The following is a 55,500-nucleotide window of genomic DNA, read 5'->3' on the forward strand; positions in this document are numbered from 1 at the left end:
TACGGCGCCTGGAAGTAGGAACCTCCGATCCTCGGATAGAAGAAGGGCGCCGAGCGGGTTTCGCGCGGCGCCCTTTGAGTTTTTTGGGAGAGGAACACAGACGCTTACGAAAACTCAGGCGGCGAAGCGGGCGATGTCCTGACGGTTCTCGAGGAGATCGAGCACATCGCCCATGCGGAAATCGGGGTCTCCGGGATGCAGCGCGTCATAGACCGAGCGCGCGAAGGCCAGATCGGCCGCCGTCTTGACCCGCCAGTCCAGCCGCGAGCAGTCGCGGGCGGCGCGCAGATGGGCCTGGCGCCAACGCTCTGGCTGGTTGCGAATGGCAGCGGTGGGCGAGATGCGCGCGGTCGGGTCGCGCTCCTCGGCGGCGGCCTGGCGCAGAACGCCCGCCTTGATGACCTCGACCTCGAGGCCGGCCGGATAGGTGCGGTGGACGCGGTTGGACGTGTAGTCGGCGCCGCTGGCCAGGGCCATGCGGACGGCGTCGTCGACCACGCCAGGATCCATGAACGGTGCGTCGCCCTTCAGGCGGACGACATGGCTTACGGCGCTGATCGCGTCGGCGCAGCGGGCGATGCGCGCCAGAATGTCAGCGCCGGCCCCGCGATGAACAGTGTTGCCGCGCGAGACGAGAAAGCCGGCCAGGGCGTCATCGGCGGGGTCCTGGCTGGTGGCCACAATGATCTTGGAGAGACAGCGCGCGCCGCGCAGGCGCTCGAGCTGGCGCACGATCATCGGCTCCCCCTGAAGGGTGGCCATCGACTTGCCCGGCAGGCGGGACGAGCCCATGCGGGCTTGCAGGACGGCGAGGATCATGACGCGTCTCCGAAGGTTGGAACCAACCTAGGCCAGAAGAATAAAACCTCGATGAATCAGAAACTTATGTAAGCTTAACAGGCACGCTTAACGCGCGCTGAACAGCGCCGCGCCTCGGCGCGCGCCGTCCCATGCAGCCTATTGTCGAGGGTGATTCGGGGAGGGCGTTAGGCGACCCAACGTCGCGGATCGAGCGCGACCGGATCGTCGATCGCCATGTCATCCCAGTCGAGATCCGGGGGCGGGCTCGAAGCCGCCGCCACCACCGCCGACAGCTCGGCGGCCGAGTTGACGCCGACCAGCACGGCCGACCCCTCGGGACGCGACAGGGCAAAGCCCAGCGCCGCTTGCAGCGGGTCAGAGCGACCCTCGGCGATCATCCGGCGCACGCGCGACAGGCGGCCCGAGGCGCCCTTCAGCTGGGCGGGCACGCGATCGGGCGGCAGGAACAGAAGGCCGTTCAGGAAGATTGAGCGCAGGTGCACCTCGATCCCCATGCCGGCGATACGCTGCAGCGAGCCATCGGCCAGCAGGCGCTGATCGAGCAGCGAGGCCGGGGCCTGCAGGATGTCGGGCTTGAAGCGCCGGGCCACGCCCACCGGATCGTCGGAGGCATGGGCCGAGACGCCGATCTTGGCGAACAGGCCCTGGTCCTTCAGGCGCTGCAAACGCTCCCAGAGCGCCGCGCCATGCGGGCCGAACAGCTCGGCGGGCGAATGAACGACGATGGCGTCGGCGCGCTCGACGCCGATTCGGCGCAGGGCGGCGCGGGCCTCGGCCTCGACAAAGTCGGGGCCACGGTCGGCGCGGGCGGTCGAGATCGTGACGCGGAAGGGAACGGGGCGCGGAATGAGGTCGCCCAACACGGTCTCGGCGCGGCCGAACAGACCAGAGGCGTCCAGCACCGACAGCTTGGCGCGGGCGGCGATGTTCAGGATATCGCGCGCTTCGGCTTCGGGCGTGCGACCGCGCGGCGCGGACGAACTCCCACCGTCGAGGCCGAATTGAGCGGCCGCCAGACCCAGTTTTGAGACCGAAATGGACATCGCCATCCGTGCGCGAAACTCACCAACAGACCGGGAGGCTACGCGCCAAGGTTTGAACATCCGGTTTCTGGAACCTTGCCGAGGGGTTAAAGTCACGCCGATGACCTTTGACTCAGAAGACGCCGCCTGGCCGATGCACGGCCTAGCTGACGACGCCCGCCCGGCCTTGGCCCAGGCGCTTTCCAGAGGCCCTGCGGCCCTGGCGACGATCGTTGCGCTGGGCGGCGGCGGCCCGCGCCCGGTCGGCGCCCAGATGGTCTTCGGCGAAAAAATTGTTTCCGGGTTTCTGTCCGGCGGCTGCATTGAGGCGGATGTCGAGGTCCACGCCCGCGCCTGCCTCGGAGACGGGGTTTCGCGCCGGCTGGTCTATGGCGAGGGCAGTCCCTGGCCGGACATCCGTCTGCTGTGCGGCGCACGTATCGAAATTCTGGTCGAGCGGATCGCCCCCGACGATCAAGCCGCCCGGGCTCTGCTCGATCTGGCCGCCGCCCGCCTGCCGGCCTTCTGGGTCAGCGACGGGACGCGTCGGGTGTGCGCCGAGACGCCGGAGGTTCCCTGGGCCGGCGCCTTTGAGCGGGCCTATGACCCAACCCCGCGCGTGGTGGTGATCGGTGGTGACCCGACGGCGCTGGCGATCGCCAGTCTGGCCGCCCAGTCCGGCCATGAGACCTTCCTGCTGCGCCCCAAGGGTCCGGCTGAAGCGCCACCGCTCGCGGGGGTGGCGTACCGCCGCGAGCCGCTGGACGAGGCCCTGGGCTCCATCGGTCTGGACGCCTGGACATCCGTGGCGGTGTGCGGCCATGACCTGGAGCAGGATCACACCGCCCTGATGACCGCCCTGCCCTCGCCGGCGCCCTATGTCGGCCTGCTGGGCGCGCGGCGACGCCTGCCCGAGCGGATCGCGCGGCTGAAGGCGGCGGGGCTGGGCGAACGGGAGCTGGGCAAGCTGCGCGCTCCGATCGGCCTTGATCTGGGCGGCAAGGCCCCGTTCGAGGTGGCGGTGGCGGTGATCGGCGAGATCATGGCCGCCCGCCACGGCCAGCCGGCGCTGGCGCGGCGGGTGGTGGAGGCCTGAGGGGCCGCCAACCCCCAAAGGCAAAATCTCACCGTCATCCCGGAAGCCTCGCAGAGGCTATCCGGGACCCAGGGGCGGCGCGCATTGCGTTTCGTCACCCCTAGGTCCCGGCTCTCCCCTTCGCTGCGGCCGGGATGACGCGCTATTTTTGGATTTGTAAGAACTAGGCGGGCGCCCGCTCCGCCGCGAACGCCGCCAGATCCTCGATCAGGGCGTTGGCCGCCATACTCACCAGCTCGCCGCCCTTCTCCGGCGTGGCCTGGGCAGGATCCGAGCCCATGCGCCCGTCGGCGTAGCGGGCGCGGAAGTCCAGCGCCTCGCGGATCGGCCCCGTGGGCGCGATAGGGGGCGAATAGGCCGCCGTCTTGATCGTTTCCGGATAGGCCCATTGGGTCACCGCGATCTCGGACGGGGTGGCGTGGCTGCCATGGCCGGTTGGAAACTGGCGATTGGCCAGGGCGTTGACGCCGGCGAGGTCCCACCAGTTCTTCAGCTTCAAAGCGAACGGCGCGCGCTGCTGGCGGAAGCTGTAGTCGGCATAGATCTCCGAAAACGCCGCCTCGATCGAGGCCACGTTGCCGCCGTGACCGTTCAGGAAATAGATGCGGGTAAAGCCGTGGGCGCCCAGCGACCGCACCCAGTCGCCGATCGCGGCTATGAAGGTGGAGGGCCGCAGGAAGATCGTCCCCGGAAACGCCAGGTGATGCTGGGCCATGCCGATATTGAAGGTCGGGGCCACCAGCACCTTGTCGCTCGCACGCTTGCTGGCCTCGTGGGCGATGATCTCGGGGCACAGCCAGTCGGTGCCCAGGAGGCCCGTCGGCCCATGCTGCTCGTTCGACCCGATCGGCACCACCACGCTTGTGCTGGACTTGAGGCGCTCTTCGATCTCGGACCAGGTGGACAGGGCCAGCAGCATGCGACGCTCCTTCTCGAAACACCGTAAGGCTTTAAGCCCAAACCCGCCCGCTTGGCAGTCCAAAGTGCGTGCGCCGTCCGCCGCGCGCTCCGTTCGATCGCCCCCCGAATTGAGCCGTCCGTAGAACGCCGGACTTGCGCGGCCCCTTCCCGCTACGTCATGCTGACGTCCAAGTCGGGAAAGCCTGACGCGGAGGAAACGCGATGGCCGAACCAGGCCATGCCGAGAGGGTTCTGTCGGTGCTGCGCGACGGCGCGGCCACGCCGCTGGCCGCCTCATGGCGTCGCAGCCTGACCCTGCATCAGCTGGACCCCGAAAACCGCAAGCCGCCTGAAACCCTGTCCGGCGCCGAGCTGAAGGCGGCGCAGGAGCAGATGGGCCCCCTGCTGGCCGCCGCCCAGGACAATCTCGACGCCCTGTTCCAAGGCCGTCGGCGACGGCGGTTGTTGCGTGTTGCTGACCAACGCCGACGGCGTGCCGGTCGACCGGCGGGGCGTCTCGGCGGACGATCCGGTGTTCCGGCGCTGGGGCCTCTGGAACGGCGCGGTGTGGAGCGAGGCGCGCGAGGGCACGAACGGCATCGGCACCTGCCTCGCCGAGCAACGCGTGCTGACCATCCATCGCGACCAGCACTTCCACACGCGCAACATTGGCCTGTCCTGCACCGTGGCGCCGCTGTTCGATCCGAACGGCCGCATCGCCGGCGCGCTGGATGTATCCTCGTGTCGCCCCGGTCTGGACGGCCTGACGGGGCTGGTCGAACGCGCGGTCACTGACGCCGCGCGGCGTATTGAGGCGCGCGCCTTCCGCGAGGCCTTCCCCGGCGCGCGCATTGTGCTGTTGCCCGACACCGCCGCCGACCGCGCGTCGGTCCCGATGCTGGCGGTCGACGCCGACGACGTGGTGATCGGCGCCACCCGCGCCGCCCGCCTCGCCCTGAAGCTGACCGACGAGACCCTGAAACGCGGCCTGCCCTCGCCGGATCGTTCGGCCGATCTCGACGAGGCCGAACGCGCCGCCGTCCGCCGCGCCCTCACCCAGGCCGGCGGCAATGTCTCGGCCGCCGCCGGCTTGCTTGGCCTGTCTCGCGCCACCCTGAACCGCAAGCTCAAGCGGCTGGATCTGGCGCGCGGACGCGAATTCCACTGAACCTGTCTCAGTTCTGAGACACACGGCGCCGGCTCGATCGTCGAGGTGGCGCCACGCCGCGCTGTTCACGCCAAGCTCGCCTCCAAGACGCCTCGACGGCGCTGGAGGAAACCATGACCAAGCCCGAATTCATCGAGTCCCTGTCGCGCCCGCCGTTCAAGGCCCGCTACGACAACTTCATCGGCGGCCAGTGGGTCGCCCCGGCCGACGGCCGCTACTTCGACAACAGCTCGCCGATCCACGGCCGCAAGATCTGCGAGATCGCGCGTTCGCAGGCGATCGACATCGAGCGCGCGCTCGACGCCGCCCACGCCGCCAAGGCCGGCTGGGCCAGGACCAGCGCCGCCGACCGCTCGCGCATCCTGCTGCGCATCGCCGACCGCATGGAGGAGAACCTCGCGACCCTGGCCACCGCCGAGACCTGGGACAACGGTAAACCGATCCGCGAGACCCTGGCCGCCGACATTCCCCTGGCCATCGACCACTTCCGCTACTTCGCCGGCTGCCTGCGCAGCCAGGAAGGCTCGATCTCCGAGATCGACCACGACACCATCGCCTATCACTTCCACGAGCCGTTGGGCGTGGTGGGTCAGATCATCCCATGGAATTTCCCGCTGCTGATGGCCTGCTGGAAGCTGGCCCCGGCCCTGGCCGCCGGCAACTGCGTGGTGCTGAAACCCGCCGAGCAGACCCCGGCCTCGATCATGGTCTGGGCCGAGATGATCGGCGACCTGCTGCCCGCCGGCGTGCTCAACATCGTCAACGGCTTCGGCCTCGAGGCCGGCAAACCGCTGGCCTCCAGCCCGCGCATCGCCAAGATCGCCTTCACCGGCGAGACCTCGACCGGTCGGCTGATCATGCAGTACGCCGCCCAGAACCTGATCCCCGTCACGCTGGAGCTGGGCGGCAAGTCCCCGAACATCTTCTTCGACGACGTGGCGCGCGAGGACGACGACTATCTCGACAAGGCCCTGGAGGGCTTCACCATGTTCGCCCTGAACCAGGGCGAGGTCTGCACCTGTCCCAGCCGCGCGCTGGTGCAGGAGTCGATCTATGAGAAGTTCATGGAGCGCGCCCTCAAGCGGGTGAACGCCGTGGTCCAGGGCAGCCCGCTCGATCCCGCCACCATGATCGGCGCCCAGGCGTCCGAAGAGCAGCTGAACAAGATCCTCGGCTACATGGACATCGGCCGCAACGAGGGCGCCAAGCTGCTGGCGGGCGGCCAGCGCAAGATCCTGCCGGGCCAGCTGGCCGACGGCTACTATGTCGAGCCGACGGTCTTCGAAGGTCACAACAAGATGCGGATCTTCCAGGAGGAGATCTTCGGTCCGGTCCTGGCGGTGACCACCTTCAAGACCGAGGAAGAAGCCCTGGAGATCGCCAACGACACCGCCTTCGGTCTGGGCGCGGGCGTCTGGAGCCGCGACGCCAACCGTTGCTACCGCTTCGGGCGCGGCATCGAGGCCGGCCGGGTCTGGACCAACTGCTACCATGCCTATCCGGCCCACGCGGCGTTTGGCGGCTACAAGCAGTCGGGCGTCGGGCGTGAGACCCACAAGATGATGCTGGACCACTATCAGCAGACCAAGAACATGCTGGTCAGCTACAGCCCCAAGGCGCTCGGCTTCTTCTGATCTGACTTACAGCACGGGCGGCCAGCCGGCCGGCGCCGAGAAACCGCATTGGTCTTCTTGCGCCGGGCGACTGGCTTCGCCTATGCCAACGACCAACAAGATAAGGGAGTGCGGTGGTGAGCGACGGACAGGTTTTCCCGGTTCCTGCGGATCTGGCGCGAGACGCCCATATCGATGCGGCCGCCTATGACGCGGCGCTGGCTCGCGTCGAAGCCGACCCCGAAGGCTATTGGCGCGACATCGCCGCCCGGCTCGACTGGATCACGCCGCCCACCAAGATCAAGGACGTCTCCTACGCCAAGGAAGACTTCCGCATCCGCTGGTACGAGGACGGCGTTCTCAACGTCTCGGCCAACTGCATCGATCGCCACCTGCCGGCCAAGAAAGACGACGTGGCCCTGGTGTTCGAGGGCGACGAGCCCGGGACCTCGGACACCCTCACCTACGGCCAGCTGCACGAGGAGGTTTGCCGCATGGCCAACGTCCTCAAGGCGCAGGGCGTCAAGAAGGGCGACCGGGTCACGATCTATCTGCCGATGGTGCCGCTGGCGGCCGTGGCCATGCTGGCCTGCGCGCGGATCGGGGCGGTGCATTCGGTCGTGTTCGGCGGCTTCTCGCCCGACAGCATCGCCGGCCGCATCCAGGACTGCGCCTCGCACTTCGTGATCACCGCCGACGAGGGCCGCCGCGGCGGCCGCCGCGTGCCGCTGAAGGCCAATATCGACGAAGCGCTGAAGCACTGCCCATGGGTCGGCAAGGTGCTGATGATCCGCTGGACCGGCGCCGATGTGCCGCTGAAGGCGGGCCGCGACATCGTCTGGCAGGACGTCCGCGACACCGTCTCGGCCGACTGCCCGCCCGAGCCTATGAACGCCGAGGACCCGCTGTTCATCCTCTACACCTCGGGCTCGACGGGGAAGCCCAAGGGCGTGCTGCACACCACCGGCGGCTATCTGGCCTGGGCGTCGTGGACCTTCTGGGCGGTGTTCGACTACAAGCCGGGCGAGGTGTTCTGGTGCACCGCCGACGTCGGCTGGGTCACCGGTCACAGCTATGTCGTCTACGGCCCGCTGGCCAATGGCGGGACCAGCCTGATCTTCGAGGGTGTGCCCAACTATCCCACCCCCAGCCGCTTCTGGGAGGTGATCGACAAGCACCAGGTGTCGATCTTCTACACCGCCCCCACCGCTCTGCGCGCCCTGATGCGCGAAGGCGACGCGCATGTGACGAAGAACGACCTTTCGTCCCTGCGCCTGCTGGGCAGCGTCGGCGAGCCGATCAATCCGGAGGCCTGGCTCTGGTACCACCGCGTGGTCGGCAAGGAGAAACTGCCGATCGTCGACACCTGGTGGCAGACCGAGACCGGCGGCATGCTGATCACCCCGCTGCCCGGCGCCACCGCCCTGAAGCCGGGCTCGGCCTCCAAGCCGCTGCCGGGCGTCAAGCCGCAGCTCGTGGACGCCGAGGGCAAGGTTCTGGACGGCGCCACCGAAGGCAATCTCGTCATCACCGACAGCTGGCCGGGCCAGATGCGGACCGTCTATGGCGACCACCAGCGGTTCTTCGAGACCTATTTCTCGACCTATCCCGGCAAGTACTTCACCGGCGACGGCTGCCGTCGCGACGCCGATGGCTACTACTGGATCACCGGTCGGGTGGACGACGTGATCAACGTCTCGGGCCACCGCCTGGGCACGGCCGAGATCGAGAGCGCCCTCGTGGCCCACGAGACCGTCGCCGAGGCCGCCGTGGTCGGCTATCCGCACGACATCAAGGGCCAGGGCGTCTATGCCTATGTCACTCTGAAGGCGGGGATCGAGGCTACGGACGCGCTGCGCAAGGACCTCGTCCTGTGGGTGCGCCACGAGATCGGCCCTTTCGCCGCGCCGGACGTCATCCAGTGGGCCCCGGGCCTGCCCAAGACGCGCTCGGGCAAGATCATGCGCCGCATCCTGCGCAAGATCGCCGAGAACGAGCTCGGCAGCCTGGGCGACACCTCGACCCTGGCTGATCCATCGGTGGTCGATGATCTGGTGAAGAACCGCGCGGGGACCTGACGAAAGTCACATCGGCGCGTTAGCCTGCGCGCCATGCGCTGGATCCTCCCTCTCCTGCTGGCCGTCTGCGTCGCCGCCCCTGCGCGTGCGGCGACAGAGTGGGCCGTCAGAGATGGGTCCGTCCAGGTCGAGGCGCATGCGGATGAGCAGGGCCGCGCCGTGGTGCGGGCCAGCATCGAGATCGCCGCGCCGCCGTCCGTGGTGTTCGGGGTCATCCTGGATTGCGGCCGCGCCGCGCGGATGAGCCCGGGGGTCAAGCGCTGCCGGGTGGTGTCTCGCGCCGCCGACGGCTCTGAGGTGCGCGAGCACACCGTCAAGTGGGGCTTTTTCCTGCCCGCCCTGCAGTCGCGGTCTCGTCTGTCGCTGCAGCCGGATCGGGAAATCCGCTTCACCTGTATCGGGGGCGACATCCGCGCCTGCGATGGGTTCTGGCGGCTGGAGCCGCTGGACGGCGGGATGCGCACGCGGGTGACCTACGACCTCTGGGCCACCGCGCCCTACGCGGCGCCGGCCGGCCTGGTCTCCAGCCTGATGCGCCGCACCGTGCCGCAGTCGCTGGCGGCGCTTCGGCGGGAGTGCGAAGGCGGATGACCACCCCAGACCCCGATAAGCCCGACGCGGTGATGCTGTTCGACGGGGTCTGCCACCTGTGCGACGGGGTGGTGCGCACGGTGCTCAGGCTGGATCGTCACGGAGCGATCCGCTTTGCCGCCATCCAGTCGCCGGCGGGGCGGCGGCTGGCGATCGCCCACGGCCTCGACCCCGACGCGCCGGAGAGCTTCCTGTTCCTCGATCACGGTCAGCCCCTGCGCAAGACGCAGGCCGTAGCCGCCTTGCTGCGGCGGCTGCCCGCGCCGTGGCGTCAGCTGGCCTGGATCGACCGCCTGCCGCGCGGCCTGACCGATCGGGTCTATGACTGGGTCGCCGCGAACCGCTATCGGATCTTCGGCAAGCATGACCAGTGCCGGATCCCGACGCCGGCGCAACGGGCGCGCTTTCTGATCGACTAGCCCCGCCCCTATATGAACTCTCGGTAAGGTTTCCCGGCGAACCGGCGGTGCTAGGGTCCCGCGCAAACGTTCAGGAGACTCTCGCGCATGATCCGCACCGCCAAGCTGGCCCTCGTGGCCGCGGCCCTGTCCACCACGGCGCTGTCGCCGCTCGCCCTGGCCGCCCCGGCCCCGGCGCAGCCCGCCGCGACCGCGTCGATCGCCGTCCCGCCCATCGTCTACCAGCAGCGGGTGCTGGCCAACGGCATGAAGGTGTTCACCTCGCGCGACACGTCCACGCCCAACGTCTCGGTGCAGGTCTGGTACGGCGTCGGCTCCAAGGACGACCCGCAAGGCCGGTCGGGCTTTGCGCACCTGTTTGAACACCTGATGTTCAAGGCCACGCGCAACATGCCCAACGAGACGGTGGACCGTCTGACCGAGGACGTCGGCGGCTTCAACAACGCCTCCACCTGGGACGACTTCACCAACTACTACGAAGTGGTGCCGGCCAATCACCTGGAGCGCCTGATCTGGGCCGAGGCTGATCGCCTGAAGTCGCTGGTCATCGACGAGGCGGTGTTCGCCTCCGAGCGCGACGTCGTGAAGGAAGAACTGCGCCAGCGGGTCCTGGCCGACCCCTATGGTCGCTTCTTCGCCCTGTCGATCCCGCAGCAGTCGTTCGCGGTCCATCCCTATCAGCGTCCCGGCATCGGCTCGATCGAGGAGCTGGATGCGGCGACCGTCGACGACGTGCGCGCCTTCCACCGCACCTATTATCGCCCGGACAACGCCGCCCTGATCATCGTCGGCAATTTCGACCAGGCCAAGCTGGACGCGATGATCGACAAGTACTTCGGATCGCTGACCACGCCGGGCGGAACGATCCCGAAGGTCACGGCGGTCGAGCCCGCTCGCACCGGCCCCAAGACCGTCAACACCTACGGCCCCAATGTGCCGCTGCCGGCCCTGGCCATCACGTGGCTGGCGCCCGCCGCCGCCGACAAGGACACGCCCGCCCTGGCGGTGCTGGACGCGATCCTGACCGCCGGCAAGTCCTCGCGCCTCTATGACAGCCTGGTCTATGACCAGAAGATCGCCCAGTCGGTGTTCTCGTCGGCCCCGAACAACGCCCAGCCGGGCCTGTTCTATGTCGGCGCCATCATGGCCGGCGGCAAGACGGTGGCTCAGGGCGAAGCCGCCCTGCGCGCCCAGGTCGCTCGCGTCCGCGATGGTCTGGTGACTCCGGCCGAGCTGGCCGAGGCCAAGGCCGGCCTGCTGGCCGACGCCGTGCGTCGCCGCGAGGAGATCGACGGTCGCGGCTTCGCGATCGGCTACGCCCTGCAGACCGAGGGCGACGCCGCCGCCGCCAATACGAGCTTGGCCAAGCTGCAGGCGGTGACCGCCGCCGACATCCAGCGCGTCGCCCGCAAGCACCTGGCCGACGATCGCCTGACCGTGATCAACTATCTGCCCGAAAAGGATCGCCCGGCCGGCGAGAAGGACGCCACGCCGCCGATCCCCAAGGTGGCCTCGGTCAAGTACGACGGCCCGATCACCACCCTCGCGCCGGAGGCCGAGCGCGAGAAGCCGCCGGCGGTCGCCGCCCCGGTGCCGGCCGTCATGCCGACCCCGGCGGAAAAGACCCTGGCCAACGGCCTGCGGGTCATCGTCGCCAAGTCCAGCGAGCTGCCGCTGATCACCTCGACCCTCACCGTCAAGGGCGGCGCCAGTTCCGATCCCGCCGGCCTGGCCGGCACCTCGAGCCTGACCTCGGAGCTGCTCACCGAAGGCACCGCCACCCGCTCGGCGACGCAGGTCGCGCGCGAGACCGAAGCCCTGGGCGCCAACCTGGCCGCCGGCTCGGGCTGGGAAGCCGCCTCGCTGACCCTCAGCGTGACGGCCAACAACGCCGATCAGGCCATGGCGATCATGGCCGACGTGGCCCAGAACCCGGCCTTCAAGGCCGAGGAACTGGACCGCGTCCGCGCCGAGACCCTGGACGGCCTGTCAGTGGCGTTCCAGCGCCCCGGCAGCCTCGCCAGCTTCGCCACCAGCCCCGTGCTCTACGCCGGCTCGGCCTATGGCCATGTCGCAGGCGGCACGCCCGGCTCGCTGCCGAAGATCAAGCGCGAGGACCTGGCCAAGACCCACGCCGCCTACTGGCGGCCGGACAACGCCGTGCTGGTCGTGACCGGCAACCTGTCGCCCGAGGCCGGCTTCGCCCTGGCGGAAAAGGCGTTCGGCGGCTGGAAGAAGCCCGCGACCCCGCCGCCGACCCCGCCGGCCGCCCCGACCGGCTACCAGCCGCGCAACGTGGTCATCGACCTGCCGGGCACGGGCCAGGCGGCCGTGGTGCTGGCCAAGCCCGCCATCACCCGCGCCGACCCCAGCTACTACCAGGGCGTGGTGGCCAATACGGTGCTGGGCGTGGGCTTCTCCTCGCGCCTGAACCAGGAGATCCGCATCAAGCGCGGCCTGTCCTATGGCGCCGGCTCCAGCCTGACGCCGCAGGGCCAGTTCGGCGGCTTCTCGGCGCGTGTGCAGACCAAGAACCCCTCGGCCGGCGAGGTGATCAGCCTCACCCGCGCCGAGCTGAGCCGCCTGGCCAACGAACCGGCCTCGGTCGGCGAGCTGGCCGCCCGCAAGTCGGTGCTGGTGGGCGGCTTTGGCCGTGACCTCGGCACCTCGGAAGGCCTGGCCGGCATCCTGGGCAACCTCGCCGTCTATGGCGTGCCGCTGACCGAGATCCAGAGCTACGCGGCCAAGGTCGAGGCGGTGACGCCCCAGCAGGTCCAGGCTTTCGCCAAGACCAAGCTCGACCCGGCCCAGATGAGCGTGATCGTCGCCGGCGACGCCAAGGCCATGGGCGAGGCCCTCACCAAGGTCGCGCCGAACGCCACGGTGATCCCGGCCGCCAAGCTGGACCTGGATGCGCCGGGCCTGACCCAGTAGGTCGCCCGCGCTTCGGCAACAAAAAAGGCCGGCCGCTGGCGACAGCGGCCGGCCTTTCCATGTTCGCCCAAGGCCCGGATCAGCCCTACTTGGCCAGAAGGTCCCGGATCTCGGTCAACAGCGTCTCTTCGGCCGTCGGAGCCGGCGGCGCGGCCGGCGCGGGCTCGGCCGCGTCCTGGCGACGGATCTCGTTGACCAGCTTGACCAGCAGGAAGACCACCGTGGCGACGATGAAGAACTGGATCACGGTGTTGACGAAGGCGCCGTACTGGATCGCCACCTTTTCGATGGCCTCGCTCGCCGGATCCTCCGGCCGCAGCACCCATTCCAGCTTCGAAAAGTCCAGCCCGCCGGTCAGCAGGCCGATCGGCGGCATGATCACCTGATCGACCAGGCTCTTGACGATGCCGTTGAACGCCGCGCCGATGATCACGCCCACGGCCAGATCGATGACATTGCCCCGCGCGATGAACTCGCGGAATTCCTTGACCACGCTCATGACAGAGCCCTCCCCATACGTCTGAGGGGGCGAAGCTGGAGGCGTTCGCGACCCTGGGTCAAGCCCGGGTCATGATTGTTGCTATTCGTCGCCGTCCGCGTTCAGGCGGGCCCGCAGCTCCTTGCCGCTCTTGAAGAACGGCACGTGCTTGGCGCGAACATCCACGGCCTCGCCGGTGCGGGGATTGCGGCCGGTGCGCGCAGGGCGCGAGCGGACCGACAGGGCGCCAAAGCCCCGAAGCTCGACACGACCGCCATCTTCCAGGGCGCCGATCATCCGTTCGAGGATCACGCCGACGACGCGCTCGACGTCCTTCTGCGTCAGGTGCGGATTTTCATTCGCGAGCCTGGCGATGAGTTCAGACTTGATCATCGATATCCCCGGAACGCCCCTGGGAGGAGAAAGGCGCGAGCGGACCTTTGCCCAACGACGGCTGAGTCTTCAAGGGGTTGCGTGAAATTCTCGAACGCGGTTCGGTTAATTCGGAACGGGATTGGCAGACTTTCGCGCAAAAGAAAACGGCGGCTGGATCGCTCCAGCCGCCGCCAACTTCAACGTCTATGGAAGACGAAGCTTAGTCCTTGCTGGCCCGCTCGCGCAGGGCCGCGCCCAGGATGTCGCCCAGCGAAGCGCCGGAGTCCGACGAGCCGAACTGCTCGATGGCTTCCTTCTCTTCGGCCATTTCCAGCGACTTGATCGACAGCGAGACGCGGCGCGCAGCCTTGTCCACGTTGGTGATCTGGGCGTCGACGCGGTCACCCACGGCGAAGCGCTCCGGACGCTGCTCTTGACGATCGCGCGACAGGTCCGACTTGCGGATGAAGGCGGTCATCGGGGCGTCGTCTTCGCCGAAGCGAACTTCGATGCCGCCCGAGGTGACTTCCGTGACGGTGACGGTCACGGTCTGGTTCTTGCGGTAGGTGTCGCCCGACATCGGGTCGCCGGCCAGCTGCTTGATGCCCAGCGAGATGCGTTCCTTCTCGACGTCGACGTCGAGAACCTTCGCCTTGACCATGTCGCCCTTCTTGTAGCGGGCCATGGCTTCTTCGCCCGGGACGCTCCAGTCGATGTCCGACAGGTGCACCATGCCGTCGATGTCGTTGTCGAGGCCGACGAACAGACCAAACTCGGTCGCGTTCTTGACTTCGCCTTCGACGGTCGAACCGACCGGGTGAGCTTCCAGGAAGGCTTCCCACGGGTTGGCCAGGGCTTGCTTCAGGCCCAGCGAGACGCGGCGCTTGGACGGATCGACGTCCAGGACCACGACGTCGACTTCCTGCGAGGTCGAGACGATCTTGCCGGGGTGAACGTTCTTCTTGGTCCAGGACATTTCCGAGACGTGCACCAGGCCTTCAACGCCGGCTTCCAGCTCCACGAAGGCGCCGTAGTCGGTGATGTTGGTGATGCGGCCCGTGAACTTGGCGCCGACCGGGTACTTGGCTTCGACGCCGTCCCACGGATCCGACTGCAGCTGCTTCATGCCGAGGCTGATGCGCTGGGTGTCCGGGTTGATCTTGACGATCTGGACCTTCACGGTGTCGCCCACGGCGAGCACTTGGCTCGGGTGGTTGACGCGCTTCCAGCTCATGTCGGTGACGTGCAGCAGGCCGTCGATGCCGCCCAGGTCAACGAACGCACCGTAGTCGGTGATGTTCTTGACGACGCCTTCGCGGATTTCACCCTCTTGCAGCTGCGACACCAGTTCGGTGCGCTGCTCGGCGCGGGCTTCTTCCAGGATGGCGCGACGCGAGACGACGATGTTGCCGCGCGGACGGTCCATCTTCAGGATGGCGAAGGGCTGTTCCTTGCCCATCAGCGGACCGACGTCGCGGACCGGACGGATGTCGACTTGGCTGCCCGGCAGGAAGGCCGAGGCGCCGCCCAGGTCGACGGTGAAGCCACCCTTCACGCGGCCGACGATCGCGCCCATGACGGGCTCGTTGCGGGCGTAGACGCCTTCCAGACGGGTCCAGGCTTCTTCGCGCTTGGCCTTTTCGCGGCTGATGACCGCTTCGCCCATGGCGTTTTCGAGGCGTTCCAGGAAGACTTCGACGGTGTCGCCGGCCTTCACGGTGGCCTTGCCGTTCTCGTCGACGCCGAATTCCTTCAGCTGGACGCGGCCTTCGGTCTTCAGACCGACGTCGATGATGGCGAAGTCCTTTTCGATCCCGACGACCTTGCCCTTGACGACGGTGCCTTCCGCGAAGTCACGGCCGCCCATGGAGTCGTTGAGGAGCGCTTCGAAATCGTCGCGCGTCGGGTTGAAGCTCATATCGTCAGCCATGCTGATCTTTGGTCTCTAGGTTGGGGGAAGCCCTTGGGTGAGCGCCGCCGGAAAGACGGTTCTCGGGATTCCGGATGAAGTGGGTTTGAAAGCGGGCCCGCGATGTTCTTGATCGCGGCGAGGCCGGCGGTGGATTTGCCCCCTCCGGCTAGAGCCGGTGACGGGCGCGCGCGTCCTCGACGATACGGCGGGCCGCATCGAAGGCCTGCTCTATAGTCATTTCCGAGGTGTCGAGCAAGACGGCGTCTGGGGCCTGGGTCATCGGCGCGTCCTTGCGGCCGCCGTCGCGGGCGTCGCGCTTGTGGATGTCGGCCAGAATATCCTCGAAGGCGACGTCCTCGCCCTGGCCCACCAGCTGCTTCCAGCGGCGCTCGGCGCGCACCTCGGGGCGGGCGGTGACATAGAGCTTGGCCGGGGCGTGGGGCGCGATCACCGTGCCGATGTCGCGGCCGTCGATCACCGAGCCCGGCTCGCGGGCGGCGAAGGTCTGTTGCAGATCCAGCAGGGCCGCACGAACCCCCGGGTGCACCGCGCAGCGGCTGGCGGCCTCGCCGGCGGCGCGGGTGCGGACCTCGGCCCGGTCCAGCGCCGACAGGTCGAGGGCGCGGGCTACGGCTTCTGCGGCGATCGGATCGTCCAGGTCTCCAGCGCCGTCCAGGATAGCGACGCCGACCGCGCGATAGAGCAGGCCGGTGTCGAGAAGCGGATAGTCGTAGAGCGCCGCCAGACGCCCGGCGATCGTGCCCTTGCCCGAGGCCGCCGGACCGTCGACGGCGATAACAAAACCCATGGCTAGCTCCGTGCGTCGTCCTCGCCCTTCGACAAGCTCAGGGTGAGGACGATGGGACAGGCCTTTCAGTAGAAACCTCACCCTGAGCCTGTCGAAGGGCGAGGTTTCGGCTCCTCAGGCCTCCGCCAGCGTCGCGCCCAGGCCGCGCATCAGGTCGGCGAAGCCCGGGAAGCTGGTGGCGATCATGCCCGGCTCGTCGACGGCGACCTCCGCCTGGGCGGCCATGCCCAGGATCAGGTGGCTCATGGCGATGCGGTGATCGCCGTGGGTGACGACGGTCGCCCCACCCTTCGGCGGCTGGCCGGTCCCGGTGACGATGAAGCCTTCCGGCTCCTCGACCACCTGGACCCCGCACGCCTTCAGGCCATTGGCGGTCAGGCTGATGCGGTCGCTTTCCTTGACGCGCATCTCGCCGACGCCGCGCATCACCGTCTCGCCGGACGCAAAAGCCGCGGCCACGGCCAGGATCGGATACTCGTCGATCATCGACGGCGCGCGCTCGGGCGGCACGACGACGCCCTTGAGCTGGGAGTAGCGCGCGGTGATGTCGCCGACCTCCTCGCCGCTGGCGACGCGCACGTTCGAGATCACGAGATCCGCGCCCATCTCCTGCAGGGTGGTGAAGAGACCCGTGCGCAGTTCGTTGAGCATCACGCCCTCGACCGTCACTTCCGAGCCGGGAACGATCAGGGCCGCCACCAGCGGGAACGCGGCCGACGAGGGGTCGCCCGGCACGGCCACGTGGGTTCCGGTCAGTTTCTGCCCCTCAGGCAGGCGCACATGGCGGAAGGTCTTGTCGCCGGCCTTGCGGTCCTCGACGATCACCTCAGCCCCGAAGGCGCGCAGCATCCGCTCGGTGTGGTCGCGCGTGGCTTCAGGCTCGATGACCTCGACGCCGCCCTCGGCGTGCAAGCCCGCCAGCAGCACGGCCGACTTCACCTGGGCCGAGGCCATGGGCAGAGTGTAGTTGAGGCCGCGCAGGTTTCCGCCCTTCAGGGTCAAGGGCAGGCGGCCCTTGTCGCGACCCAGCCAGGTCGCGCCCATGCGGGCCAGCGGATCCAGCACCCGGCCCATCGGGCGTCCGCGCAGCGACTGGTCGCCCGTGAAGGTGGCGCACATCGCAAAGCCCGCCGCCGCGCCCATGATCAGGCGCACGCCGGTGCCGGCGTTGCCGCAGTCGATGACGTCGACGGGCTCTTCAAAGCCGCCCTTGCCCTCGATCCGCCAGCGCCCGACGCCCTCGCGTTCGATCCGCGCGCCAAAGGCCTGCATGGCCCGGGCGGTGGCCAGGACGTCGTCCCCTTCCAGGAGACCTTCGACCGTCGTCGTCCCGGTCGCCAGCGCGCCCAGGATCATCGAACGGTGAGAAATGGACTTGTCTCCCGGAGCGCGCACGATCCCTCGCAGAGCGCCTCCGGGAGCGCTCTTCAATCCAGCCAGCGACATGCCGAAACCGGCTCCTTAGTATTTGGTGGTTTTCGCGAAGGGGTTTGCTTTTGACAGCGGGCTCTCGCCATGGCAAGTCACCCGCCGCTTTTCCCATCAGGATCAAAGGGTCGCCAACTTGGCCAATCCCGACTTGGGCGCAAAACAAATCTGCCCCAACTGCCAATCGAAGTTCTACGACCTCAACCGTCGTCCTGCCGTCTGCCCCAAGTGCGGCGAGCAGTTCGACCCGGAAGAGGCCCTGAAGTCGCGCCGCGTCCGCGCCCGCGCCGTCACGCCGGACTATGACGCCGACGACGAAAAGGAAGCGGTCGCTCCGAAGGAGGTCGACGGCTACGAGGACGAAGTCGACGACACCCCGGAAATCGACGAGGCCGCCGAGGCCGACGTCGTCGAGACCGATGACGAAGACGTCGATCCGGGCGCCCCGACTCCGGCCGGCGGTGACGATCTGGGCGTCGACTTCGCCGAGGACGAAGACCTCGCCGACGAAGACGGCGACGACGTTCCGTTCCTCGAGGACGAGGACGACGACGACATTCTCGACGAGGAGATCGAAGGTCTCCCCGGCGAGGGCGTCGACGACTGACCCCGCGGACAGCCGGTTGCGACGTGATCGCCGCCGGCTGTCCACAGGCGTTTTTGGGGGCGAAACATTTTTCTCGAAAAAAGTTCGAGAAGAGGCTTGATCCCAAAAAAATCCCGGACTAGTTTCCGCGCCTCTTCGGGGGGCGACGCAAGTTCGAAACGCCGAAGAGACCAACGATTTCCGAGAGTTACCGCAAGGTTTTCTTAGAAAGAATTGGGGCTATAGCTCAGCTGGTAGAGCGCTTGAATGGCATTCAAGAGGTCAGCGGTTCGACTCCGCTTAGCTCCACCATCAAGGCCCGGACGGAAACGTCCGGGCCTTGTCCATTTTGGGCTCCTGTTTCCCGCCTCCTCTTGAACCGACCGTCATCGCGCGCCATGTCTGGCGTCGTGTCGTGGTGATCGGCGCCGATCCTCGGGCCGGTCTCCACGAACGAAGTCGCTTCAGCGAGGACTTCGCGATGACCCGGACGATCCTGTTCGACAGCCCCTTTCTGTTGGGGTTCGAACACACCCGAGACCTGATCGAGCGCGCCGCCAAGGCCGCGTCGGAAAGCTATCCCCCCTACAATGTCGAGCAGGCCGAGCACGGCGGCGTCCGCATCACCCTGGCCGTCGCGGGCTTCTCGCCCGAGCAGCTGCAGGTGACCGTCGAAGGCGGGCAATTGGTCGTCGCCGGCAAGCGTGACAGCGCGGACGGTCGCTCCGACGCCGAGCGGGCCTTCCTGCACCGCGGGATCGCGGCGCGCGGCTTTGTGCGCACCTTCGTCCTCGCCGAGGGCATGGAGGTCACCGCCGCGACGCTGGAGCATGGCCTCCTGCACATCGACCTGGCCCGCCCGGCGCCCGAACGCCTGGTCAAGAAAATCCCGATCCGCAGCGCGGGCTGAAACGCCGCGCAGAGTCCGCCTCGGGTCGCCGCGGTCTGAACCGCAGCGAAACGCGGCGCGTTCCCTAATCGAAAGAGGTGGTCCTATGACGCCCAGCACCCAACACAGCCGGCCCCTGACCAGCGAAGCCTTCGCGGCCCTTGGCGCGCCCGCGCTCGTCTATGTCCGACCGATCAAGGCCGCCGAGATCCTGGCCGACGCTCCGGAAGGTGTCGAGGACCTCGACCTGTCGCCGGACCAGACGCTGTATGCGGTCTGCCGCGCCGATGGCGAGCGCCTCGCGGTCATGATCGACCGCGACACTGCGATCGCCGCCGCCCTAGCCCATGAGCTGGCGCCGGTGTCTGTCCACTAGAGCATTTTTCGAGCGAAGTGGTTCCGGTTCGCGTGAAGAAAAATGCGCCAAAACAAAAGATTAGAGCTCACGGCCTGACGCAGTCAGGTCGTGAAATGCTCTAGAAGAAGATCAGAAGGGCGTCAGGCGGCCGTGCTGGCCGGTTCGTCGGTCAACAGGACGTGGATCGCGTCCGCTGATCGGGCCTGCCGCACCGAGGCGCGAACTTCGGGCTGGCGCATCATCCGCGCCACCCGCGCGAGCGCTCGCAGATGCTGCGCATTGGCCTCGCGGGGCGCGAACAGCGCCACCAGAAGGTCGACGGGCTTGTCGTCGAGCGCATCGAAGGCGACCGGCGCGTCCAGCCGCACGACAACCGCGCGAACCCGGTCCAGGCCGTCCAGTCGCGCATGGGGGATGGCGACACCTTCGCCGACTCCGGTGGAGCCGGCGGCTTCCCGCTCGATAAGACCGTCCAGCGCCGCTTCAGGGTCAACGCCCAGGACGCGGCCAGCGACATCCGCAACCATGGAAAGCGCCTGGCGCTTGCCGGGCGCGCTGGCGCGCAGCGCCACCGCTCCGGGCTCGAGAAGGTCGCCAATAGTCATGGACTTACAACGCTCGCTAGTTTCCGACCGCCTTGGCGCCGCCGACGATAATCCACCGACGGCGCCAGACCATGACACGGTCTGGTTAGCTCGCGGTTGATCCGTGTCCGTTCGACTTCGTGCGTTCGGGGTCGATCCAGCCGATATTCCCGTCTGGACGCCGATACACCACAGAGATGCCCCCGTGGGCGGCGTTCCTAAACACGATTGCCGGGTATGCGGTCAAGTCCAGTTCCATGACAGCCATGGAAACGGTCATTGTCTTCATCGCGGCCTGGGTTTCCGCAATGACCATGGCCGCGGGCGCGCCCGTCGGGTGGTCGTCTTCAATATCCCAGTCTTCGTCCACATCGTCGCTTTCCGGCGCACGGAGGACGAACATGGCGGCGTTCTCGACCTGCTTGGCCGTGGCCGCCGCCGAGTGGCTCTTAAGTCGCCTTTTATAGCGCCTGATGCGCGTATCGATCTTGGCCAGGGCGGCGTCGAAGGCGGCGTGGGCGTCACCTCCGGACCCGTGGCTGATGAGTTGCTGACCCGATGCCAGCTTTACTGAGCAATCGACACGGAAGGCGTAGCCTTCCTTGCTGACCACGACCTCGGCGGCGCCGCCGCGATCGAAGTACTTACCAATGCTCAGGGCGATTTCGTCGGAGACTCGCGCTCGCAGAGCCTCACCAACGTCGACATGCTTGCCGGAGACTTGGACTTGCATAGCGATATGACGCGCCTGTCGCAGGCGGGTGTCAAGCGGCGCTTTCGCGGCTTTTCGGCGCCCTCAAAACAGCCCTGAGAAGACCCCGAAAAGCTTGCGCGCGCCCATCACCACGACATGGGCGCTGACGAACAGAAGCGCCCCGCTGCCCACGGCCATCAGATAACCCAGTAGGGCCAGGATTCCGTCACGCTGGAGCAGCGCCAGGGCCAGAACGGCGACCGTTGCGCCAGGGGCCAGATTGCCCAGCGGAATCGGCAAAACCAGAACCAGCGCCAGCAGGGTGCAGACCACTCCGACCATCCTTTCGCCCAGGGGTGCGAACAATGGCCGCAGCCGCGGGCGGGTGATCAGTTCCATGCTGCGCACGATCGGTCCCAGCCGCCGGAAGAGCCCGCGCAGATCGTCCCGCTTGAGCGGCTTTTCGATCAAGCCGCGCGGCAACCAAGGGGTGTCCGCGCCCATGGCGATCTGGGGGGCGAGAAGCAGGATCGGCAATGACAGGATGGTCGACGACCCGGGCGGCAGGGGCAGGGTGTTCAGCAGACCAAACACCAGCAGCATCGCGCCGAACGCGCGGCTGTCGAACGCCGCCAGCATTTGCCCGACGGTCAGGGTGGGGCTGGCGTCCTCGCCAAAGCCCTCGATCACGTCGGCCAAACTCTTTTCGCTCATCAAATCCTCTCGGCCCGCTCCGGAACGCGCGGGAGGCGAAAAGGAAGCGGTTTCAGACCGCTTCCTTCATCAGCCGGCGACGCTCCACTGACGAGGGGATCCGCATGGCCTCTCGATACTTGGCCACGGTCCGACGGGCGATGTCGACCCCGGCCGCCTTGAGAATCTCTACGATGCGATCGTCGGAATGGACGTCGGCCTCGCATTTCTCGGCGTCGACCAGCCCCTTGATCTTGTGCCGGACGCTGGCGGCCGAGTGGGCCTCGCCGCCTTCGGACGACTGGATGGCCGAGGTGAAGAAGAACTTCAGCTCGAACACGCCGCGGGGGGTGGCGATGTACTTGTTCGAGGTCACGCGGCTGACCGTGCTCTCGTGCATGCCGATGGCGTCGGCGACCGTCTTCAAGTTCAGCGGTCGCAGGTGCTCGACGCCGAAGGCCAGGAAGCCGTCCTGCTGGCGCACGATCTCGCTGGCGACCTTCAGGATGGTCTTGGCCCGCTGGTCCAGGCTCTTCACCAGCCAGTTGGCTGAGGCCATGCAGTCGGCGACGAAGGTCTTTTCCTGGTCGCTGCGCGCGCCCTTGGAGACGCGGGCGTGGTAGCGCTGGTCGACCAGCACGCGCGGCAGGGTGTCGGTGTTCAGCTCCACGTGCCACATGCCGCCAAGGCCCTCGCGGACCATGACGTCGGGCACCAGGGTCTCGGCCGGCTCGCTGTGATAGGCCGCGCCCGGACGCGGATTCAGCGACCGGATCTCGCCGATCATCTCGCGCAGATCTTCGTCGTCGACGCCGCAGATCCGGCGCAGGCCCGCCATATCCCGCTTGGCCAATAGCTCGAGGTGATCGAGCATGGCGGCCATGGCCGGGTCGTAGCGGTTCAGGTCCTTGAGCTGCAGCGCCAGGCACTCGCGCACGTCGCGGGCGAAGACGCCGACAGGCTCGAAGCCCTGCAGCACCGACAGGGTCTCTTCGACCAATGCGAGGGCGCAGCCCAGACGATCGGCAAGCTCGACGATGTCGAGGCGCAGGTAGCCGCCTTCATCAACCGCGTCGATCAGGATCTCGGCGATGGCGTTGTGGGCCGGTGAGAGCGCGGCTTGCACCAGCTGGGTTCGCAGGTGCGCGGCCAGGGTCGGGCTGTCGGTCAGCGCGCGCTCGTAACCCTCATCGCTCTCGAACGAGCCGCCGCCGCCCGCACGTGACCAGTCGATCTGCCCGCCGGCGTGCTCGGCGTCCGCCCCCTCGCCAGTGGCGCGCTCGCCGGGGGAGACGTCGTCGACGGGCGTGTCCAGCTCGCGCCCGGCCGTCGTATCGGCCACGGCGTCGACCTGGGTCAGGCTGGCGTCCCGCTCGGCCTCGACCTCAACGGCCGGCTCGTGATCGCCCTCATCGCGTTGCAGGAGCGGATTACGCTCCAGCTCGGCCTCGACGAAGGCGTCGAGCTCGATGTTCGACAGCTGCAGCAGCTTGATGGCCTGCTGCAGTTGCGGGGTGATGACGAGGCCCTGGCCCTGCCGGAGCTCTAGTCGGTGGCTGAGCGCCAATGCGCCCTCCTGACGTACGAAAAACTTTCGAACGCCATTGAAGAGCGGTTCTGGTTAACGGGTCGCGAACGCCTGCAATAATCGGGCCGGTGCGACCGTGTGTCCCGAAAAAAGGCTTAGACCTTTCGGAACAAGGGCTTAGTCGCCCAGACGCGGCTCGGTGAAGCTCTCGCCCAGATAAACGCGCTTCACTTCCGGGTTTTCGACGATCTCGCGGGGCGAGCCTTCGAACAGCACCTCGCCCGCATGGATGATCGAGGCGCGATCGATGATGTCGAGCGTCTCGCGGACGTTGTGGTCGGTGATCAGGATCCCGATGCCACGTCCCTTCAGATAGCCGATCACCTCGCGGATATCGGCGATGGCCAGCGGGTCGATGCCGGCGAAGGGTTCGTCCAGCAGCATGAACGACGGCTCGCTGGCCAGGGCGCGGGCGATTTCCACCCGGCGGCGCTCGCCGCCCGACAGGGCCACGGCCGGCGATTTGCGGATGTGGGTGATCCGCAGCTCTTCCAGGATGCTGGTCACCTGCTCGCGCGCCTTGCGCGGATCGCGTTCGCGCATCTCGACCACGGCCATGACGTTCTGCTCGACCGTCATGCCCCGGAAGATCGAGGCTTCCTGCGGCAGGTAGCCGACGCCCAGGCGGGCGCGCTGGAACATCGGCTGGGCGGTGATGTTCTCGCCGTCCAGATAGATCGCGCCGTAGTCGGCGGCGATCAGACCGGTGACCATGTAGAAGCAGGTCGTCTTGCCGGCGCCGTTGGGGCCCAGCAGGCCCGCCACCTCGCCGCGCTTAAGGCGCAGGGACACGTTCTTGACGACGGGACGGTCGCCAAACGACTTGCCCACGGAATCGACGAACAGGCCGTCCATGTCTTTGGAGGTCAGGGTCATCCGGGATCCTAGCGCGGCTCGGCCGCGGCCGGCGCATCGGACGTCTGGGTATCGTCCTGATAGAAGACCGCGCGGACGCGGCGCGTGGCGGTCCGCCCCGTGCTCGTCGACTCAAGCTTGGCGTCGTTGGTCTTGGTGTTCACGGTCAGGCGATCGCCGCGCGCCACGTCGTTACCCTTGACCAGGATGACATCCCCGGTGAGCACGGCGGTGTTGTTGCTGAAGGTGTAGACCGCACGATCGCCGCGCGCATTCTGCTGCTCGTTGACGAGATACACCCCGCCTTCGGCCTCCATGCGCTGGGCGTTGCCGCAGGCGTTGGCGTTTTCCGCCGTCGGGCGCTTGGCGTTGTAGATCGTGACCTTCTCCGCACGCAGGCGAGAGCGGTTCTGCAGGATCTCGACGTTACCCGTGAAGATGATGAGACACTTGCTGTTGATCGTTTCCTGATTGTCGGCGGAGACGTCCACCGGCGCGCTGGAATTGCCTTGCTGGGCATAAGCCGCCCCGCCGGCGCCCGCGCCCGACAGGATCAACGCGGTCAAAGCCGCAGCCGTCGATCGCTTCATCAGAACCATGTCCTCATCCGTCGCGGCCCGCCTCCGAAGCGACCCGCGCCATTTCTCTTTACTGCTGTTCGAACCGCGCGCGAACCCCGCCTCGGAAGACGATGCGATCGCCCTTGTCATATACGGAGTAGGCGCTCGATTGCACCTGCCCGCTGGGACCTTCGCCATTCATTGTGCTCTCGCCACTGACATCGCCGGTCCGCGTGTCGACGAACGACTCCTCGGACGCGAAGCGATAGCCCTCGCCGTCATCCAGACGAACATCGTCCTTCAGGTTCAGTCCGAAGGTGTCTTGCCGGTAGACGCCATGCTTGGCGGTCATGCGTGTGGGCGTGGGCGAACCGAGGTCCAGGGTCAGGGCCGGCTCTTCCAGGATGATGCGGCGCGGATCGGCGTCATCGCGGATCGCAGAGCGGGCCGTGATCATGAAGCTGCGGCCTTCGGTCGACTGCCCATAGAACCGTGGCGTGATGAGGCGAATCTCGGTGCGGGCCTCGGCGGGCGCGCGGGACGCGGCCAGATAGGTGCGCCAGCCCACCTGGGCGATCACGGCCAACAACAGAACACCTATCGCGGCGGGCAGCACGAGGCGCGCGGCCCGGACGCGGCGCGAGCGACGGCGCCAGCGCGCGAGGTCGGCGCTCATCGATCGTCCGGTCATGACCGCGGCGGGCTGCATGAGGTCCTTTAGCTGTGGGCGAAGATGTCCATCTCCTCCCAACCGGCCAGATCCAGCGAGGCGCGATGGGGGAGATAGTCAAAAGCGTGTTGCGCCAGCGCCATGCGGCCTTCGCGCTCGAGCATGGCGTTCAGCTTGAGGCGCAGGCCGTGCAGATGCAGCACGTCCGAGGCGGCGTAGGCCACCTGATCGACGCTGAGCGACGGCGCGCCCCAGTCCGAAGACTGCTGCACCTTCGACAGTTCGACGCCCAGCAACTCGCGCGTCACGTCCTTCAGGCCATGACGGTCGGTATAGGTGCGAGCCAGCTTGCTGGCGATCTTGGTGCAATAGACGGGCGCGGTCACCACCCCCAGATGGAGCTCGAACATGGCGATATCAAAGCGCCCGAAGTGAAAAAGTTTCAGGACCTTCGGATTCGTCAGCAGCGCCTTCAGATTCGGGCAGTCGTAGTCAGGCCGGCTGAGCCGCACCACATGGGCGTCACCATCACCGGCCGACAGCTGAACCACGCAAAGCGGATCGCGGCGCAAGCGCAGGCCCATGGTCTCCGAATCAATCGCGATGATCTCCGCGTCCGCGAAGACGCCGTCGGGCAGATCGCCCTCGTGAACGAAATTGGCCAACTCTCAGACGTCTCCGGCGAAGTCTCGACGCGCGAACGCGCCGAACCACGCGCTCAATGTAAGCGCGCGACACTTATACTCACGATGAACGGATTAGCTATCCGGCGAACTACCGGCGCCACCCCCGAGGCTTCATCAAGAAGCCAAACAAAGGGTGGTGCCCAGGAGAGGACTCGAACCTCCACGACCTTTCGGTCACTGGCACCTGAAGCCAGCGCGTCTACCAATTCCGCCACCTGGGCCCGCTGTCGCAACCGGTTAGGTCGCCGCGAGGCCGGGACGTTTAGGGAAAGCCTCAGGCCGCGTCAACAGCGAAAAAACGACAAATCGTGATTTCGTTGCGAACCGGGCCGTGGTCGTCTAATTCCCCCGTTCATCGCGGTGTGGTCATCGCAGGCACGAGGGATGATGATGCAAGGTCTGGTCACGGTGTTCGGCGGCTCCGGTTTCGTGGGCGGTCAGGTCGTGCGGGCGCTCGCCAAGGCGGGCCATCGCGTGCGGGTGGCCGTGCGCCAGCCCAATCTCGCCTACAAGATGCGCATGCTGGGCGATGTCGGCCAGATCGAGGTCGTGCAGGCCAATGTCCGCAACGCCGCCTCGGTGGCCCGCGCGCTGGACGGCGCCGAGGGCTGCGTGAACCTGGTGGGCGTGCTGTTCGAGAGCGGTCGCCAGAAGTTCCTGTCGGTCCACACCATGGGCGCGCGTACCGTCGCCGAGGCCGCCGCCAAGGCCGGCGTCAAGCATCTGGTCCATATCAGCGCCATCGGCGCCGACGTGAACAGCCCCGCCAAGTACGCCCGCTCGAAGGGCGAGGGCGAGGCCGCCGTGCGCGAAGCCTTCCCCGGCGCCACCATTGTCCGCCCCTCGATCGTGTTCGGTCCTGAGGACGACTTCTTCAACCGCTTCGCCCAGATGGCCGCTCTGGCCCCCGCCCTGCCGCTGGTCGGCGGCGACACGCGCTTCCAGCCGGTGTTCGTCGGCGATGTGGCCGCGGTGATCGCCAAGGCGGTCGCCAGCCCGGCTGCGGCGGGCGTAACCTACGAACTGGGCGGCCCGACCGTCTACACGATGCGCGAGATCCTCGAGCTGATCCTGGTGGAGACCGGCCGTAACCGGCCGCTGATCCCCCTGCCCTGGCCGGTGGCCTCGCTGATCGGCTCGCTGGGCGACCTCGTCGCAGGCGTCATCCCGCCGCCGCTGACCAGCGATCAGGTCCAGATGCTCAAGAGCGACAATGTCGCCGAACAGGGCCTGCCCGGCCTGGCCGAAGCTGGCGTGACGCCGACGGCCGTTGAAGCCATCGTGCCGAGCTACCTCTATCGCTACCGCAAGGGCGGTCAGTACGCCGAGACCCCGGCCGGCGCGTTCTAGGGATCATCGTCCGGCCCGGCGCTAAAGACGAAAGGCCCTGACGCTCACCGCGTCAGGGCCTTTCTCGTTCTACCCCGCCAGAGGGCTCAGCGCGGGATGTAGAGCAGCGCCAGACCCACGACGCCGACCGCGATCCGCCAATAGGCGAACGGCGCAAAGCCGTGACGGGTGATGAAGTCCAGCACCGTCTTGACCACGAAGACCCCCGAGACCAAGGCGGCCAGGAAGCCGATCCCGATCAGGCCCAGGTCATTGGTGCTCAGCTTGTCGATGTTCTTGTACAGGTCATAGGCGAAGGCGCCGGCCATGGTCGGCATGGCCAGGAAGAAGCTGAACTCCGCCGCCGAGCGCTTGTCGCACTTCAGCAGCAAGGCCCCCGCGATGGTCGCGCCGGAGCGCGAGACCCCTGGGACGAGCGCCAGGCACTGGAACAGACCGATGATGAAGGCGGTCTTCAGCGGATACTCCGCCACGTCGGTGTAGCGCGGCTCCAGCTTCATGCGGTCCAGCGCCAGCAGGATGAAGCCGCCGATGATCAGGGTCAAGCAGACCAGGGCCGGCGTCTCGTACAGCACCGTCTTGATGAAGTCGTGCGCCGCCACGCCGACGAACACGGCAGGCAGGAAGGCCAGCAGGATCCCGATCACGAACCGGCGCGAGCCCGGATCGGTGGGCAGCGTCGTCAGCAAGCCCCACAGGCGGCCGAAATAGACCCCGGTGATCGCCAGGATCGCGCCCAGCTGGATCAGAACCTGGAAGGTGTTGCCGGGGCTATGGAAGCCCAGGAAGTGCCCGAGCAGAAGAAGGTGGCCGGTCGACGAAACCGGAATGAACTCGGTCAGACCTTCGATCAGGCCGAGAATGAGAGCAATGAGCCAATCCGGCATGAGGGTCCCCTGAAGCGCTGTCCGTGGCGTGCGCCAAACATCGTAAAAACGGCGTTAATCCACAAACTGGACTATTATACCAGCCTATTGCGACAGGTTCTCAATGCTCCCTGCAAGAGCAAAGCGATTTTGGTCTTATAATTTGACCACCACATTCTTATTGCGCAAAAGAGTCCTTAAGAGCGCCGCCAGAGCAATTTTTCTCCCAATCCTGGGGCGAGGGAAGTCGCATGGCCGAGCGCATGCTGAAATTCACGACGGTGGCCCGCAAGACGCCTGAAAAGCGCGCGGCCGCTGAGCGTTCGGGCGACTTTCACGAGATCTACGCCGACTTCATCGACGCCAAGGCCACCGAGCAGGCCTCGCGTTGCTCGCAGTGCGGCGTGCCGTTCTGTCAGACCCACTGCCCGTTGCACAACAACATCCCCGACTGGCTGCGGATGACCGCCGAAGGCCGTCTGGAAGAAGCCTACGCCCTGTCGCAGGCGACCAATTCGATGCCGGAGGTCTGCGGTCGAATTTGCCCCCAGGATCGCCTGTGCGAAGGCAACTGCGTGATCGAGCAGTCGGGTCACGGCACGGTGACCATCGGTTCGGTCGAGCGCTACCTGACCGACAAGGCCTGGGAGATGGGCTGGGTCAAGCCGCTGGCCGCCGGTCCGGCGCGCGGTCAGTCGGTCGGGATCGTGGGCGCGGGCCCCGCAGGCCTGGCCGCCGCCGAGAAGCTGCGTGAGGCCGGCTACGACGTCACCGTCTATGACCGCCACGATCGCGCCGGCGGGCTGCTGATCTATGGCATCCCCGGCTTCAAGCTGGAGAAGGACGTCGTCGAGCGCCGCACCCAGCGCCTGGCCGACGGCGGCGTCGTCTTCAAGCTGGGGTTCGAGGTCGGCAAGGACGCCACGCTCGAGGACCTGCGCGCCCAGCATGACGCGGTGCTGATCGCCGTCGGCGTCTACGCCGCGCGCGACCTGACCGTTCCGGGCGGCGGCAGCAAGGGCGTGGTTCCAGCCCTCGACTATCTGATCACCTCCAACCGCCTGTCCCTGGGCGACAGCGTTCCGGCCTACGACTCGGGCGAACTGAACGCCGAGGGCAAGGACGTGGTCGTGGTCGGCGGCGGTGACACCGCCATGGACTGCGTGCGCACGGCCATCCGTCAGGGCGCCAAGTCGGTCACCTGCCTCTATCGCCGCGACAAGGCCAATATGCCCGGCTCGATGCGCGAAGTGGCCAACGCCGAGGAAGAAGGTGTCACCTTCGAATGGCTGGCCGCGCCGCGCGCCCTGTCGGGCGAGGCCGAGGCCGTCACCGGCGTGCGCGCCATCCGCATGCGTCTGGGCGCGCCGGACGCCTCGGGCCGCCAGAGCCCCGAGGAAATCCCCGGCGGCGACTTCGACCGTCCGGCCCAGCTGGTCGTCAAGGCCCTGGGCTTCGAGCCCGAGAACCTGCCAGAGCAGTGGTCCGCCCCGGACCTGAAGGTGACCCGTTGGGGCACCGTCAAGGCCGACGTCCGCAATCAGATGACCAATCTCGACGGCGTGTTCGCCGCCGGCGACATCGTGCGCGGCGCTTCGCTGGTGGTCTGGGCGATCAAGGACGGCCGCGACGCCGCCGACGCCATCCACCGCTACCTGCTGGCCAAGGCGTCCTCGACGCTGATCGCCGCCGAATAAGAGAGGACCAGGATCATGAGCCAGATGGACCTCTATCTGAAGAACCGCCAGGCGCTGATCGACGGCCACGCCTATGACCCGTCGACCGAGCGCGACGCCTGTGGTGTGGGTCTGGTCTGCGCCATTGACGGCCAGCCGCGCCGCGAAGTGGTCGAACTGGCGATCAAGGCCCTGAAGGCCCTGTGGCACCGCGGCGCGGTCGACGCCGACGGCAAGACCGGCGACGGCGCCGGCGTGCTGGTCAGCGTTCCGCAGGACTTCTTCATCGACCAGGTGCGTCGCACCGGCCACGCCCTGCGCCAGGGTCCGATCGCGGTCGGCCAGATCTTCCTGCCGCGCACGGACTTGGGCGCCCAGGAGACCTGCCGCACGATCGTCGAGGCCGAGGCTCTGCGCTTTGGCTTCTACATCTACGGCTGGCGCCAGGTGCCGGTCGACACCTCGGTGATCGGCGAGAAGGCCAACGCCACCCGTCCGGAAATCGAGCAGATCATGCTGGCCGCCCCGGCGGGTCTCGAGGGCGAAGCGCTGGAGCGCGCGCTGTTCCTATGCCGCAAGCGCATCGAAAAGCGCGTCCACGCCCAGAACATCAGCGACTTCTATATCTGCTCATTGTCGGCCAAGTCGCTGATCTACAAGGGCATGTTCCTCGCCGAGGCGATCGACGAGTTCTACCCCGACCTGAAGGACGAACGCTTCACGGCGGCCGTGGCGATCTTCCACCAGCGCTACTCGACCAACACCTTCCCGCAGTGGCGCCTGGCCCAGCCCTTCCGGATGCTCGCCCACAACGGCGAGATCAACACGATCAAGGGCAACATCAACTGGATGAAGTCCCACGAGATCAAGATGGCCGCCCAGGCCTTCGGCGAGTTCGGGGATGACGTCAAACCGGTGATCCAGCCGGGCGGTTCGGACAGCGCCAATCTCGACAACACCTTCGAGGTGCTGGTGCGCGCCGGTCGCGACGCGCCGATGGCCAAGGCCCTTCTGGTGCCGGAAGCCGCCAACCCGAAGATGAAGGACGCCCACAAGGCGCTCTATTCCTACTGCAACGCGGTTATGGAGCCGTGGGACGGTCCGGCCGCCCTGTGCGCCACCGACGGCCGTTGGGTCGTGGCCGGCAAGGATCGCTCGGGGCTGCGTCCGCTGCGCGTGGCCTATACCGACGATGGTCTGGTGATCATGGGCTCGGAAGCGGGCATGTGCGGCGTCGAGGAGGCGCGCATCACCCGCAAGCTGGCCATCTCGCCGGGCCGGATGATCGCCATCGACCTGGCCGAGGGCCGTCTCTATGGCGAAGAAGAGATCATCGACGAACTGGCCACCCGCCACCCCTACACCGAGTGGCTGGGCAACATGGTCGATCTGGAAAAGGAGATCGGCCCTGGTCCCGAACCGCGCAAGTTCGGCCGCGAGGAGCTGACCCGTCGTCAGGCCGCCGCCGGCTATAGCCTGGAAGACCTGGAAATGATCCTCGCCCCCATGGTCGAGGAGGGCAAGGAAGCCGTCGGTTCGATGGGCGACGACACGCCGCTGGCGGTGCTGTCGGAGAAGTACCGTCCGCTCAGCCACTATTTCCGCCAGAACTTCAGCCAGGTGACCAACCCGCCGATCGACCCCCTGCGGGAAACAGGCGTGATGAGCCTGAAGACCCGCTTCAAGAACCTCGGCAACATCCTGGCCCAGGACGCGGCCCAGGCGGACGTCTATGTGCTGGAAAGCCCGGTGCTGACCACCGGCATGTACGAGCGCATCCACGGCCTGCTGGGCGAGAAGAACGTCGCGGTCATCGACTGCACAATGCCCCTGCCCGCCGAGGAAGCCCGGGCCGGCGACGCCCTGCGCGCCAACCTCGACCGGATCCGCGCCGAGGCTGAGGACGCCGTGCTGCGCGGCTGCGGCGCCATCGTCCTAACCGACGAGGCCAGCGACGCCGAGCGCGTGGCCCTGCCGATGATCCTGGCCACCGGCGGCGTGCACGCCCACCTGGTGGCCAAGGGCCTGCGGTCTTACGTCTCGATCATCGTCCGCTCGGCCGAGTGCCTGGACACGCACTATTTCGCGGTGCTGGTCGGCGTCGGCGCCACGGCGGTCAACGCCTATCTGGCCCAGGAGAGCTTCCAGGATCGCCTGGAGCGCGGCCTCGTCGGCGACAAGTCGCTGCGCGATGTCTGCATCAACTTCAAGACCGCCATCGAGGGCGGGCTGCTGAAGATCATCTCGAAGATGGGCATCAGCGTCATCTCTTCGTATCGGGGCGGCTACAACTTCGAGGCCGTCGGCCTGTCGCGCGCCATGGCCGCCGAGTTCTTCCCCGGCATGCCCTCGCGCATCTCGGGCATCGGTCTGGCCGGCATCGAGAGCAAGACGGTCGAGCTGCACCGCAAGGCCTGGGGCACGGCGGCGGTCACCCTGCCGGTCGGCGGCCTCTACAAGGCCCGTCGCTCGGGCGAGGCCCACGCCTTCGAAGCGCGCCTGATGCACACCCTGCAGACAGCCTGCGACACCGGCGACTACGAGCTCTATCGCCGCTGGTCCAACGGCCTGCGCACGCAAAAGCCGATCCAGCTGCGCGACCTTCTGGACTGGCGCTCGGACCGCAACCCGATCGCCACCGACGACGTCGAAAGCGTCAACGAGATCCGCAAGCGCTTCGTCACGCCCGGCATGAGCCTGGGGGCCCTCAGCCCTGAGGCCCACGGCGCCCTGAACATCGCCATGAACCGTATCGGGGCCCGCTCGGTCTCGGGCGAAGGCGGCGAGGACAGCGCCCGCTACAAGCCGCTGCCCAACGGCGACAACCCCAACAGCGCCATCAAGCAGGTGGCCTCGGGTCGCTTCGGCGTCACCGCCGAATATCTGAACCAGTGCGTCGAGCTGGAGATCAAGGTCGCCCAGGGCGCCAAGCCCGGCGAGGGCGGCCAGCTGCCCGGCTTCAAGGTCACCGAGATGATCGCCCGCCTGCGTCACTCCACCCCCGGCGTGATGCTGATCAGCCCGCCGCCGCACCACGACATCTATTCGATCGAGGACCTGGCCCAGCTCATCTATGACCTCAAGCAGATCAACCCGATCGCGCGCGTCACGGTGAAGCTGGTCGCCGCCACCGGCATCGGCGCCATCGCCGCCGGCGTGGCCAAGGCGAAAGCGGACGTAATCCTGGTCGCCGGCGGCGTCGGCGGCACGGGCGCCTCGCCCCAGACCTCGGTCAAGTACGCCGGCGGTCCGTGGGAAATGGGCCTGTCGGAAGCCAACCAGGTGCTGACCCTGAACAACCTGCGCCATTCGGTGGTCCTGCGGGCAGACGGCGGCATGCGCACAGGTCGCGACATCGTCATCGCCGCGATGATGGGCGCCGAGGAGTTCGGCATCGGCACCGCCTCGCTGGTGGCGATGGGCTGCATCATGGTGCGCCAGTGCCACTCCAACACCTGCCCCGTGGGCGTCTGCACCCAGGACGAGGCCCTGCGCGCCAAGTTCACCGGCACGCCGGACAAGGTCATCAACCTCTTCACCTTCATCGCTGAAGAGGTGCGCGAGATCCTGGCGGGCCTGGGCTTCAAGAGCCTGCAGGAAATCGTCGGCCGCACCGACCTGCTGGCCCAGGTCAGCCGCGGCGGCGAGCACCTGGACGACCTCGACCTCAACCCGCTGCTGGTCCGCGCCGATCCGGGCGCCAACAAGCCCTACAACACGGTGGTCGGCCGCAATGCGGTGCCCGACACGCTGGACGCCCAGATCGTCCGCGACGCCGCCCCGCTCTTGGAACGCGGCGAGAAGATGCAGCTGACCTACACGGTCCGCAGCACCGCCCGCACCATCGGCACGCGCACGTCCAGCCACATCGTGCGCAAGTTCGGCATGAAGGGCCTGCCGTCCGGCCACCTGACCGTCCAGCTCAAGGGCTCGGCCGGCCAGAGCCTGGGCGCCTTCGCGGTCCAGGGTCTGCGCATCGAACTGACCGGCGAGGCCAATGACTATGTCGGCAAGGGCCTGTCGGGCGCGACGATCGTGATCAAGCCGGCCCGGGGCCTTGCGGCGCCGGAGACCAACACCCTGATCGGCAACACCGTGCTGTTCGGCGCCACCTCGGGCCGGCTGTTCGCAGCGGGCCAGGCGGGTGAACGCTTCGCCGTTCGCAACTCGGGCGCCACCACGGTGGTCGAGGGCTGCGGCGCCAACGGCTGCGAATACATGACCGGCGGCCAGGTGGTGATCCTGGGTCCGACCGGCGGCAACTTCGGTGCAGGCATGACCGGCGGCATGGCCTTCGTGCTCGACCAGCACGACCGCTTCGAGGACAACATCAACCCCGACAGCATCGTGGTGCAGCGCCTGGCCTCGCCCTACTGGGAAGGCGTGCTGCGCGCGCTGATCGCCGAGCACGCCCGCGAGACCGACTCGGTGTTCGCCGCCACCCTGCTGCGCGACTGGGACCGCGTCCGCGACCAGTTCTGGCAGGTCTGCCCGAAGGAGATGGTCAGCCGCCTGCCCCAGCCGCTGGTGGCCGAAGAAGCGGTTCACGAGCGCGCCTGACCCCTGTCAGACGCCGAGACCGACCACCGCCGCCAGGGCTCTAAGTATCTGGTTTTAGAGCCTTGGCTGCGGTTTTGGTTCAGGCGGCCGCCTTGGGCGCGCGCACCTTGAAGCTCGCCCGCGCCCGCGCCACCGGGTCGCCGTCGGCGCGCACCGTCGCCTCGGCGAAACAGATCGACCGACCCAGCTTGATGAAGTCGGTGTCGAACTCGAGCCATTGCCCCAGACGCGCCGAGCCCAGATAGTCGAGCGTCAGCGACACCGTCACCAGCCCGTCCACCGGCGCGCCGGTCCGCGCCAGGTTCACGCCCAGCGACAGGCCCATCGCATTGTCGGCCATGGCCGCCAGGAAACCCCCGTGGGGCATGTGACGCGAATTGCAGTGCGGCTCGCGCACCCAGGTCGCCAAGACCAGCCGATCCTCGGCAAGGCGCGCATAGAGCGGCTCCCACGGATCGGTGATCGGACTTTTGCGCGCGTGCGGGCTGAAACCCGCCGGGACGACCGTGTCGCTCATGCTCGCCTCACAGGATTTCAAACATCTGTTTTAATCTAGCAGCAGGCGCGCACTTGCGCGAGGGGTCATAAACCTGCGCTATCTGAAACCATGGCCCGCCCGCGCGACCGACAGAAGCTGGACGCCGTCAAGGTGGTCGAGACACTCGACAACCTGCACGCCCGCGTCTCAGAACGCTTTCCGGCCTCGGGTCTGGCGATGGTCTGCGCGCGCCTCGCCGACACCGGCCGCCAGACCGCCGCGCGCGCCCGAAGGATCGGACGGCCCTATCTGCTCCTCCGCGCCCTGGTGGTGCTGATCATCGTCGGCGGCGTCGCGCTGGAGTTCGCCCTGGCCCGGCGCCTCGACTGGAGCGCGGCCTTGCGCGCCCGGGAGGGCTTCGACCTCGCCCAGGGCCTGGAGGCGGCCATCAATCTGGCTCTGCTTTCGGGGGCGGCGGCCTGGTTCCTCAGCTCGCTGGAACGCCGCTGGAAGCAGCAGCGCGTGCAGGTGGCCCTGCACGAACTGCGCTCGTTCTGCCACGTCATCGACATGCATCAACTGACCAAGGACCCGTCGGTGATCCTGGGTCCCCGCACCCGCCATTCGCCGCCCCGCGAGATGAGCAATTTCCAGCTGTCGCGCTATCTGGACTACTGCGCCGAGATGCTGGCCCTGACGGCCAAGTTGGCGGCGCTCTACGCCGGCGAGACCGACGACCCGGTGATCATCGCCGCCGTCAACGACATTGAAACCCTGGCCTCGGACCTGGGTCGCAAGATCTGGCAGAAGATCATGATCCTGGGCCAGTTGAACGAGGCCGCCGCCGCACAGGCCTAATCGCGCGGAGGATGACCCTTGATCCCGGTCGATTTGGCCGGTCTGATCGTCCGGTCACGATCGCAAGGGCCTTGCTTCGCGTTCCATGTCCATGCGCGCCTTCGCCCACCTGCTCGATCGACTGTCCCTGACCAGTTCGCGCAACGCCAAGCTGGTCTTGATCCAGGATCATTTGCGCCAAACGCCCGATCCCGATCGGGGCTATGCGCTGGCGGCCCTGACAGGCGCGCTGTCGTTCAACGCCGCCAAGCCGGCCTTTATCCGCAAGGCCATTGAGGCGCGGATGGACCCCCAGCTGTTCGCCTGGTCGTACGACTTCGTCGGCGACCTGGCCGAGACGGTCTCGCTGGTCTGGCCCGCCCCCTCCTCCAGGAAATGGCCGGGCGCCAACCGCCCACCGGAACTGTCCGAGGTCATCGACGCCCTGCATTCGGCCTCGCGCCCCGAGGTGCAGCGGCTGATCGAGGGCTGGCTGGACGCCCTGGATCCCGACGGTCGCTGGGCGTTGCTGAAGCTGATGACCGGCGGACTGCGGGTCGGCGTCTCCTCGCGCCTGGCCAAGCAGGCCTGCGCCAACCTCGGCGGCGTCGACATCGGCGAGATCGAGGAGATCTGGCATGCGCTGGAGCCGCCCTATGGCGACCTCTTCGCCTGGCTGGAGGGGCGCTCCGAACGCCCGTCGCCCGACGCGCCGGGTCGCTTTCGGCCCGTGATGCTGGCCCAGCCGCTCGACGAGGAGGTCGATTTCCAGAAGCTGGACCCGGCCGACTACCTCGCCGAATGGAAGTGGGACGGCATCCGCGTGCAGGCAGTTTCCGAACGCGGCGAGCGGCGGCTCTACACCCGCACCGGCGACGACATCTCGGCCAGCTTTCCCGATGTGGTGGAGGCGCTCGACTTCGAGGGCGCAATCGACGGCGAACTGCTGGTGCTCCGCGACGGCGCCCTGGCCTCGTTCGGCGATCTCCAGCAACGCCTGAACCGCAAGACGGTCGACGCCAAACTGCTAGCCGCGTTCCCGGCCGGGATCCGGGCCTATGATCTGCTGATGGACGGCGAGACCGACCTGCGGGCCCTGCCGTTCGAGACGCGCCGCGCCCGGCTGGAAGCGTTCGTCGCCAGCCTCAAGACCTCGCGCATCGACCTCTCGCCCCTGCAGCCCTTTGCGACCTGGAAGGCGCTCGCCGCGCTTCGACTTGAACCGCCGGAGGGTGACGCGCGCCTGTCCGAAGGTCTGATGCTGAAGCGCCGCGACAGCGTCTACGAACCCGGCCGCCCCAAGGGCCCCTGGTTCAAGTGGAAACGCGATCCGCGCCTGATCGACGCGGTGCTGATGTACGCCCAGCGCGGTCACGGCAAGCGATCGAGCTTCTATTCCGACTACACCTTCGGCGTCTGGCGCGAGGATGAGGACGGCCGGCGCGCCCTCACCCCCGTCGGCAAGGCCTATTTCGGCTTCACCGACGAGGAGCTGAAGCGGATCGACAAGTTCGTCCGCGACCACACGGTCGAGCGCTTCGGCCCCGTGCGATCGGTACGCGCCGACCTGGAGGTCGGTCTGGTCTTCGAGGTCGCCTTCGAAGGCCTGCAGCGGTCCAGCCGCCACAAGTCCGGCGTCGCCATGCGGTTTCCCCGCATCAACCGCATCCGCTGGGACAAGCCCGCGCGCGAGGCCGATGACCTGGCGACATTGGAAGCGATGCTGGCCTGATCAGCCGCCGAAGCTGCGGATGGCGTCGATGATCTTCTGCTGGTCCTCAGCGCCCAGATACGGGTGCATCGGCAAGGCCAGAACCGTCTCGGCCTTGGCTTCGGTGACCGGCAGGCCGCCCGCGCCGCGCGGGAACTGGGCGTAGGGCGCCTGAACGTGCATGGGGACGGGATAATAGACCGCCGTCGGCACGCCTTGCGCCTTCAGGTGGGCGGCCAGGCCGTCGCGGTTTTCGTGCTCGATCACATACTGGGCCCAGACCGAGACGCCGCCGTCGATGACGGCCGGAGTCGACAGCACCGCGCCCTTCAGGCCCGCAGCGTAGCGGTCGGCCACGACCTGACGCAGCGCGATCTCCTCGGCGAAGATCGCCAGCTTCTCGATCAGGATCGCCGCCTGGATCGTGTCGAGGCGCGAATTCATGCCGATGCGGGTGTTCAGGTACTTGGGATCGTGATCGAAGGTCTTGCCGGCTAGGTCCGGGCCGACCGCCTTGCCGTGGACGCGGTAGCTGTCCATCAGGTCCCACAGCGTCGCGTCATTGGTCAGCACCGCGCCGCCGTCGCCGTAGCAGCCCAGCGGCTTGGCCGGGAAGAAGCTGGTGGTGGCCACATCGGCCCAGTGCAGCGGGTGATGGCCGTTCAGCGTGCAGCCAAAGCCCTGGGCGCTGTCGGCGATCAGCTTCAGGCCCTCGCGATCGCAGATGGCCTTGATCGCCGGATAGTCGGCGGGTTGGCCGAACAGGTCGACGGCGATCACCACCTTGGGCGTCAGCTGGCCTTCCGCCTTCACCCCGGCGATGGCGGCTTCCAACTTGGCCGGGTCGAGATTGTAGGTGTCGGGCAGCACGTCGACAAACACCGGCGTCGCGTCGACCCATGGCACGACCTCGGGGGTCGCGGCGAAGGTGAAGGACGGGCAGAACACCGCGTCGCCCTTGCCAACGCCCCAAGCCATCAGCGGCAGGGCGATGGCGTCGGTGCCGTTGGCGCAGGACAGGGCCAGCTTGGCCTGGCCGAACGCGGCCAGCTGGGCCTCGAACTCGCGCACCTGAGGCCCCATGACATAGGCGCCGCTGTCCAGCACCCTGGCGATGGCCGTGTCGATCTTGTCGCGGATCCGGCGCTGCTGCGCGCCGAGGTCGATGAAGGGCATGCTCATGGGCGGCGCTCTTAGTCAGGCTTCGTGACGATTTCGAGCCAATTGATGTAACCGACTGTTTCCCGGCCCAGGCAAGCGGAACCCTGATCGCGTCGTGTCGTTGACCTCGACGCGCGGGGGCGCCTATCGAGACACCCATGACGACAAAGCCCAGCATCATCCCGGCGGACGCCGCGCTGCCCTCGCTCGCCAACGTGAAGGCCGACGAGACCATGCTCAGCCATTTCATCGACTGGCTGGGCAAGTTGGCCGTGAATCTGGTGGTCGCCGCCCTGATCCTGGCGGTCACCTTCTGGGCCGCCGGCTGGGCCGCGCGGTTCATGCGCCGGACCCTGACGCGTGTGCATCGCAACAATCCAGACCCGACCCTGGAGAGTTTCGCCGCGTCCCTGGCCCGCTACGCCATCGTGGCCGTTGGCCTGGTCGCCGTGCTCCAGCAACTGGGCGTGCAGGCGACCTCGATCATCGCGGTCCTCGGCGCGGCGTCCCTGGCCATCGGCCTTGCGCTGCAAGGCGCGCTGTCGAACGTCGCCGCCGGCGTGATGATCCTGCTGTTCCGCCCCTACAAGGTCGGCGACTTCATCGAGACGGCGACCCGTCAGGGTACGGTCAAGTCGCTGGACCTGCTGTTCACCGAAATCGCCACCCCCGACAACGTCAAGGTGATGATCCCCAACAGCAAGGTGTTCGGGGATGTGATCCTGAACTACTCGACCCACCGCAATCGCCGGGTGGACGTGCTGTTCAAGGTTCCCCTGAAGACGGATCTGGTGGCGGTGCTCAAGCGTCTGCGCGAGCGGGCCGAGAACGACGCGCGCATCCGCCAGGACCCCGCCCCGATGATCGAGGTCACCGACCTGTCCGAGGCCTATGCCCAGGCGGCGATCCGGGTCTGGACGGCGGCGGCCGACTTTGCTCCGGTCAAGACCGACCTGATGCTGTCGGCTCATTTGCTGTCAGAGGACTCGGCCCGAACCGACCTGCCGCCACCACGCCCGTCCAAGGCGACGGATCCTTCGCCCGCCATGCCGGGCGAGGGCGAACACCATAACCTGCTGGCGCTGATCAAGCCCAGGCGGCCTCGGAAGGCGGCGGCGACGGCCAAGCCAACGGGCGTTGAGAAAAAATAGGCTCTCAGGCGGTTCCCGCTGTGCCGCGCCGCGAGGTCCATTCCCGTGCGAACTTGTCGCTGAGGCCCGCGTCCTCGAACACCACGCGGCGCAGTTGGCCTAGGAATTCAGGGGTGTCGTGAACGATCACGAACGGAAAGCCGTTGGCCGAGAGGAAGCCTTGCAGGAACCGGGAAAAGCGATCGGCTTCCTCCGGTCCGGTCAGGCGAACTTCGGTCTCGGCGGTCGCCGAACCTCTTGGGGGAACCATGGGGGTGGCCCTCTGTGAACGGACCACCTCTAACCCGTCAGGCCGCATTTGCGAACTGACTTCGCCGTTGCGAAATACTCTTTGATCAGAAACTCGCCTCCCGAGCGAGCGCGAAGCCCGTCGGGAGGCTGAACGTCTTACAGGATCGACTGACCGGTCGAGGCCCAGTCCTTCAGGAACTGCTCGAGGCCCTTGTCGGTCAGCGGGTGCTTGTAGAGGTCGCTGAACACCGCCGGCGGGATGGTGACGACGTCGGCGCCGACGATCGCGGCCTCTTTGACGTGGGCGGCGTTGCGCACCGAGGCGGCCAGGATCTCGGTCTCGTAGCCATAGTTGTCATAGATCGCGCGGATGTCGCGGATCAGGTCCATGCCGTCGAACCCGTAGTCATCCAGGCGGCCGATGAACGGCGAGATGTAGGTCGCGCCGGCCTTGGCGGCCAGCAGGGCCTGGGTCGGCGAGAAGCACAGGGTGACGTTGGTCTTGATCTCTTCGTCAGCGAAGGCGGCGCAGGCGATCAGGCCATCGCGGGTCAGCGGGATCTTGACCACGACGTTCGGCGCGATCTTGGCCAGCTTCTGACCTTCGGCGATCATGGCGTCAGCCGTGGTGGCGGCCACCTCGGCGCTGATCGGGCCCGGGACGATGTCGCAGATCTCGGCGATCACCTCCAGCATCGGCCGGCCCGACTTGGCGATCAGGGTCGGGTTGGTGGTCACGCCGTCGATCAGGCCGGTCGAGGCCAGATCCGCGATGACCTTGGTGTCGGTGCTGTCGAGGAAGATCTGCATGGGTCTCTTGCGCTGTATTTTATGGGGAAGTTGGCGCCCGGTTTATCGCGGGCGCGCCGCTCGCGCCAGCGATTAGCCGGCGAGGCCCGTGGAGACCAACCGGTCAGCGGTGCGCTCCACCGCCGGTCGCCACGCCTCGGGTGAGAAACCGAACACCGCGCGCAGCTTGGCGGTATCGAGCGGCGAGCGCGGCGGGCGCGGCGCGGGCTCGGCGAAGGCGGCCTGGGTCGTCGGCTCCAGCCGGGCCTTCGTCATCGGGTCGCGGTCAATGGCGGCCTTGGCGAAGTCGAACCGGCTGGTCTCGCCCGCATTGGCGAAATGGAACAGGCCGAAGGCCGGATCATCGGCGGGCGCAGCCGCCCAGCGCGGCGCGGTCGCGACCAGAAAGTCAGCCAAGGCCTCGCCATCGGTCGGCGTGCCGAACTGGTCGGCCACCACCTTCAGCGTCTCGCGCTCGCGGGCGAGCTTGAGCATGAAGCTCACATAGTTGCGCCCGTATCGCGAGAAGACCCACGAGATCCGCAGCACCACGGTTCTGGGGTGAGCCAGAACCGCCTGCTCGCCGGCCAGCTTGGAGCGGCCATAAACATTGATCGGCTCGGCGCGATCGGTCTCAACATAGGCGCGGTCGGTTCGGCCGTCGAACACCGCGTCGGTCGACAGGTGCGCGAACGGCAGCCCCCGTTCGGCGCAGGCTGCGGCCATGGCGGCGGGCGCGCGCGCATTGACGGCGAAGGCCGCCTCAGGCGCGGCCTCGGCCGGGTCCACCTGAGTAAATGCGGCGGCGTTGACGACAAGATCGCAGTCGGCGGCCAGGATCGTCGCGCGCAAGCGCTCGGGATCGGCAAGATCGCAGTCGGCGCGAGACAGGGCGATGATCTCCGACCGTCCCTGCGCCGCCGCCCGCAGGGCGGTGGCGACCTGGCCGGTTCGGCCAAACTGCAGGATCTTCATTTCAGCGCCGGAACGCGGTCACCCAGCACCGCCCCGACAAAGGCGCGAAGACTTCCGCCTGCGAAGAGATAGCCCGGCATGCCCGCGCGCCGTCCGGCCTCGACGTCGATGTCCCGGTCGCCGATGATCACGGCCTCATCAGGTCGCAGACCCCATTCGGCCAGCCCCCGCAAGATCATGCCGGGATTGGGCTTGCGGTCGGGGTGATCGGCCACGCGGTAGGCCTCAACGGCCGCCGTTTCATGGAAGGGGCAGTGGTAGAAGGCGTCGATCCGCCCGCCCACCTGCGCCAGCTGCCCCTGCATCGCGGCATGAAAGCGCTCCAGCGCCGGCTCGTCGAAATAGCCCCGGCCGATCCCCGACTGGTTGGTGACCACCAGCACCTTCAGGCCCGCCCGCGTCATCGCCGCGACCGCGTCGCGTGCGCCCTCGATCCAGTCCAGCTTGGCAGGATCGTGAACATAGCCGTGATCGATATTGAGCACACCGTCGCGATCCAGGAACACGGCCTTCAGGGGCGGGGGAGCAGGCGGACTGGTCATGGCCCGAGCACTAACCCGGCGGGCGCAGAATCGCCAAGCCGACGTCTTGGCCTCGTCACGCAACCTCGCCTAGAAGGGTCACGCCGATGGAGCCTCCGATGACCAACGCTTTCGCCGACGCCGCCCGACTTCGCGACCGCCTGAAGACCTGGGCGGTCGAGGCGGCCTATCCGATCTGGTGGGAGGTCGGCGCTGATCGGGTGAAAGGCGGCTTCTTCGAGAAGATCGATCTGGACGGCCAGGCGGTGGATGGCCCCCGCCGCGGTCGCGTCCTGCCGCGACAGATCTACGCCTATGCGATCGCCGGCGACCTGGGCTGGCGCGGGCCCTGGCGCGCGGCTGTCGAACACGGCCTGGCCTACTTCCTGTCCGCCTATCGTCGATCCGATGGCCAGTTCCGCACCCTTGTGGGCCCGAACGGCGAGAGCTTGGACGACACCGCCGACCTCTATGATCAGGCCTTCGCCCTGTTCGCCCTGGCGGCGGTCGCCAAGGCGCTGCCCGACCGCGCCGACGACGCGCGGACGCTGGCCCTTGTGGTGCGCGAGCGCCTGATCGCCGAACGCAAGCATCCCGTCGCGGGCTTCCACCAGACGAACCCGCCCTCAGCGCCTCTGCAGTCCAATCCGCATATGCACCTGTTCGAGGCCATGCTGGCCTGGAACGAGATCGACAAGGACCCGATCTGGCGCACCCTGGCCGACGAGATCGCCGAACTGGCGCTCTCCAGGTTCATTCACGCGCCCAGCGGCCAGATCCGTGAGTTCTTCGACCTCGACTGGAACCCTGCGCCAGGCGTCGCGGGCCGGATCTGCGAGCCGGGGCATCAGTTCGAATGGGGCTGGCTGCTGATGCGCTGGGGCCAGCTTGCCGGCCGCGCCGACGCTACGGCGGCGGCCTTGCGCATGATCGATGACGCCGAGACCCACGGCGTTGACCTATCGCGAGGCGTGGCGATCAACGCCCTGCTCGATGATTTCTCGACCCACGACGACGGCGCCCGACTGTGGCCCCAAACCGAGCGGATCAAGGCGGCCGTGCTGGCGGCGGAGATCACCGGCCAAGCGCGCTACTGGGACATGGCCGCCGCCGCCGCTGAGGGCCTGATGGCCTATCTGCGCACGGCGATCCCCGGCCTCTGGCGCGACAAGTACCAGCCCGACGAAACCTTTATCGAAGAGCCCGTCCCGGCCAGCTCGTTCTACCATATCGCCTTGGCGATCCTGGAGATGGACCGGGTGATCAACGCGGCTTCGTGACCAGCAAGGTCGCCGCCCCGATCGCCCGAGCCTGAACCGAGTCGTCCAAGGCGATGATCGCGCCCGCAGCATAGACGTCGCCGTCCATCTCGATCACGCCTTCCAGCACCTGAAGCGTCGATACCGGCAGCATCAAGGTCTCTCCCGCCGGTACGCGACGCAACTCCACATCGAAGCCGTCGGTCGAGACCAGGGTCTCGGTCCCGTTCGGCGAGGCGCTCTTGCGCGAGGCGATGGAGCGGCCCTTGGCCTTCAGGCCATCGACCAGGGTCTTCACCGCCTGGCTGTCCTTGCGATGGCAGACCAGCACCGCGTCGGGCTCGGCCACGACGACGATGTCGTTGACCCCGATCACGCCGACATAGGGACCCGTCGAGCGCACCAGAACATTGGACGAGCCGTGCAAGTCGACGTCGCCCGTCTGAGCGTTACCGTCGCCGTCGCGGGTGGAGGCCTCCCAGATCGCGTCCCAGGCCCCAAGGTCCGACCAGGCGAACGCCGCAGGGGCGACAGCGGCCTTCTGGGTGCGCTCCATGATGGCGTAGTCGAGCGAGATCTTCTTGGCCTGGGCGAAGGCCTCGCGATCCAGGCGGCCGATGCCGGCCTCCAGCTGCAGGCCGGCCACGCACGCCTTGGCGGCGGCGGCGACAGACGGCTCAAAGGTCTCGAACTCGCCCAGCAAGGTCGCCGCCTGGAACGCGAAATTGCCGCTGTTCCAGAGATAGCCTTCCAGAAGATAGCGCTCGGCGGTCGCCTGGTCGGGCTTCTCGACGAAGGCGGCGACCTCACGCACCGAACCATCCAGAAGCGGCGCGCCAGGGCGGATATAACCAAAGCCGGTCGCCGGGACCGTCGGCTGAACCCCGAACGTGACGATATAGCCCTGCTCGGCCGCCTTGGCGGCGGTGAGGGCGGCCTGCTGGAAGATTTCGGGCTGGGCGATGTGGTGATCGGCGGCCAGCATCAGCACGACGCCGGCCGGATCCTGGGCCTCGACATAGGCCGCCGCCGCCGCCACGGCCGGCGCGCTGTCGCGAGCCTCGGGTTCGACCAGGATTGTGGCCCAGGCGCCGATCTCGGCGGTCTGCTCGGACACAAACCCGACCATTGCCTCGCCGGTCACGACGACCACCTCGGCCACACCCGGAATATCCTTCACCCGCAGGACAGTCTCCTGGAAGGAGGACCGATCGCTCACGAGTTTAAGGAACTGTTTGGGATGGTCGCTCCGCGATGCGGGCCAGAGGCGGGTGCCCGAGCCGCCACACAGGATTACCGGATAGATCGCAGCCAAGTCTTGTCCCCACACAGTCTTAGTCTTCGCCCCTTATCGGGTGCTATTGCGTCGACTGCTTAAAGGCAAACAGAGCTGTAACGAAGAGTTTTCCTCAAATCGGCGCATTTGTGCGCAGTTCCGCCAGCCAGGCATCGGCTGTCGCATCCGACGGCATGCGCCAGTCTCCCCGCGGCGACAACGCGCCGCCCGACGAGATTTTCGGCCCGTTGGGTACAGCCGAGCGCTTGAACTGATTGGCGAAGAATCGCTTCAGGAACAGCTCCAGCCAGCGCTTGATCTCCGGCAGATTGTAGGCCCGCCGCGCCGTCTCAGGCAGGCCGACGGGCCAACCGCCCGTCTCGGCGTCATGCCAGGCGCTCCAGGCCAGATAGGCGATCTTGGACGGCGCCATGCCATAGCGGGTCAGGTAATAGAGATTGAAGTCCTGCAGGGCGTAGGGGCCGACGAAGCTCTCGGTCGCCTGCACCGCGTCGCCCGGCACCAGCTCGGGCGAGATTTCGGTCGCGAGGATATCTTCCAGAAGCGCCCTGGTCTCGGCGTCGACGTCGCCGGAATGGGCGACAAAGCGGATGAGGTGCTGGATGAGCGTCTTGGCCGCCCCACAGTTGGGGTTGTAGTGGCTCATGTGGTCGCCGACGCCGTAGGTGCACCAGCCGAGCGCCAACTCCGACAGGTCGCCCGTGCCGACGACAAGCGCGGCGTTATGGTTGGCCAAGCGGAACAGATAGTCGGTGCGAAGGCCCGCCTGGACGTTCTCGAAGGTCACGTCATAGACCGCCTCGCCTCGTCCGAACGGATGGTCCAGGTCCTTGAGCATCTGAGTCGCGGCGGGCCGGATGTCGAGTTCGCCGGCGGTGACGCCCATGGCCTTCATCAGCGCCCAGGCGTTGGACTTGGTGCGGTCCGAGGTCGCGAAGCCCGGCAAGGTGTAGGCCAGGATGTTCGTCCGCGGCAGCGCCAATTGGTCCATGGCCTTGGCGGCGACCAGCAGGGCCTGGGTCGAATCGAGCCCGCCCGAAATCCCGATCACCAGCTTCTTCAGGCTCGAGGCCTCGAGGCGCCGCGCCAGGCCCTGGACCTGGATATTGTAGGCCTCGTAGCAATTCTCGCGCAGCTTGGCGGGATCCGACGGCGTGAACGGGAACCGTTCGATCGGTCGCGCCAGCGCCAGGTCGCCTGCGGGCGCAGCGAAGGCGAACGGGACAACCCGGAACGGGATCGTGGGCGGCGTCAGGGCCATAGCGTCGCCGAAGCTGCCGACGCGCATCCGCTCCTGCCGAATACGCTGGACGTCCACATCGGCGAAGGTCCAGGCCGGTCCCGTCGAGAAGCGCGGGGTTTCGGCGAGCAGAGCGCCCATTTCATGGATATCGACATGACCGTCCCAGGCCAGGTCGGTCGAGCTCTCGCCTGCGCCGGCCGCCGAGTAGACATAGGCCGCGATCATCCGCGAGGACTGACTGGCGCAGAGCAGGCGGCGCGTCTCGGACTTGCCGATGGTGATGTTGCTGGCCGACAGATTCAGCAGGATCTCGGCCCCCGCCAGGGCCTGGGCGGTGCTGGGCGGGGTTGGGGTCCAGACATCCTCGCAGATCTCGACGCCCACCGTGAACGGGGCGACGCCCTCGCCGCGAAACAGAATGTCGGTCCCGAACGGAACGGTCTGGCCGGCAAGGTTCAGAGCCTTGCCCACCACGCCGGCGCCCGGCGTGAACCAGCGACGCTCATAGAACTCGCGATAGTTGGGCAGGAAGCTCTTGGGGACCACGCCCAGCACCTTGCCGCCCTGGATGACGATGGCGGTGTTATAGAGGCGGCCGCCGTCGCGCAGCGGAGCTCCGACCACGATCATCGGCGCCAGGCCTGCGCTAGCCTCGGTCACGGTCGCGATCGCGGCCTCGACCGCGTCCAGCAAAGCCTCTTGTTGCAGGAGGTCGTCGACCGTGTAGCCGGTCAGCCCCAGTTCCGGGAACACCACGACGGCCACGCCCGCCGCGTGCGCCTCGCGCGCCATGGCCAGGACACCCTGGGCGTTGGCGGCCGGATCCGCCAGCTTCACCTTCGGGACGGCGGTCGCCACCCGAACGAAGCCGTGGCGGTAGGGCGAGAAGAACGACGGACTACCCAAGGGACCGGCCTTTCAGGTTATGCTTAAACTGAGCATAAGTCTGCGCACAGCTATAACGCTTGCGGACGATGTTGCAAAGCGCCCACGACCGGCATCCAGCGCCGCTTTCGGGACCGCGCGCGGGTTGACCCTCGGGGGTTCCCATGCGACTGCGCCCCTCGCGCAGCCCCGCAAAACAAAGACAAGACGGAACTTCCATGCCCGTTTCGCCCATCAAGATGGCCGACGCGATCCGCGTCCTTTCCATGGACGCCGTGCACAAGGCCAAGTCGGGACACCAAGGCATGCCGATGGGCATGGCCGACGTGGCGACCATGCTGTGGGGCAAGTTCCTGAAGTTCGACGCGTCGAAGCCCGACTGGGCGGACCGCGACCGCTTTGTGCTGTCGGCCGGCCACGGCTCGATGCTGATCTACAGCTTGCTGCATCTGACCGGCTTCAAGGCCGTGACGATGAAGGAGATCGAGAACTTCCGTCAGTGGGGGTCGCTGACCCCCGGCCACCCGGAAGTCCACCACACGCCCGGCGTCGAGACCACGACCGGCCCGCTGGGCCAGGGCCTGGCCACCGCCGTCGGCATGGCCATGGCCGAGGCGCATCTGGCCGCCCGCTACGGCTCTGATCTCGTCGACCACCGCACCTGGGTGATCGCCGGCGACGGCTGTCTGATGGAAGGCGTCAGCCATGAGGCCATCAGCATCGCCGGACGCCTGAAGCTCTCGAAGCTGACGGTCCTCTTCGACGACAACAACACCACCATCGACGGGGTGGCCACCATCGCCGAGACCGGCGACCAGGTCGCGCGCTTCAAAGCCGCCGGCTGGGCGGTCAAGGTCGTCGACGGCCACGACCACGGCAAGATCGCCGCCGCCCTGCGCTGGGCCACCAAGCAGGACCGCCCGAGCATGATCGCGTGCAAGACGCTGATCTCGAAGGGCGCGGGCCCCAAGGAAGGCGACCCCCACAGCCACGGCTACACCCTGTTCGACAACGAGATCGCCGCCTCGCGCGTCGCCATGGGCTGGGACGCAGCGCCCTTCACCATGCCCGACGACATCGCCAAGGCGTGGAAGAGCGTCGGCCGTCGCGGCGCCAAGGTCCGCAAGGCCTGGGAAGCCAAGCTGGCCGCCTCGCCCAAGGGCGCCGACTTCACCCGCGCCATGAAGGGCGAGCTGCCCGCGAACGCCTTCGAGGCGCTGGACGCCCACATCGCCAAGGCCCTTGAGACCAAGCCGGTCAACGCCACCCGCGTCCACTCCGGCTCGGCCCTGGAGCACCTGATCCCGGCGATCCCCGAGATGATCGGCGGCTCGGCCGACCTGACCGGCTCGAACAACACCCTGGTCAAGGGCATGGGCGCTTTCGACGCGCCCGGCTACGAAGGCCGCTATGTCCACTATGGGGTGCGTGAGTTCGGCATGGCCGCAGCCATGAACGGCATGGCCCTGCACGGCGGGATCATCCCCTATTCGGGCACCTTCCTGGCCTTCGCCGACTACAGCCGCGCGGCCATCCGTCTGGGCGCCCTGATGGAGGCCCGCGTCGTCCACGTGATGACCCACGACTCCATCGGTCTCGGCGAAGACGGTCCCACCCACCAGCCGGTCGAGCATGTGGCCAGCTTGCGCGCCATTCCGAACCTGCTGGTCTTCCGTCCGGCCGACGCGGTCGAGGCCGCCGAGTGCTGGAAGGCGGCCCTGCAACATCAACGCACGCCGTCGGTGATGACCCTGTCGCGCCAGAAGACCCCGCACGTCCGCACCCAGGGCGGCGACCTGTCGGCCAAGGGCGCCTACGAGCTGCTGGCGGCCGAGGGCGGCGAGGCGCAGGTGACGATCTTCGCCTCGGGCACCGAGGTCGGCGTCGCCGTGGCCGCGCGCGACATCCTGCAGGCCAAGGGCAAGCCGACCCGCGTCGTCTCCACGCCCTGCTGGGAGCTGTTCGACCAGCAGCCCGCCGCCTACCAGGCCGCCGTCATCGGCAAGGCCCCGGTTCGCGTCGCCGTCGAAGCGGGCGTCAAGATGGGCTGGGAGCGCTTCATTGGCGAGAACGGCAAGTTCGTCGGCATGAAGAGCTTCGGCGCCTCGGCTCCGTTCGAGCGCCTGTATAAAGAGTTCGGCATCACCGCTGAAGCCGTGGCCGAAGCGGCTCTGGCCTGAAATCGCTACGCGGGGGTGGAGTCTGGAGCTCCGCCCCCGACCGCAGAACAAGGGCCAGGGCGGATCGATAGCGCTGTCCGCACCAGAAACACCTGATAGTCGCCCACAGAGCAGGCTCGCGCCTGATCCTGCCCCCATGCCCGCCCCACAGCGAATGGGACCCTGGCCGATCTTGCCGGCGAGGCGCCACTGTTCCTCGCACCTAGGCTGTGGCGAGTCGTCGCAGGGGCGCACGCGACGTTAGGCAAGAAAATGCGGACGGAGAGCCCAGTGGGCGATCCGATCGGGTCGTGATCGAGGCTAAGGGAGGTCCTTGGTGGAGCCGAGGGGTTTCGAACTCTCTTCTCACCGCGTCGCCGGCTATTGCAAAAAGCCTCGTGGTGGAAAGGAGTTACGGCCTGCGATGTCTCACGGCGTCGCAGGCCGTCGCCCAAAACCGCTGCTCGTTTTTAGGGTAATTTTGAGGGTGAGACGGCCCAGCGCAACAGCGGATGTTCTGCTAAGGTTCTCCTATGGCCCGTCTCGTCAATCGCCTCACTGATCGCACCGTCCGCGCCCTCAAGGAGCCGGGGCTCTACCCCGACGGGGCTGGTCTGTACCTGGAAGTGACGAAGGGCGGCTCAAAGCAGTGGGCCTACATCTTCCAGTGGAGGAAGAAGCGGACCCAGATGGGCCTGGGTGGCCTTCTCGCCGTCAGCCTGGCCCAGGCCCGCGAGGCGGCGGCTGAGGCCCGCAAACTCGTTAAGCAGGGCGTCAATCCGATCGAGGCGCGCAAGGCCGAGGCGATGGCGGCCAAGACCTTCGGCGACATGGCCGACGCAGTCCTGGAGACGAAGAAGGACGGCTGGAAGAACGAGAAGCACCGGGAGCAGTGGGAGACGTCGTTGAACGTCCACGCAGCCCCGATCCGACCGAAGCCGCTGGCCGATATCACAACAGACGACGTCCTGGACATCCTGAAGCCGATATGGACGCGGATCCCCGAGACTGCATCGCGAACGCGTGGCCGGATCGAAACCGTGCTGGACGCCGCTAAGGCCAAGGGCCTGCGGGCCGGTGAGAACCCGGCGCGATGGAAGGGGCACTTGGAGCATCTGCTGCCGAAGCGGAAGAAGCTTTATCGCGGCCACCACGCTGCTCTCGGCCTAGCCGAGCTGGGCGCCTTCATGGCCGCCCTCAGAGAGCGCCAGGCGATGGCCGCGCGGGCGCTGGAGTTCACCATCCTGACGGCGGCGCGCACCGGCGAAGTACTGGGCGCCACCTGGGCCGAGTTCGATCTCTATCGCGCGGTTTGGACGGTGCCGGCGGAGCGGATGAAGCTGCGCGTAGAGCACCGCGTTCCGTTGAGCACCCCGGCTATGGCTCTGCTAACTGAGCTGGCGCGCGCCAGCAACGCCAAGCCGGACGAGCTGGTATTCCCAAGCGTGATCACCGGCGGGAAGATGTCGAACATGGCCATGCTGATGCTGCTCCGCCGGATGACAAGGCCGGAACTGACAGTCCACGGCTTCCGGTCGACGTTCCGCGATTGGGCCGGCGAACTGACGAACTTCCCGCGCGAGGTCGCCGAGGCGGCCCTGGCGCACACCGTGGGTACTGACGTCGAGAAGGCCTATCGGCGCGGCGATGCGCTACTGAAGCGGCGGAAGATGATGGAAGCCTGGGCGACCTTCTGCGCTCGTACCGGCGTGCTGGTCGAGTTTCGCCGGGCCTAAAGGGCGTCACTCGTCGTCGAGATCGATGACCTGATGCAGCTCTGTGACGCGGTAAGCGATCATCTTGCCGCCCCGCACCTCGGCGCTCACGTCCACCACGAAGCCCTTCTTGAAGACGTTGTCCTCGGCTTCCGTGATCTCGTGCTTGATCTGCTGCTCGGCAAGTTCCGAGGCGTAAATCAGGGGCAGGCTTTTTGGCGACAGGGCTTCGATCTTTACCAATTCCCCTGACCTCTTCCCGATCGCCTGGCTGCGCACATCCGACCGCGTAAAGACCATCAGGACACGAGGATGGTTGGCGCCGCTCTTGTGGTCCACCAGGACTTTCTGTTCTTCGACCCTCTCCCGGATCTCGCGGGCCTGGGAGGTGTCAAACTTGAATGCCGCCTTTGCCTTGTATGCACCGTTCTCGATCTCGAAGGCCGCGATCTCAAGGGAAGATTGTGGGGTTGCCGCCACGGCGGCGACTTGATCGTAAAAGTCCTTCAGCTCGCCCTTGCCCGCGCCCTCCACGCGACCGCCGGGTTTAAGGAACGCCGAAAGGCGACCACCATAGTGCTCGACAAACTCCGCAACCGTGTTGGCGCCGTCCAACACCTTGACGATGGTTTCGGCGCCGCCAGCGGTAGCGAGGAATGGCACCAGATCAGCGATGATCGAACCGGCCCGAACTTCCTTGACGAAAAGCGTTGCTTCGCCAGGCCGATCAGGGCGCTCCGTCTTGATGAAGCGCTCGTACTCCGCCGCTACGGAGGTGAAGGTCGATACGAAATCAGTCAGCTCGATGGGCTCTTTCACGTCGAGCCGCAGGCGAATGAATGGTTGACCATGCTCCATAGCGGCACCGTAGGAGCGCAATTTCGAGTTGTCACTAGACATGGCCACGCTCCAGGCCGGGCATTCTAAGAGCTGGTCACGTCACCTTTGGACGTGGCGGCGTGCTGGCCACTTCAAGGCGCTGGAGAAGGCCTTCGAGCACTTCTCGCCTGATCAGTGTGCGCGTTCCGACCTTGAGCGTGGTCAGCTCGCCGCGTTCGATGAGGCGGTAAAGGGTGGCCTTGCTGAGACCGGTAGCCTCGGCGGCCTCGTCCATGCGGTAGGACAGCTTCTCAGACGCCGCGATCATCGCTTGGCTCCTTGGGTAGGTCGGGCAGGTCCGCCGCGTACATCCAGTGCGTCGCGGGGAACTGCAGGTGGGTCGGGGCTCCCGGTGTCATGGCCACCTTCAGAGCGCTGGGCGCCCAGAACATCCGGCGGCCGTCGGCGGTGGCGACGAGGATCGGCTCGTCCCGCTCGGGCCAGTCGGCGATCGGCTTCCAGGCGCTGGGCGTGCCGCGTCCCTCGGCCGCGAGGCGGACCACCACCCAAGCTTCCGAGAACTTGAACGGCGGGCGCGGGAGGTCGCGGTGGGGGTTGAGAGCGAGGAGATCCTCGCAGTCTTCAAGCCAGCGCCAGACCTGGCCGAGAGCCTCGGGCAAGGCCAGGGACATCAGACCGTGCTTACTGGTCATGATCGGCCTCCTCGTCTCCGGCTTCGGGGAAGTCATCGAGCCAGCCGTCAGCGACAAGCTGCGCGTCCAAGCGCGTCCACTCGCCGTCTTCACTACCAAACTCACCGACATCTTCGACCACACGGGCGTAGGCCTTGTGGGCCAGCTCCTGGGCGCGACCCGCGTCTAGGCCATGCATCTCCGTGAACCGACCGATGACCATGTCGATGAACTCGACCTCGTTGAGAGGATCAGGCCCATCGTCGGCCGCCTCATCCTCCTGGTGAGGCCTGATCTCCGAGCCGCTCCAGATGTCTGCGCTGCCCATGGCGTAGTTCAGCGCGATCGCCTGTAGCCGCCGCGTCACCTCGAACTGCGTACCGGCGCCCTGCAGCATGTTGTCCTGCCCATCGACCAGTACAAAGGTCTGGGGCAGCGGTTGCCCCCACTGGTCTTTCCCAGGGCTGCGAAGCGCTATGCGAAACGGTCCGACATAGCCTCGCTCGTTGAGCAGGACGGCGAACGCGGCCGCGAAGGCTTCGCGCGACATCGCCGGCGCCTCGGCCTCGAATGCGCGCAGCTGGACAAGCAACTGCTGAGCCTGAGCCTCGGCTTGGGCGGCACGTTCCCTGGCGGCGTTCTTCTCCTCGGCGGCGAGACGGGTCTGTTCCGCCGAGGCCAGGTCGCGCGCGTTCTTCTCGTCGATCAGTTTCTGGACAACCACCGAGTTGACCAGAGGCTTGCCGAGCCATTGGGACAGCGCCATCGCTTCGGTGCTGACGACCTTGTCGAAGGCGTATGCGGCGTTGTCGATCGACATCATCGCGCCCCTGCGCGCTTCCTCGGTCTCCGCCCTGGTCAGCTCACTGCAGTGCTGCTCCAGCGCCAGGAACCCCTTGTAGGTGGTCCCGAGCTTGTGCTTCGGCTCCCAACTCGTCGGCTCTTCGGTCTCGGCCAGGCCGCGTTCAATGAGGCTGGCGATCAAGCGTTGGTCTTGGGCTTCGCCGTGGCATTCACCCTTGCGCCAATAGCTGAGGTGGGCGGCGGGCTCCGGGTAGGCGTTCGTCCAGATCAGCGCGAGAGCGAGCAGCTCGATCGGCGTGGCCTCGACGGGTTCAGGCCGGTTCGCCAGCGCCTTCAGCGCTTCCTTGACCGTCATGTCACCGCGGTTCAGGCGGGCCTTCTGATCATCTGTCAGCTTGAGCAGCGATAACCGCAGCTGGACGAACCGCTGCGTCTTGCTGACCTTCTCGGCGATCTTGGCCGTGGACCAGCCATTCATGCTGAACAGCTGGTCGAAGGCGGCGGCCTCTTCGAGGGGTGTCAGGTCGACGCGATGCAGGTTCTCCAGCAGGGCGGCGACGACGTGGTCGTTGTCGGTCAGGTCCTCGATCTTGACCAGGATGGGGAAATCTCGATCGAGACGGCCCTGTTCGATGGCGCGTCCGATCGCGCGCCACCGCCGCTCGCCCGCGATCAGCTGGTTCGTCGGAAGCCCCTCGGCGTCGGCGACAGGATCGTCGGCGCGGACTTCTAGGTTGGTCTTCAGGCCCCGCTCGGCGATGTCGGCCGCGAGCTCGTCCAACGCCTCGTCGTCGAACTGCTTGCGAGGATTGAACTCGCCGATGCGGATCTGGCGGTGGAAGCGGAACGCATAGCCTTCCAGCGCGCGAACCGGGTTCGCCTCGCTCTGGGGCACCGCGCCGGTCTCCGCGATCTCGCGGGCGGCGATGACCGCGTGGGCGCCGGCGGCCAGGCGCAGTCCGCCCTCTTGTTTCGTGAGGACGCCGGCGTCGACGAGACGACCAAGCGTCTTATGCAGGTTCGACTTGTCCCGCCCCGTGATGCGGGCCAGCTCAGCGGCCTGGATTTGCGGGCCGTGCTCGTCGATCGAGCGCAGCACGTCGGTGTTCTGGAAAGCAAGATTGAGATCCATGGTCAGCCCCAATGGATGTAGGCGGCTACGGCCGCGATGATGGAGAGGAAGATGACGGAGGCCACGAACGCGCGGCCGTCGTCGGTGAGGAGACGCCCGCGCGGCCTACGCATCGCGGCGAGCCTCGAACCAGCTCAGCACCAGGACGGTGAGCGGCGTCAGAACCGCCCATCCGATCAAGACACCGGCCCAGAAATCCGACCGACACATCAGATTTCGCCGATCGCGGAGAGGTAGAGGTCGAGGATCGCGTCCTCTTCCTGGCGCTTGGCGCGGTCCTGCTTGCGAACCCTCACGACCTTCTTCAGCACCTTCACGTCGAAGCCGTTGCCCTTGGCCTCGGCGTAGACCTCCTTGATCTGCTCCATGATCTCGGCCTTCTCGACCTCGAGCCGCTCGACCCGGTCGATGATCGACTTGAGCTGGTTCTGGGCGGTGCTGTTCAGCACGTCCGAGTGCGGGATGGTGTCGTCAGCCATCAGTGCAGCTCCCGCTTTCCGCCCCAGCGGAGCGCCTTCGCGGAAGTGCCCGGCAGGAACTCCGCTGTTTGAGGTTCGAGAAGGGCGTAGGCCGCCTGGGCGCGGGCGAGCCGCTCATCGCAGCCGGTGCAGGCGCCAGGGACGTAACCGTCGCTCGTGATGCTCGCGATGATGTCGCCGAGCAGGGCCTTGGCCGCGAACTCGGTCTCGCCATAGGTCGCGCGATGGACCGTGTGCGCCGCTAGGCCGCTGCGCTCCTCGCTGATAGCGATCGCGATCATAGGTTTGGCCGTCTTGTCGGCGAGGCGACGGACAGCGGCCTCCCACCGGGCGAGCCACGTGAGGGGTTGGAACCTCGACATCACGCGGCCCTCCGAAGCGGCTTGCCGGCGGCGCGGATGGCGGCGGCCAGCTGGGGACCTTCGGCATGGGGCAGGACGACGGTGGCGATCCAGTCGGTCGGCCCGCCGGCCCGGTCGCCGACCTTGATGTTGAAGCCCTGGAAGGTCTCGGACGTGTCGTAGGCGCCGACGCACGGCGCGACGGACAGGGCCTGCTTGCCGCGCAGCGCCTGGATGCGAAGCGCGACGGCTTCCAGCGACGGATGTTCCTCGACGCCGACGCCCAGGCCTCGGATCAAGGTGAAGGGGGGGATAGCTTCGCGGGACATCAGGCGCGCCCCGCTTCCAGCTGGGCGGCCTGGGCGAACGCGGCGGTGGCGGCGCGCGCCATGCGCCGGGCCGGATCCCGCAGCGGCTTCTGGCGCAGCGCGGTGGCCGCGTCGTTCAGCTGGCGGGCGGCCGTCCCGGCGGTCGCGGGGGCCAGCGTCCAGTGGACGCCGCCGACGGCCACGTCGACGACAACCTGAGCCTTACGACCGGCTTTGACGTCAACGCGGTGTGT

General features: G+C 67.3%; 52 protein-coding genes, 2 tRNA genes and 1 pseudogene (2 of these 55 running past the window's edge). 21 read left to right on the top strand and 34 right to left on the bottom strand.

Annotated elements, in window-relative coordinates; all coding sequences use genetic code 11:
* Positions 1 to 18, top strand: partial view of an alanine dehydrogenase gene (ald, locus tag CVUC_RS08420; RefSeq protein ID WP_096034539.1) — the end only. It extends 1,095 nt beyond the left edge of the window; 18 of the gene's 1,113 nt are visible here — the last part of the coding sequence; its start codon lies beyond the left edge, outside the window; it ends in the stop codon at positions 16 to 18.
* A gap of 96 nt (positions 19 to 114) precedes the next feature.
* Here ald and CVUC_RS08425 read toward each other — a convergent pair whose 3' ends face one another.
* On the bottom strand, positions 115 to 819 hold the full coding sequence (locus CVUC_RS08425; protein ID WP_010921404.1) for a glycosyltransferase family protein: 705 nt from the start codon (positions 817 to 819) through the stop codon (positions 115 to 117).
* A gap of 167 nt (positions 820 to 986) precedes the next feature.
* Positions 987 to 1,865 (bottom strand): bifunctional regulator KidO, encoded by an 879-nt coding sequence (locus CVUC_RS08430; RefSeq protein WP_096034540.1) that lies wholly within the window; start codon positions 1,863 to 1,865, stop codon positions 987 to 989.
* Between CVUC_RS08430 and CVUC_RS08435 the strand changes: the two genes are divergently transcribed.
* Positions 1,858 to 2,940, top strand: coding sequence for an XdhC family protein (locus CVUC_RS08435; protein WP_096034541.1), 1,083 nt, complete (start codon positions 1,858 to 1,860; stop codon positions 2,938 to 2,940). The two genes, CVUC_RS08430 and CVUC_RS08435, sit on opposite strands and share 8 nt — an antisense overlap.
* 163 nt (positions 2,941 to 3,103) lie before the next feature.
* On the opposite strand, the gene CVUC_RS08440 is transcribed toward CVUC_RS08435, so the two are convergent.
* Positions 3,104 to 3,859: a creatininase family protein gene (locus tag CVUC_RS08440; protein WP_010921407.1), complete on the bottom strand. Its 756-nt coding sequence runs from the start codon at positions 3,857 to 3,859 to the stop codon at positions 3,104 to 3,106.
* Between the two features lie 203 nt (positions 3,860 to 4,062).
* On the opposite strand from CVUC_RS08440, the pseudogene CVUC_RS08445 reads away from it, so the two are divergent.
* The 6 genes and pseudogenes from CVUC_RS08445 to CVUC_RS08470 all read left to right on the top strand — a co-directional run bounded on the left by CVUC_RS08445 (position 4,063) and on the right by CVUC_RS08470 (position 12,643).
* Positions 4,063 to 5,008 (top strand): annotated as a pseudogene (locus CVUC_RS08445) (GAF domain-containing protein).
* A gap of 113 nt (positions 5,009 to 5,121) precedes the next feature.
* On the top strand, positions 5,122 to 6,642 hold the full coding sequence (gene adh / locus CVUC_RS08450; protein WP_096034543.1) for an aldehyde dehydrogenase: 1,521 nt from the start codon (positions 5,122 to 5,124) through the stop codon (positions 6,640 to 6,642).
* A 113-nt stretch (positions 6,643 to 6,755) separates the two neighbouring features.
* A complete protein-coding gene (gene acs, locus CVUC_RS08455; protein ID WP_096034544.1) occupies positions 6,756 to 8,699 on the top strand; it encodes an acetate--CoA ligase in 1,944 nt (647 codons plus the stop codon).
* 33 nt (positions 8,700 to 8,732) lie between these two features.
* On the top strand, positions 8,733 to 9,290 hold the full coding sequence (locus CVUC_RS08460; RefSeq protein WP_096034545.1) for an SRPBCC family protein: 558 nt from the start codon (positions 8,733 to 8,735) through the stop codon (positions 9,288 to 9,290).
* Positions 9,275 to 9,709: a thiol-disulfide oxidoreductase DCC family protein gene (locus tag CVUC_RS08465; protein ID WP_010921412.1), complete on the top strand. Its 435-nt coding sequence runs from the start codon at positions 9,275 to 9,277 to the stop codon at positions 9,707 to 9,709. The genes CVUC_RS08460 and CVUC_RS08465 overlap by 16 nt, the downstream gene beginning before the upstream one ends.
* 87 nt (positions 9,710 to 9,796) lie before the next feature.
* The gene (locus CVUC_RS08470) at positions 9,797 to 12,643 is read left to right on the top strand and encodes a M16 family metallopeptidase (RefSeq protein WP_096034546.1); all 2,847 of its coding nucleotides are present in this window, start codon (positions 9,797 to 9,799) and stop codon (positions 12,641 to 12,643) included.
* A gap of 85 nt (positions 12,644 to 12,728) precedes the next feature.
* Here the strand turns inward: CVUC_RS08470 and mscL are convergent, their stop codons facing one another.
* The 5 genes from mscL to aroA all read right to left on the bottom strand — a co-directional run bounded on the left by mscL (position 12,729) and on the right by aroA (position 17,662).
* Positions 12,729 to 13,142: a large-conductance mechanosensitive channel protein MscL gene (gene mscL, locus CVUC_RS08475; RefSeq protein WP_096034547.1), complete on the bottom strand. Its 414-nt coding sequence runs from the start codon at positions 13,140 to 13,142 to the stop codon at positions 12,729 to 12,731.
* Between the two features lie 81 nt (positions 13,143 to 13,223).
* Positions 13,224 to 13,514, bottom strand: coding sequence for an integration host factor subunit beta (locus CVUC_RS08480; protein WP_010921415.1), 291 nt, complete (start codon positions 13,512 to 13,514; stop codon positions 13,224 to 13,226).
* A 202-nt stretch (positions 13,515 to 13,716) separates the two neighbouring features.
* Positions 13,717 to 15,426: a 30S ribosomal protein S1 gene (gene rpsA / locus CVUC_RS08485; RefSeq protein WP_015923317.1), complete on the bottom strand. Its 1,710-nt coding sequence runs from the start codon at positions 15,424 to 15,426 to the stop codon at positions 13,717 to 13,719.
* Between the two features lie 148 nt (positions 15,427 to 15,574).
* On the bottom strand, positions 15,575 to 16,216 hold the full coding sequence (gene cmk, locus CVUC_RS08490) for a (d)CMP kinase (protein ID WP_096034548.1): 642 nt from the start codon (positions 16,214 to 16,216) through the stop codon (positions 15,575 to 15,577).
* 114 nt (positions 16,217 to 16,330) lie between these two features.
* Positions 16,331 to 17,662 (bottom strand): 3-phosphoshikimate 1-carboxyvinyltransferase, encoded by a 1,332-nt coding sequence (gene aroA, locus CVUC_RS08495; protein WP_010921418.1) that lies wholly within the window; start codon positions 17,660 to 17,662, stop codon positions 16,331 to 16,333.
* A gap of 118 nt (positions 17,663 to 17,780) precedes the next feature.
* Between aroA and CVUC_RS08500 the strand changes: the two genes are divergently transcribed.
* The 4 genes from CVUC_RS08500 (at position 17,781) to CVUC_RS08520 (ending at position 19,495) form a co-directional block, all read left to right on the top strand.
* Positions 17,781 to 18,251 carry a TIGR02300 family protein gene (locus tag CVUC_RS08500; RefSeq protein ID WP_024265982.1) on the top strand — a complete coding sequence of 157 codons (471 nt, stop codon included), beginning with the start codon at positions 17,781 to 17,783 and terminating at the stop codon, positions 18,249 to 18,251.
* A 215-nt stretch (positions 18,252 to 18,466) separates the two neighbouring features.
* Positions 18,467 to 18,542: transfer RNA gene (locus CVUC_RS08510), tRNA-Ala, on the top strand.
* 169 nt (positions 18,543 to 18,711) lie between these two features.
* Positions 18,712 to 19,140: an Hsp20 family protein gene (locus CVUC_RS08515; RefSeq protein WP_015923318.1), complete on the top strand. Its 429-nt coding sequence runs from the start codon at positions 18,712 to 18,714 to the stop codon at positions 19,138 to 19,140.
* An 85-nt stretch (positions 19,141 to 19,225) separates the two neighbouring features.
* Complete coding sequence (locus CVUC_RS08520) at positions 19,226 to 19,495, top strand: DUF1150 family protein (RefSeq protein WP_096034549.1); 270 nt, start codon at positions 19,226 to 19,228, stop codon at positions 19,493 to 19,495.
* Positions 19,496 to 19,617: 122 nt separating this feature from the next.
* Here the strand turns inward: CVUC_RS08520 and ptsN are convergent, their stop codons facing one another.
* From ptsN to CVUC_RS08565, 9 genes are all read right to left on the bottom strand, one after another.
* Positions 19,618 to 20,082, bottom strand: coding sequence for a PTS IIA-like nitrogen regulatory protein PtsN (gene ptsN, locus CVUC_RS08525; protein WP_193343184.1), 465 nt, complete (start codon positions 20,080 to 20,082; stop codon positions 19,618 to 19,620).
* Positions 20,083 to 20,167: 85 nt separating this feature from the next.
* On the bottom strand, positions 20,168 to 20,794 hold the full coding sequence (hpf, locus tag CVUC_RS08530) for a ribosome hibernation-promoting factor, HPF/YfiA family (protein ID WP_010921424.1): 627 nt from the start codon (positions 20,792 to 20,794) through the stop codon (positions 20,168 to 20,170).
* Between the two features lie 63 nt (positions 20,795 to 20,857).
* Entirely contained in the window at positions 20,858 to 21,472 is a 615-nt protein-coding gene (locus tag CVUC_RS08535) for an exopolysaccharide biosynthesis protein (RefSeq protein WP_010921425.1), read from the bottom strand.
* A gap of 49 nt (positions 21,473 to 21,521) precedes the next feature.
* The gene (gene rpoN, locus CVUC_RS08540; protein ID WP_096034550.1) at positions 21,522 to 23,015 is read right to left on the bottom strand and encodes an RNA polymerase factor sigma-54; all 1,494 of its coding nucleotides are present in this window, start codon (positions 23,013 to 23,015) and stop codon (positions 21,522 to 21,524) included.
* 138 nt (positions 23,016 to 23,153) lie between these two features.
* Positions 23,154 to 23,912, bottom strand: coding sequence for an LPS export ABC transporter ATP-binding protein (gene lptB, locus CVUC_RS08545; RefSeq protein WP_010921427.1), 759 nt, complete (start codon positions 23,910 to 23,912; stop codon positions 23,154 to 23,156).
* An 8-nt stretch (positions 23,913 to 23,920) separates the two neighbouring features.
* Complete coding sequence (locus CVUC_RS08550; RefSeq protein ID WP_015923319.1) at positions 23,921 to 24,481, bottom strand: LptA/OstA family protein; 561 nt, start codon at positions 24,479 to 24,481, stop codon at positions 23,921 to 23,923.
* A gap of 58 nt (positions 24,482 to 24,539) precedes the next feature.
* Positions 24,540 to 25,202, bottom strand: a complete 663-nt coding sequence (gene lptC, locus CVUC_RS08555) for an LPS export ABC transporter periplasmic protein LptC (RefSeq protein ID WP_096034551.1) — start codon at positions 25,200 to 25,202, stop codon at positions 24,540 to 24,542.
* Positions 25,169 to 25,786: a ribonuclease D gene (locus CVUC_RS08560; RefSeq protein WP_010921430.1), complete on the bottom strand. Its 618-nt coding sequence runs from the start codon at positions 25,784 to 25,786 to the stop codon at positions 25,169 to 25,171. The genes lptC and CVUC_RS08560 overlap by 34 nt, the downstream gene beginning before the upstream one ends.
* 155 nt (positions 25,787 to 25,941) lie before the next feature.
* Positions 25,942 to 26,028: transfer RNA gene (locus CVUC_RS08565), tRNA-Leu, on the bottom strand.
* Positions 26,029 to 26,197: 169 nt separating this feature from the next.
* Between CVUC_RS08565 and CVUC_RS08570 the strand changes: the two genes are divergently transcribed.
* On the top strand, positions 26,198 to 27,157 hold the full coding sequence (locus CVUC_RS08570; RefSeq protein ID WP_096034836.1) for a complex I NDUFA9 subunit family protein: 960 nt from the start codon (positions 26,198 to 26,200) through the stop codon (positions 27,155 to 27,157).
* A gap of 86 nt (positions 27,158 to 27,243) precedes the next feature.
* On the opposite strand, the gene CVUC_RS08575 is transcribed toward CVUC_RS08570, so the two are convergent.
* The gene (locus CVUC_RS08575) at positions 27,244 to 28,044 is read right to left on the bottom strand and encodes an undecaprenyl-diphosphate phosphatase (protein ID WP_096034552.1); all 801 of its coding nucleotides are present in this window, start codon (positions 28,042 to 28,044) and stop codon (positions 27,244 to 27,246) included.
* A gap of 230 nt (positions 28,045 to 28,274) precedes the next feature.
* Between CVUC_RS08575 and CVUC_RS08580 the strand changes: the two genes are divergently transcribed.
* Both CVUC_RS08580 and gltB read left to right on the top strand, forming a co-directional pair.
* Positions 28,275 to 29,720 (top strand): NAD(P)-dependent oxidoreductase, encoded by a 1,446-nt coding sequence (locus CVUC_RS08580; protein ID WP_010921433.1) that lies wholly within the window; start codon positions 28,275 to 28,277, stop codon positions 29,718 to 29,720.
* Positions 29,721 to 29,735: 15 nt separating this feature from the next.
* A complete protein-coding gene (gene gltB, locus CVUC_RS08585; protein WP_423748629.1) occupies positions 29,736 to 34,259 on the top strand; it encodes a glutamate synthase large subunit in 4,524 nt (1,507 codons plus the stop codon).
* 79 nt (positions 34,260 to 34,338) lie between these two features.
* Here the strand turns inward: gltB and CVUC_RS08590 are convergent, their stop codons facing one another.
* The gene (locus CVUC_RS08590; RefSeq protein ID WP_096034554.1) at positions 34,339 to 34,776 is read right to left on the bottom strand and encodes a PaaI family thioesterase; all 438 of its coding nucleotides are present in this window, start codon (positions 34,774 to 34,776) and stop codon (positions 34,339 to 34,341) included.
* Between the two features lie 90 nt (positions 34,777 to 34,866).
* Here CVUC_RS08590 and CVUC_RS08595 point away from each other — a divergent pair, with 90 nt between their 5' ends.
* Together CVUC_RS08595 and CVUC_RS08600 are read left to right on the top strand one after the other, a co-directional pair.
* Positions 34,867 to 35,595, top strand: coding sequence for a hypothetical protein (locus CVUC_RS08595; RefSeq protein ID WP_096034555.1), 729 nt, complete (start codon positions 34,867 to 34,869; stop codon positions 35,593 to 35,595).
* A gap of 85 nt (positions 35,596 to 35,680) precedes the next feature.
* Positions 35,681 to 37,306, top strand: coding sequence for a cisplatin damage response ATP-dependent DNA ligase (locus tag CVUC_RS08600; RefSeq protein ID WP_096034556.1), 1,626 nt, complete (start codon positions 35,681 to 35,683; stop codon positions 37,304 to 37,306).
* Here CVUC_RS08600 and CVUC_RS08605 read toward each other — a convergent pair whose 3' ends face one another.
* Positions 37,307 to 38,467, bottom strand: a complete 1,161-nt coding sequence (locus CVUC_RS08605) for a DegT/DnrJ/EryC1/StrS family aminotransferase (protein WP_096034557.1) — start codon at positions 38,465 to 38,467, stop codon at positions 37,307 to 37,309.
* A gap of 137 nt (positions 38,468 to 38,604) precedes the next feature.
* Here CVUC_RS08605 and CVUC_RS08610 point away from each other — a divergent pair, with 137 nt between their 5' ends.
* Complete coding sequence (locus CVUC_RS08610; RefSeq protein WP_096034558.1) at positions 38,605 to 39,597, top strand: mechanosensitive ion channel family protein; 993 nt, start codon at positions 38,605 to 38,607, stop codon at positions 39,595 to 39,597.
* 4 nt (positions 39,598 to 39,601) lie between these two features.
* Here the strand turns inward: CVUC_RS08610 and CVUC_RS08615 are convergent, their stop codons facing one another.
* The 4 genes from CVUC_RS08615 to CVUC_RS08630 form a co-directional block, all read right to left on the bottom strand.
* Complete coding sequence (locus CVUC_RS08615; RefSeq protein WP_024265984.1) at positions 39,602 to 39,847, bottom strand: hypothetical protein; 246 nt, start codon at positions 39,845 to 39,847, stop codon at positions 39,602 to 39,604.
* Between the two features lie 137 nt (positions 39,848 to 39,984).
* Positions 39,985 to 40,638, bottom strand: a complete 654-nt coding sequence (fsa, locus tag CVUC_RS08620) for a fructose-6-phosphate aldolase (RefSeq protein ID WP_010921441.1) — start codon at positions 40,636 to 40,638, stop codon at positions 39,985 to 39,987.
* Between the two features lie 72 nt (positions 40,639 to 40,710).
* Positions 40,711 to 41,592, bottom strand: coding sequence for a dTDP-4-dehydrorhamnose reductase (gene rfbD / locus CVUC_RS08625; protein WP_010921442.1), 882 nt, complete (start codon positions 41,590 to 41,592; stop codon positions 40,711 to 40,713).
* Positions 41,589 to 42,134, bottom strand: coding sequence for a D-glycero-alpha-D-manno-heptose-1,7-bisphosphate 7-phosphatase (locus CVUC_RS08630; protein WP_015923322.1), 546 nt, complete (start codon positions 42,132 to 42,134; stop codon positions 41,589 to 41,591). The genes rfbD and CVUC_RS08630 overlap by 4 nt, the downstream gene beginning before the upstream one ends.
* Positions 42,135 to 42,232: 98 nt before the next feature.
* Here CVUC_RS08630 and CVUC_RS08635 point away from each other — a divergent pair, with 98 nt between their 5' ends.
* Positions 42,233 to 43,393, top strand: coding sequence for an AGE family epimerase/isomerase (locus CVUC_RS08635; RefSeq protein ID WP_010921444.1), 1,161 nt, complete (start codon positions 42,233 to 42,235; stop codon positions 43,391 to 43,393).
* Here CVUC_RS08635 and CVUC_RS08640 read toward each other — a convergent pair.
* A complete protein-coding gene (locus CVUC_RS08640) occupies positions 43,377 to 44,687 on the bottom strand; it encodes a mannose-1-phosphate guanylyltransferase/mannose-6-phosphate isomerase (RefSeq protein ID WP_096034559.1) in 1,311 nt (436 codons plus the stop codon). The genes CVUC_RS08635 and CVUC_RS08640 overlap by 17 nt on opposite strands.
* Positions 44,688 to 44,781: 94 nt before the next feature.
* Positions 44,782 to 46,818, bottom strand: coding sequence for an NAD(+) synthase (locus CVUC_RS08645; protein ID WP_096034560.1), 2,037 nt, complete (start codon positions 46,816 to 46,818; stop codon positions 44,782 to 44,784).
* 197 nt (positions 46,819 to 47,015) lie between these two features.
* Here CVUC_RS08645 and tkt point away from each other — a divergent pair, with 197 nt between their 5' ends.
* Both tkt and CVUC_RS08655 read left to right on the top strand, forming a co-directional pair.
* A complete protein-coding gene (gene tkt / locus CVUC_RS08650; protein ID WP_096034561.1) occupies positions 47,016 to 48,977 on the top strand; it encodes a transketolase in 1,962 nt (653 codons plus the stop codon).
* A gap of 512 nt (positions 48,978 to 49,489) precedes the next feature.
* The gene (locus CVUC_RS08655; RefSeq protein WP_096034562.1) at positions 49,490 to 50,692 is read left to right on the top strand and encodes a tyrosine-type recombinase/integrase; all 1,203 of its coding nucleotides are present in this window, start codon (positions 49,490 to 49,492) and stop codon (positions 50,690 to 50,692) included.
* Between the two features lie 6 nt (positions 50,693 to 50,698).
* Here CVUC_RS08655 and CVUC_RS08660 read toward each other — a convergent pair whose 3' ends face one another.
* The 8 genes from CVUC_RS08660 to CVUC_RS08695 form a co-directional block, all read right to left on the bottom strand.
* A complete protein-coding gene (locus CVUC_RS08660; protein ID WP_125469945.1) occupies positions 50,699 to 51,571 on the bottom strand; it encodes a hypothetical protein in 873 nt (290 codons plus the stop codon).
* A gap of 34 nt (positions 51,572 to 51,605) precedes the next feature.
* Positions 51,606 to 51,818 (bottom strand): helix-turn-helix domain-containing protein, encoded by a 213-nt coding sequence (locus tag CVUC_RS08665; protein WP_096034564.1) that lies wholly within the window; start codon positions 51,816 to 51,818, stop codon positions 51,606 to 51,608.
* The gene (locus CVUC_RS08670; RefSeq protein WP_096034565.1) at positions 51,802 to 52,203 is read right to left on the bottom strand and encodes a hypothetical protein; all 402 of its coding nucleotides are present in this window, start codon (positions 52,201 to 52,203) and stop codon (positions 51,802 to 51,804) included. The genes CVUC_RS08665 and CVUC_RS08670 overlap by 17 nt, the downstream gene beginning before the upstream one ends.
* Positions 52,193 to 54,118 (bottom strand): ParB/RepB/Spo0J family partition protein, encoded by a 1,926-nt coding sequence (locus CVUC_RS08675; RefSeq protein WP_096034566.1) that lies wholly within the window; start codon positions 54,116 to 54,118, stop codon positions 52,193 to 52,195. Before CVUC_RS08675 ends, CVUC_RS08670 begins: the two co-directional genes overlap by 11 nt.
* Positions 54,119 to 54,327: 209 nt before the next feature.
* Positions 54,328 to 54,597, bottom strand: a complete 270-nt coding sequence (locus CVUC_RS08680) for a DUF2312 domain-containing protein (protein WP_096034567.1) — start codon at positions 54,595 to 54,597, stop codon at positions 54,328 to 54,330.
* Positions 54,597 to 54,878: a hypothetical protein gene (locus CVUC_RS08685; protein WP_125469946.1), complete on the bottom strand. Its 282-nt coding sequence runs from the start codon at positions 54,876 to 54,878 to the stop codon at positions 54,597 to 54,599. The genes CVUC_RS08680 and CVUC_RS08685 overlap by 1 nt, the downstream gene beginning before the upstream one ends.
* An 80-nt stretch (positions 54,879 to 54,958) precedes the next feature.
* Positions 54,959 to 55,267, bottom strand: coding sequence for a hypothetical protein (locus tag CVUC_RS08690; RefSeq protein ID WP_101685809.1), 309 nt, complete (start codon positions 55,265 to 55,267; stop codon positions 54,959 to 54,961).
* Positions 55,267 to 55,500, bottom strand: the 3' portion of a protein-coding gene (locus tag CVUC_RS08695) for a hypothetical protein (protein ID WP_125469948.1). Its footprint extends 81 nt past the window's final position; 234 of the gene's 315 nt are visible here — the last part of the coding sequence; its start codon lies beyond the right edge, outside the window; it ends in the stop codon at positions 55,267 to 55,269. Before CVUC_RS08695 ends, CVUC_RS08690 begins: the two co-directional genes overlap by 1 nt.

Origin of the sequence: Caulobacter vibrioides (assembly GCF_002858865.1) — a bacterium.
GTDB classification, from domain to species: Bacteria; Pseudomonadota; Alphaproteobacteria; order Caulobacterales; family Caulobacteraceae; genus Caulobacter; species Caulobacter vibrioides.

Coding starts and splice junctions, on each gene's coding strand:
- CVUC_RS08425 (WP_010921404.1), bottom strand. CDS start 819: ATGATCCTCGCCGTCCTGCAAGCCCGCATGGGCTCGTCCCGCCTGCCG.
- CVUC_RS08435 (WP_096034541.1), top strand. CDS start 1,858: ATGGACATCGCCATCCGTGCGCGAAACTCACCAACAGACCGGGAGGCT.
- CVUC_RS08430 (WP_096034540.1), bottom strand. CDS start 1,865: ATGTCCATTTCGGTCTCAAAACTGGGTCTGGCGGCCGCTCAATTCGGC.
- CVUC_RS08440 (WP_010921407.1), bottom strand. CDS start 3,859: ATGCTGCTGGCCCTGTCCACCTGGTCCGAGATCGAAGAGCGCCTCAAG.
- adh (WP_096034543.1), top strand. CDS start 5,122: ATGACCAAGCCCGAATTCATCGAGTCCCTGTCGCGCCCGCCGTTCAAG.
- CVUC_RS08460 (WP_096034545.1), top strand. CDS start 8,733: ATGCGCTGGATCCTCCCTCTCCTGCTGGCCGTCTGCGTCGCCGCCCCT.
- CVUC_RS08470 (WP_096034546.1), top strand. CDS start 9,797: ATGATCCGCACCGCCAAGCTGGCCCTCGTGGCCGCGGCCCTGTCCACC.
- mscL (WP_096034547.1), bottom strand. CDS start 13,142: ATGAGCGTGGTCAAGGAATTCCGCGAGTTCATCGCGCGGGGCAATGTC.
- CVUC_RS08480 (WP_010921415.1), bottom strand. CDS start 13,514: ATGATCAAGTCTGAACTCATCGCCAGGCTCGCGAATGAAAATCCGCAC.
- rpsA (WP_015923317.1), bottom strand. CDS start 15,426: ATGGCTGACGATATGAGCTTCAACCCGACGCGCGACGATTTCGAAGCG.
- cmk (WP_096034548.1), bottom strand. CDS start 16,216: ATGGGTTTTGTTATCGCCGTCGACGGTCCGGCGGCCTCGGGCAAGGGC.
- aroA (WP_010921418.1), bottom strand. CDS start 17,662: ATGTCGCTGGCTGGATTGAAGAGCGCTCCCGGAGGCGCTCTGCGAGGG.
- CVUC_RS08515 (WP_015923318.1), top strand. CDS start 18,712: ATGACCCGGACGATCCTGTTCGACAGCCCCTTTCTGTTGGGGTTCGAA.
- CVUC_RS08520 (WP_096034549.1), top strand. CDS start 19,226: ATGACGCCCAGCACCCAACACAGCCGGCCCCTGACCAGCGAAGCCTTC.
- ptsN (WP_193343184.1), bottom strand. CDS start 20,082: ATGACTATTGGCGACCTTCTCGAGCCCGGAGCGGTGGCGCTGCGCGCC.
- hpf (WP_010921424.1), bottom strand. CDS start 20,794: ATGCAAGTCCAAGTCTCCGGCAAGCATGTCGACGTTGGTGAGGCTCTG.
- lptB (WP_010921427.1), bottom strand. CDS start 23,912: ATGACCCTGACCTCCAAAGACATGGACGGCCTGTTCGTCGATTCCGTG.
- CVUC_RS08550 (WP_015923319.1), bottom strand. CDS start 24,481: ATGAAGCGATCGACGGCTGCGGCTTTGACCGCGTTGATCCTGTCGGGC.
- CVUC_RS08570 (WP_096034836.1), top strand. CDS start 26,198: ATGCAAGGTCTGGTCACGGTGTTCGGCGGCTCCGGTTTCGTGGGCGGT.
- CVUC_RS08575 (WP_096034552.1), bottom strand. CDS start 28,044: ATGCCGGATTGGCTCATTGCTCTCATTCTCGGCCTGATCGAAGGTCTG.
- CVUC_RS08580 (WP_010921433.1), top strand. CDS start 28,275: ATGGCCGAGCGCATGCTGAAATTCACGACGGTGGCCCGCAAGACGCCT.
- gltB (WP_423748629.1), top strand. CDS start 29,736: ATGAGCCAGATGGACCTCTATCTGAAGAACCGCCAGGCGCTGATCGAC.
- CVUC_RS08590 (WP_096034554.1), bottom strand. CDS start 34,776: ATGAGCGACACGGTCGTCCCGGCGGGTTTCAGCCCGCACGCGCGCAAA.
- CVUC_RS08595 (WP_096034555.1), top strand. CDS start 34,867: ATGGCCCGCCCGCGCGACCGACAGAAGCTGGACGCCGTCAAGGTGGTC.
- CVUC_RS08600 (WP_096034556.1), top strand. CDS start 35,681: ATGTCCATGCGCGCCTTCGCCCACCTGCTCGATCGACTGTCCCTGACC.
- CVUC_RS08605 (WP_096034557.1), bottom strand. CDS start 38,467: ATGAGCATGCCCTTCATCGACCTCGGCGCGCAGCAGCGCCGGATCCGC.
- CVUC_RS08610 (WP_096034558.1), top strand. CDS start 38,605: ATGACGACAAAGCCCAGCATCATCCCGGCGGACGCCGCGCTGCCCTCG.
- CVUC_RS08615 (WP_024265984.1), bottom strand. CDS start 39,847: ATGGTTCCCCCAAGAGGTTCGGCGACCGCCGAGACCGAAGTTCGCCTG.
- fsa (WP_010921441.1), bottom strand. CDS start 40,638: ATGCAGATCTTCCTCGACAGCACCGACACCAAGGTCATCGCGGATCTG.
- rfbD (WP_010921442.1), bottom strand. CDS start 41,592: ATGAAGATCCTGCAGTTTGGCCGAACCGGCCAGGTCGCCACCGCCCTG.
- CVUC_RS08630 (WP_015923322.1), bottom strand. CDS start 42,134: ATGACCAGTCCGCCTGCTCCCCCGCCCCTGAAGGCCGTGTTCCTGGAT.
- CVUC_RS08635 (WP_010921444.1), top strand. CDS start 42,233: ATGACCAACGCTTTCGCCGACGCCGCCCGACTTCGCGACCGCCTGAAG.
- tkt (WP_096034561.1), top strand. CDS start 47,016: ATGCCCGTTTCGCCCATCAAGATGGCCGACGCGATCCGCGTCCTTTCC.
- CVUC_RS08655 (WP_096034562.1), top strand. CDS start 49,490: ATGGCCCGTCTCGTCAATCGCCTCACTGATCGCACCGTCCGCGCCCTC.
- CVUC_RS08660 (WP_125469945.1), bottom strand. CDS start 51,571: ATGTCTAGTGACAACTCGAAATTGCGCTCCTACGGTGCCGCTATGGAG.
- CVUC_RS08665 (WP_096034564.1), bottom strand. CDS start 51,818: ATGATCGCGGCGTCTGAGAAGCTGTCCTACCGCATGGACGAGGCCGCC.
- CVUC_RS08670 (WP_096034565.1), bottom strand. CDS start 52,203: ATGACCAGTAAGCACGGTCTGATGTCCCTGGCCTTGCCCGAGGCTCTC.
- CVUC_RS08675 (WP_096034566.1), bottom strand. CDS start 54,118: ATGGATCTCAATCTTGCTTTCCAGAACACCGACGTGCTGCGCTCGATC.
- CVUC_RS08680 (WP_096034567.1), bottom strand. CDS start 54,597: ATGGCTGACGACACCATCCCGCACTCGGACGTGCTGAACAGCACCGCC.
- CVUC_RS08685 (WP_125469946.1), bottom strand. CDS start 54,878: ATGATCGCGATCGCTATCAGCGAGGAGCGCAGCGGCCTAGCGGCGCAC.
- CVUC_RS08690 (WP_101685809.1), bottom strand. CDS start 55,267: ATGTCCCGCGAAGCTATCCCCCCCTTCACCTTGATCCGAGGCCTGGGC.